Raw genomic sequence first — 57,671 nt, 5'->3', positions numbered from 1 at the left:
GGAGAAGTATTTGAAGAAATCGCTAAAGAATATGGCGATCTGACAGGCCGCTATTACCCAATCCTGTCGCAGTACCGGATGGAGGATGCTGAGGTTGCGGTATTCCTGATGAACTCTGCTTCCGAGATCATCAAGGATGTTGTCGACCAGCTTCGCGAAAAAGGCGTGAAAGCCGGCGCCATTTCGCCGAACATGATCCGTCCGTTCCCGCAAAAGCAAATTGCCGAAGCGCTGAAGAACGTTAAAGCCATCACCGTCGGCGACCGCGCGGATTCTTTCGGAGCGCATGGCGGCAACATGGTTAATGAAATCAAGGCAGCTCTGTTCACTTACGGCAATACAACAACGAAAGTGATCAGCCGGATTTACGGTGTCGGCGGCAAGGACTTCTTCGCCGAAGACGGCCACAGCCTGTTCGAGCTGGCTATTGAAGCAGCGGAAACCGGTGAAGTGAAAGTACCTTTCGATTATTACGGCCACAATCCGGGCGTTGCCGAAAGCGCGCCGAAGCGTGTGATCAAACCGCTTAAATTCGAGTCTCTCAAGACTGGCTTGATTACTGTGGACAAGGATGAAGAGACAGGTAAACTCAAGGTTAAGATTCCGCCAATGCGCAGCTTGACCGTTAAACCGAAGCGCTTGTCCCCAGGTCACGGCACTTGCCCAGGCTGCGGTATTTTCTCCGGTCTGGAACTGTTCTTCAAAGGCATCGAAGGAGATATCGTCGCTCTGTACCATACAGGCTGCGCTTTTGTTACAACGACCGGCTATCCTTATTCGTCGCATAAATCGACTTTCATTCACAACCTGTTCCAAAGCGGAGCATCGACAATGTCCGGTATTGTTGAAATGTTCTGGGAACGCAAACGCCGTGGCGAACTTGATCATCTGAACCTGCAAGACGACTTCACCTTTGTCATGGTTACCGGCGACGGCGGCATGGACATCGGTATGGGGCCGGCAATTGGCGCCGCGCTTCGCGGACACAAAATGATCGTACTGGAATATGATAACGAAGGCTACATGAATACGGGTGCCCAGCAATCGTACTCGACGCCGATTGGTCACCGCACATCGACTTCCAGCATCGGCAAGACGCAAAAAGGTAAAGTGACGCAGCATAAAGATACTCCGCAAATTATGGCTGCTACCAATATTCCTTATGTGTTCACAGGCTCCGAAGCGTTCCCGCAGGATTTGGTGAAGAAAGCCGCCAAAGCCCAATGGTACGCTCAAAACGAAGGGCTTGTATATGGCAAAATCTTGTCTGCTTGCCCGTTGAACTGGATGACCGAGGACAATGTAGGCACCAAGCTGGTATCTCTGGCTGTCGATTCCTGCTTCTTCCCGCTGTATGAAGTGGAACAAGGCGTTACCACGATTACGTACAATCCGGAAGAGAAGGAGAAACGCGTCGACGTTACCGAATGGCTCAAAGGCATGGGTAAAACCAAGCATCTGCTCAAGGAAGAGAACGAAGCTGCGCTGAACGGCTTCAAGGAAGAAGTAGAGCGCCGCTGGACCCGCCTGAAAGCGAAGCACGAGCATCCGGAACTGTAAGACCTTATACCGTTTGAATTTAGCAGCAAGTCTCCATTATTGGAGGCTTGCTGCTTTGCTTTTTCTGGAAATGATCACACTATATTCACGTTTCAGGGATTGAATTTTTCAGCACTAATCGGTATATTAAAACATAGTAAAACAATTGGTTTTTAAGAGATTTGAGCTGAGCGGTTAACCGCAGGCCGGATACTTCCTGATCAACAGGATAAGTCCGGCCTTTTCTATTGGTTATCATTGTGAAATAAGTCACACCCCGCTCATGAATTATTAGAGCCGTGCTTGTCTCATTTTTTGGAAGGAGAAGAGATGAAATGAAAGTGGCTGTCGGTAGTTCGGATGGTTTTAACGTAAATCAGCATTTTGGCCGGAGCGACCGGTTTTTAATTTACGAAGTGGATGACGAAGGATTCTATTCACAGACCGGAATCAGGGAAATCGGCAATCCTGCAAGCAGTCAAGGACATGAGCAAAGCCGTCTGGAGGCAGTAGCCGAAGCGCTAGCGGACTGTTCGTATGTACTTGTCAGCCAGATTGGTCATGGTGCCACTGCGGTGCTTCACAATGTGGGAATTACTGCTCTGGCAGTCGAAGCCCCCATTGAAAAGGCATTGAACCGGCTGATTTCCTTTCTTCATTCAGGCCGTGGAGCTATTTTACAGTAAGGCTTGATCAAATAATCATTATCTGAAAAGAGGGATCTGTATGAGTGAGAAACAATTAGGCTTTGATACATTGAAGGTAAGAGCCGGCTATGAGTCAAGCGAGCATAATTATTCGGTAGCCGTGCCGATTTATCAGACGGCTTCTTACGATTTAGGCGGCGTGGAACGGGCGGAAAAATTGTTCGGTCTGGAGGAAGCGGGATTCCTGTATACGCGGATCGGAAATCCGACCGTAGCCGTGCTTGAGGAGCGGCTGACCGCCCTGGATAAAGGAACCGGCGCTGTTGCCGTCGCCTCGGGAATGGCCGCTGTCGCTTATACTCTGCTCAACCTGGCTGAGGGCGGAGGAAGAATTTTAACAACACCTAGACTGTACGGGGGAACTTTCGACGCTATCAAGCATCTATTCCCTAAATTCAATGTGCATGTCGATTTTGTGGAGAACTCGGATGATCCGGATACCTTCCGGCGGGCCATTGGGCCGGATACCAAAGCGATACTTATCGAGAGTATCAGTAACCCGAACGCAACCATCCTGGATGTGGAAGCCATTGCCGAAATTGCACATGACAACGGGATTCCGTTAGTTATCGATAATACATTCGGAACTCCGTATCTGTTCGATTCATTCGCACATGGAGCGGACATTATCATTTACTCGGCAACCAAGGCGATCGGCGGGCATGGAACAACGCTTGGCGGAGTCATTGTGGAAAACGGTAAGTTTAACTGGAGCAATGGAAAATTTCCGCATTTTGAAGAGCCGCAGTATCTGCTGCGGGATCAGGCGACAGGACGCGAGCGCAGCATTCTTGAGGTCTTCCCGAATGCGCCGTTTACGACAAGAGTACGGCTTAGCTACCTCGCTTATTTCGGGGCGTCTCTCAGCCCATTCGACGCCTTCCTGCTGATTCAGGGACTAGTGACATTATCTGAGCGGATTGACAAGCAGGTATCGAACGCGCTGAAAATCGTGCAGTATCTGCAAAGCAACGACAGAGTAAGCTGGGTCAGTCATCCAGCGGCGGAAGGCAATGCATACAAAGCCTTGGCTGACAAATATTTTCCAAAAGGCGCGGGTTCCATTTTCTCCTTTGGCTTCAAGGGAAATGAGGAGCAGCTCAAGACTTTTCTAAATGCGGTGGAGCTGTTCAGCTATCACGCCAATGTCGGTGACGCCCGCTCGCTCATTATCAATTCGCCGAAAACGACGCATGGCGAGTTAAATCCTGAAGAACAGGCGTTTGCCGGCATTAAGCCTGAAACGGTCCGCCTGTCCATTGGCCTCGAAGATGCCGAGGATTTAATCGCAGATCTGGAGCAGGCGTTCGAGAAGGCTTTTGTGGAGACATTGGTGTAGCGGCGATCAAAAAAGTTATCGACGTGGACGTGGAGCCTCCCAAGGCAGAAGAGTCCGTATTCTATCCGATTCGTTCAATAGGATTGGAGACGCTCCATTAAGGGGTTAAGCAATAAACAGGAAATATATTTATAAACGTAAAAGGGGAAAAGGACATGCCAAAAGTGAATTTGAATCTGACCGAGGTCCCGATCCGCGAGAAACGTTTGGGTTCGATTACGGGTTTTGCCGGAACTGCGGGAGACCTGGTCAACTGCTCCAACAGCGGCTGCCTGAAGGACGGTACCCGTTCTTTCAGCCAATGCATGGGCTGCAGCTCGGGAAATGCTTTTTGCCAATTATCGATGATTCGGGATGCAGCGATGGTTAACCATGCGCCCGTCGGCTGCGCCGGGGATTTCTTCGGGTTTAATTTCGTTTACCGCGTCGGGCAGATGGAACGGGATTTACCCCCGGCCATCGGCAGATATTTTAATACAAATATCGAGGAGATGGATACGGTCTTCGGCGCTTTATCCAAGCTGGAGAAGACGATCCGCCTCGCGTACGACAGAGTAAAGCCGAATGCGATCTTCGTTACCACATCCTGCGCCTCGGGGATCATAGGGGAAGATGTGGAAAGTGTCACAGACCGAATGACGAATGAACTTGGGATACCCGTCGTCAACTGCGTCTGCGAGGGCTTCAGATCCAAAATTTGGACCTCCGGCTTCGATGCCGCTTATCACTCGATTGTGCGCAAAATTGTGAAGCCTCCGCAGAAGCGGACGAACAAAGTGAATATCATTAATTTCTGGGGCAGTGATGTCTTCTCGAAGCTGCTGAACCGCCTGGGCTACGAAGCGAACTATGTCGTTCCCTTTTCCACAGTAAGCCAACTGGAAACCATTTCCGAGGCTGCGGCAACGATTCAGATTTGCCCGACGCTTGGAACGTATATGGGAGCCGCGCTGGAGCAAGTCTACGGAGTGCCGGAGATCAAGGCTCCAATGGCTTACGGTATAGCGGGAACGGATGCCTGGATGCGCGAGCTGGGGCGCGTTCTGGACCGCGAAGACGAGATTGAGGAAATTATCCGCGAGGAGAGAGCGGCTGTTCTGCAGAAGCTGGAGGAGTACCGGGCTAAGCTTAAAGGTACAACCTGCTATTTGACTGCGGGCTCAGCTCACGGTCATGCCCTGATCGCCCTGCTGAGTGAACTGGGAATCGAAGTGCAGGGCGCGGCTATTTTTCATCATGACCCTATTTATGACAATGAAAGCACTGCGGCGGATATGCTGGATCACACGGTCAAGACCTATGGAGACATTAAGGGGTATAACGTCTGCAACAAGCAAGCCTACGAGCTGGTCAATATTCTGAACCGCGTCCGTCCGGACCTGATGATCGCCCGTCACGGCGGAATGACGCTCTGGGGCGCCAAGCTTGGCATTCCCACCCTGCTGATTGGGGACGAACATTTCAGCTGGGGATACCAGGGGCTGCTTAATTATGCGGAACGCATTCTGGAGACGCTCGATAACCGGGAGTTTGTAACCAACCTGGTAAAACACAGTTCCATGCCTTACACCAAATGGTGGCTGGAGCAAGATCCATACACTTTTTTGGGAGGCAATACTCATGTCAAAGCTTATTGAACAGCCAAGGTATTCCTGCGCGCTGGGCGTTCAGCAGACCGTCATCGCAATCCAGCGGGCTGTACCTATCGTCCATGCAGGACCAGGCTGCAGCACCAAAATTCACGGCCTGCTCGGTCAAGGGGAGGGCTATGCGGGAGGAAGCACGATCCCCTGCACCAATTCAAGCGAATCCGAAGTCGTATTTGGCGGCGAGAAAAAGCTGCGGGGTGTCATTGACGGAGCATTCAAGGTTATCGACGCGGATCTGTTCGTCGTGCTCACTGGCTGCACCTCCGATATTGTCGGAGACGATGTCGGCCAGGTGACCCGTGAATTTCAAAATCTCGGCAAGCCGATTGTATTCGCGGAGACCGGCGGCTTCAAGAGCAATAACTATGTCAGCCATGACCTAATCATTAAGGCGATTGTCGAGCAGTATGTCGACCGGTACGCGCCCGCCAAAGGTGAAGTCATCCCCGGACTGGTTAATGTTTTTGCCTCCGTTCCATATCAGGACCCTTACTGGATCGGCAATTTGCAAGAAATTAAACGGCTGCTGACAGGCATCGGTCTTACACCGAATATCCTGTTCGGTCCCGAATCGGGCGGTGTATCCGAATGGCTGACCGTTCCTCAGGCCGAATTCAATATTGTCGTATCCGCCTGGCCCGGACTGAGAAGCGCCAAGCTGCTTAAGCGAAAATACGGAACGCCGTTTTACCATTTTCCCTATTTACCGGTGGGAGGCGTGGAGACCAGCCGATTTTTGCGGGAGGTTGCGGCATTCGGCGCGAGCATAGACCGTGAAAAGGCCGAGAAATTCATCGCTGATGAAGAGCGTAAATTCTATACGCATATCGAGCGTACAGCCGATTTCATGCTGGAGTTCCGTTACGGCATCCCGCGTGTATTCTACACGATCCTTGATGCGACTTATGCCGTAGGCTTCTCCAAATATTTGTTGAATGAGCTGGGCATTATTCCGGCGGATGTTCAGTACATTGTCGATGATACTCCCGAACAGTACCGTGAAGGAATCCGTGAACAATTTCGCCGCATCTCCGACAGAAGGTCGGCGAAGGTGGAATTCTCGGTGGATGGCGGGGAAATTCAGGAGAATATCAGAAAGACAAGTCCGAAGCAGCGCGCGCTGATTCTCGGAAGCGGCTGGGAACGTGACCTGGCTGTCGATATCGGAGCCGATCTGCTTCCAGTCAGCGTGCCGATCACTTACCGGCTGGTATTAAACTGCGGCTACGCAGGGTATAACGGCGGTTTGCGGCTGATCGAGGATATCTATGACCGCGTATTGGGCACGTACCGTTAATCGTATAAAGGCACTAAAAGGGGCTTTCCGAGTACCGCAGCACATGACGTGCGGCCCGGAGCCCCTTTTTTCTCACGCTATCATTCAGAACAAACTCCAATTCCCCTTAAGTCTCGCATGTCTTTCAGCCAAGGAGAGCAGATACCGGGTGAACCAGACAAGCGCCGCATCAGCAGCGATCAGCACAATGAGCGCCCACATCCATTGTCCGCCGGTATTCCCGTACAGCGCTCCGCGAACGAGGATCAGGCTGTAGGTAACGGGAAAGAGCAGGGACAGTCCTTTTGCCCACACCGGGAAGACGGAGGGAGGGATGCGCACACCCCCGAACAGCTCCATCGGAGCCTGAAAAATGTAGTACAGCAGGCCGGAGTCCCGTGAGAATAGGGAGACGGCGCTGAGCATCGCTCCCCAAATAACCGCAGAGCATACGATAAGTGCCAGCACCGGCAGCAGAACGGCCCATTTCACCTCCCCGGGATCGGCGACAAACCAAAACGTCAGGAAGGAGAATGCCGCGAACATCCAGATTCCATTAAACAGGGAGTACAGTGATCTGCCGTATAAAAAAGCCATTTTGGAGGAAGGCGTCAGAAAAATGATTTCCAGTGTGCTCTGTTTGCGTTCCAGCTCGAACAGCCATGCCGAATGCACCGTGGTCCAGAACAGCTGAAATACGAGATAACCGCTAAGAAGAAACAGCGGAATTCCGCCGGAAGGGATCACTCCGGACAAAGCCGAGCCTTCGCCGGTCCGATAAGGCTGCATGGCATAATAGGAGGTCAGAAAGGCAAGCGCAGGCCAGAGCAGCATGGAGAAAAATACGGCTTTTCCTCTGGTGCGGCTTCTGTGCTGTTTCAACACTTCCGCCAGGAGCGAGATCATCCATCCGCGCTTCTTCATGACACTTTGCCTTCCGACAGCAGAATGATGGCATCTTCCAGATTAGGCTTTTCAGCGGAAAAAGAGACAACCTTGAGTCCATTCTCCGCCGTCCAGGGCAAAAGCTTGGTGATGAGCTTATCGGCCGAACGGCTTTTTACGGTCAACCGGACCGGTTCCTCGGGGGATGAGCCGGATTCGGCAGAGGGCTTCTGCAGTTCAGTCCATTCTTTCCGGTTTAGTCCGATTTCAGTATGAAGATACTCCAGCAGCAGAGGATTCAGCTCATCCCTCCAGCCCATTAGCTCAAAATGAGCCGTCTGCATACCCGCCACCCTTGCCACAATGCGGTCCGGAGTGTCGCACATCAGCAGCTCCCCGCGGTTCAGCACATATACGATGTCGCACAGCTCCTCCACTTCCTGCAGATAGTGGCTGGTGAGCAAAATGCCTTTTCCCCGTTCTTTAGCAAGATTTCGAACCATGCCGCGCAGCTGTCTGGCTATAGGCGCGTCCAGCCCAAGCGTCGGCTCATCCAGAAACAGATATTTCGGATCGTTGATGAGCCCTCTGGCGATTTGCAGCCGCTGCTTCATGCCCTTGGAATACTGCTCCACCGGACGGTCAGCCGCGTCAGCTAGACCTACCTCGCTTAGCAGCCGGTCGCTTTCCAGCCGGAGACGGCCAGAGTCCAGACCGTACAAAGAACCGAAATAGTGAAGGTTCTCTCTGCCCGTAAGCCGCCAATACAGCATCCGTTCGCCGCCGGCGATCATATTTACTTTTTGCTGAATAGCGCTGCGGCTGCGGTTCATGTCGAGTCCGTCCACCTCAATGCTGCCTTCTGTCGGATCAAGCAGAGTGGATAGCATACGGATGGTTGTCGTTTTGCCGGCTCCATTAAGCCCCAGCAGACCCGTGATTTGTCCGGGCTCAAGAGTGAGCGACAGCGATTTTACCGCTTCAGTCTTCACGCGTTCGGCGCGGAACCAGCCAAGCCTGTTCTTGGTTTCGTATATTTTGGTAACCTCGTTCATGGCGATCATGCCGTCACAGCCTTTCTTCTTATGTAATGCATACCGTTCCACGTAAAATAGCCCTTCAATACCGCTCGAACATTCGCCGCTCGATCCTTCTGCTGCTCCACAGAGCAAGCGCGGTATAGACGGCGCAGAGCAGCAGGACGGGGACTATATCGCCGAAGCGGATGACCCCGCCCGTCAGCAGGCTTCCCCGCAGCAGCGCCAGCGCATCGGTCAAGGGAAACACATTTCCCGTAAGCCGCAAAGCTTCGGGCAAATATTCCCGGGGGAACTGAAATCCGCACAGCAGGGCGGTAAACGCGAACAGTGTATTTTGCACAAAAAAAGTATCCCTCGTATGCAGCATTACGCAGCCCAACAGGAGTCCCATGGAGAAACAGGACAATAAATAGGCGCAAATTCCAATCAGGACGGAAAAAAAGTCGAAATGAGGCAGCCGCAAACCCGCCGCAATTCCGAAAATCAGCACGACCGCAAGCTCAAACAGACTGCGCAGAAGCTGCTGAACAGCAGTCCCCGCAAAATAACCAAAACGGCTGGAAGGGGAAAGCAGCAGCGCTTCCAGCGTGCCTTCCCGCCACTCCGTAATCAGTGCTCTCGAAACATTCATAATCATGCTGACCGAGAACAGATTCAGCGCCCCGCCGATCATGACATACGTTAAATAATCAGAGGTGCCCGCATAGGCGGCAAACTGGGTCTCAACATCGCCTTTAATCAGATATACATAAGAAAAATAAGTGACGAGAACAAGGTACGTTCCATCAATGATGTGGCCGAACGTAAACGTCCAGGGATAAGCTCTAAGACTAGACCTTTGATTCCTGACCAATGTCGCGAGGGCGGTATGCCACATTACTAAGCGCTCCTTTATATGGCTCTTGATAAAGTTATTGCTCCAGAAACTGTCTTTGCAGCACAAGCGTCATTTCAAACTCTTCCTTGTCGGCGGAGTAAAACTGGTAGTTTCCCCGGCGTTTGGCCTTGATCAGACCGGCTTCGCTCAGAAGCTTCAGATGCTTGGACACGGCCGCTTCGGATATCCCGAGCACGGGAGCAAGCTGCTTCGTGCAGTGAGGTCCTTTCCAGAGCAGCTTCACGATCTTGAGCCGGGTCTCGTCGCCAAGCGCCTTGAAGCGCAGCAGCAGATCGACCGGGGGGGCTTCGCTGTACGGCAGTTCCGGAATGTCGACAGCGAGCGGCAGATAAAGATCTTTTCCGTACCAGCCGGTTAAGAGATGAGGAAATATGAAGGCGCTGGGAAACACATAAATATGCTCCAAGTTGTCATACGCAAAATGGTAGGTATTCGCTTTTTGGGCGGTAATCGTCCCGTTCTCCGCGAACAAGCGCGGATGCAAGGAAGCGATGGCCTTTTCCGCGGACTTTTCGGCCTCCTGCTGAAAGGCGGCGGCGGCCGTCTGCAGCCAAGGTTCAACATTCTGCCATTCCCGGCGAAAAAAAGATTCCTCGTACTCGGCAAGCGTGCTTATAAGCAGCATGCGGAATTCCTGCAGCGAGTCGAGCAGCGTTAGCCCGGCCTCCTCTAGTTCCTCATCTTCCAGTCCTCTTGCGCCGTTCATCCATTGGATGATGCTTCCAATCGGCACTCTATTGTTTAATGCCAAGTGGACTAGCTCGGCTTCCGGGAGGGTGTTCAGCGCATCTATGCCTTTACGGCAGGTCATAGGCTGTCCCGCATGGTCAGCAATGTCGATTAATGCGGTCCAGCAGTCGGTCAATCCGCCAATTTGTCGGATGCCATCCCGAAGCTGGGGCGACATTTTTCTCAGCAGCTCCTGTGACCACTCTAGCCGCCTTGGATGATGCTCCGGCTGGTACAATACATGCAGACTGCACAGCATTTCATGGAAGGGGCTGACAACCGTATTGATTTTATGGTGCAATAATGGTAATGAGCTCATTAAGTTCCTTTCCGATTAACCGGATGGTTAATCAAAAACCACTTTCGCGAAAAGTGTTCAACATTATATCGGGGAGAATGGGCAGTGTCAATGCAAAAAAACCAGACATGCAAAAAAACCAGACCCCATTCAGGGTCCGGTTAAAGATGCTGCAGATAGATTTTAGGAGGATTTATAAATCTCGCGCATCACATGCCGCAGTTCGGGAATAATGAGCCGGGTCATTGCAAGCCGGACGGCTCCGACTGATCCGGGCATGGAGAACACGGCGGTGCTGCCGACTGTACCGGCTACCGCGCGGCTCAGGATGGCAGCGGTTCCGATATCCTCGGCAAAGCTCAAATAACGGAATATTTCCCCGAATCCGGGCATTTCTTTGTCCAGCAGAGATTTGACCGCCTCATAGGTGGTATCGCGGGGAGCAATACCGGTGCCACCCGTAAGCAGCACGGCCTCAATGCCGCTATCTCCTGCGCATTCGTGAATAAGCTCACGGATATCGTCATAATCGTCTTTTACAATGATTCGCCCGGCAATCTTGTAGCCGGATTCTTCAAGCAGTGTCTCAATCAGGCGGCCGCCTTTATCCGTATCCATCGTCCGGGTGTCGGAGACCGTAATAATATAACAATTGACCGAATCCGGGGCTTCCATGCGGTGCTGTTCGACTGAATTCATAGGTCTTCTTCACTCCTTGCCGCAAATTTACATGATTCTCATACGCCACTATCATAGGGGATAGAATTGCCAATTTGCAAGGAAAGAGAAAGGAGGAAGATGTGAGCGTTTACTTGGAAAGCGCATACATAATATTTAATAAGGTTGCTTCGCCGGTAAGGAATGTAGTACACTCGCTTACAGAACAGATACCTTAGGAGAGAATGAGATATGGATAGAACCATTCCTGTATATATACTGTCGGGCTTTCTTGGCAGCGGCAAAACGACTCTGCTGTACCGATTGCTGGAGTATTGGAAAAATGAAGACATGCGTCCGGCCGTCGTCATGAACGAGCTCGGAGAGGTTAACTTCGACGGCATAATGGTCGATAAATCGGTGCCGATGGCGGAACTGCTCGGCGGCTGCATCTGCTGCTCCGCAAGCGCGGATCTTAGTATGGAGCTTAATACCCTGGTGAAAAAAGAGTCACCGGATGTCATCGTGATTGAAGCAACGGGGGCAGCCAATCCTCTGGATATCATTGATAATGTTACGGAAACATCGCTCTACAGCAATGTCGAGTTAAAGGGGCTGATCACCGTAGTCGACGCCGCCCATCTGCTTCAGCTGTACAGAGAGCAGAAAGGAGCCTCATACCGGCTGATGCAGGAACAAATCCGCAGCGCTTCCGTGCTGATTCTGAACAAAACGGACCGCGTGTCCCCGGAAGAAGCGGAGGAAGTGAACGGGGTTCTGCGCAAATGGAATGCGTTCGCGGAAATTATTCCGGCGGTACGATGCGAGGTGGACCCGGAAAGACTGATCAACAGAACGGATAACTCAGCGTTTGTTGAAATCTCGGAGAGTGCGCCAGAAACGGATGCTTCGGCTTCGACGACAATGGAAGGCTTGACGGAGGCATTGGAGACTGATGTCATCGATATCAACCGGGCCGCGCATGATCATGTAATGGCGTATACGCACTTTTTTAAGAATCCGATTAACAGTGTGGAATTTGAAGCCTTTATCAAAGAACTGCCTGCCGACGTATACAGAGCGAAGGGTGTGCTTACCTTTAACGATACTTCGGGGCGCTTTCTGTTCCAGTACGCATACCGGGAATCGGATTTTCTAAAGATTAACCCGCAGGGAGAGGTCACGGACGTGGCTGTATTTATCGGGGAGCACTTCTCGTCAGGGGATCTGCGGAAGAAACTGCTGAAGCTGGAAGGACGGGGATTTACCCTGCCCGGGAGCGTAAAAAGAAGCTTGTAGCTTCAGGGAATCTGGGACTGTCTGACAAGCCGGGAAGCAGCGCAAAAGGTGCGGAGGGCGGCATCTGCTGATTCGTCCCTGCAGCCGAGGTTTAATACAAAGGCATGGATCAATCAGATTGCAGGAGGTTAATGGTTATGACCCAAATTCAGTACCAGGACTGCATCGACTCTTGTCTGAAATGTATGAACGCCTGTAATGTCAGCTATGTCTCAAGCCTGAAAGAATATGACCTTGCGGAGCTGCGGGAATGTATCCGGATGGACCGGGAATGCGCCGATATTTGCGCCTACGCCATTCAGGCGATGATCCGTCAAAGTCCTTTTGTTGCCGATATTTGCCGCCTATGCGCGGAGATTTGTGAAGCCACTGCCAGAGTGAGCGGAAGATATAAGCTTACGCATTGTCAGGAATGTATAAATGCTTGCTTGAAGTGTGCGGATGCCTGTCGCCAAATAAGTAAAGCTGTTGCCGTATTAGCTTGAACATGTTCGTGAGCAATAACTGACACTTTAGAGTAACGGGCCAGCTTTTGCGAAAGCTGGCTTATATAATTCATAGTCATAAAATTCTTAAAAGGAGTCGCAGAAGGAAGAGGGAATTAACAGGAGCCCGGCGAATATTAGAATGTAGAAATAAAAGGTTTGTATCCATACATAAGCGTTAGATCATTATATTTACAACAACGTTTCATAATGACGGAGGGCAGATGAAGGAGGACACACAATTACCGCAAAGTGAACATTCCAAAGAGCTGTTCGCCTATTTTGGACTGGCCGTCTATTACTGCCAGGCATTGGAGCAGCAGCTTACCAACCTGCTCCTGCTGACGAAGCTTTCCCAGGGGACCTTACCGTCCGAGGCGGAGCTTACGGATTTATATCAACGTAAACTCGGTAATTCACTCGGTCAGCTTATTAAGGAGATTCAGCATCATTTTTCTTTCTCGGAGGAAGAGACGACGCAGCTGCATCATGTCTGGAAGCAGAGAAATTATATTGTTCACGATTATTTCAAGGAACGAATTCAGGACACGTTCACTCCTGCCGGCAGAACCCGCATAATCAGGGAACTGAAGCGGTTCAAGAATAAAGCCAGCGCCCTGGAGCTGAAGCTGCAGGGCTACTGCTCGGAGCTGTACCGAAAGCTGGGGTTGGAAGGCAAACTGGATGATGAAGATTTATTAGGCGGCGCCTCTTCCGCCGAATTGAAGCGGCGAAATCACTAAAGCCAGTGAGTATTAACCGAACAGTAGAGCCTCTGCCGGCAGGAATGCCCGCAGAGGCTTTATTCATTCCATTCTTCAATGCCGCTCTGCGCCGCCGCAGGGGGCGATGCCGTTATTCTGACCGCTCCCAAGGAGAGGGCAAGCGAGGAAACCGCAGATTTCGCCGTCTCCAGCAAGCCGGAAATATGAGGACCCTCTCCGGCTTCCCACCACCAGTTACGGATGACAAGTTCACAGGACGCTCTGTTCAGAACCGGCTCGAATCTGGCGGCAAAACGGTCGTTATAGAGCAGCGGCAGCACATAGTAGCCATAGGAGCGCTCCCCGGCTGGCTTGTATACCTCCCACCGGTAATGAAAGCCAAACAGCTGACGAGTAAGCTCTCTGTCCCAGATCAAATTGTCGAGGGGGGCCAATGCGGCGGCATAATGTCCGGTCTCGAACGGATTATCGCCGGGTCTACCGTTCAGAATCGTTTCCAGATCAGAGGCGTCGGAGGTTCGAACATAAAGCGGGGGCTTGATTCCTTCGACCCTCACTTCCCGGATGGAATCGGCAAGCAGCAGCCTCCGGATTGCGGCGGCGCGCTCCCCGCTCTTGAGACCGCTTATTCCCAGCCAGCCATCGCCGGACCTGTTCCACAGCAGGCCAATCGCTCCGATTCTCCGCAGCACGTACCAGTCATGGTACGATTCTTCCGCCCTATTAGGTTCCGGTTCGGCAAGAAGTACTTCCGGCAGGAGATTTGCCGTAAAATCATAATAGCGGCGGGTGTGAACCCGGCGATGGATGGACAGTTCTCCCCAATAATACATGCTCTCCAGAGCCGCGCGGGACAGCCTGGCGGGAGCCCAGGCCCAGTCCACTTTGTCTTTAAAGTCCAAATCAAGCGAGGAGAGCGGACCGCGTGCTGCAATCTCCGCTCGAACCTTGTGGACAAGCGCCATCACGGCTTCATTGGAACCATGCCGGGCGGCTGCGCTGTCCCTTAATCTTCGGAAGTATGGCCAATCTTCCGTGCAATAGATCGACATATTCTTGTCCCAGCCGTCGAGCAGCAGCCTGTCCTTATACAACAGCTCCTGCGCGAACCCTGGCACAAAGCCGGGGATACGCGCTTGGAGCACAAGCTCATGATTGTGGCCGGTGATATTCAGGGGGTCATACTGGATACAGTTGACATGCCGGATGTAGCGGTACACGCTCGCTTTGCCGCCTGGCAGACGGTATGGGCCGAGCCGTTGATGCTTCAGAAGAAAATGCGCAGCCTGGCGCTTGGATACGTCATAGCTTATCAAGAGCGAATTCACTCCGTTCATTGGGTGATTATCCCATTATAACGAACAAATGTTCCGTTTGCAATGAAAGAAAAAGCTCCGCGTCCCTTCTCGGGATTACGGAGCTTCCGGCAGCGAAGCAAAAGAGCCTAACTTTGCGAATGCGCTGATTGCATTGCGGCCGGAACCTTTACAGCCGGATCAGATTTGGATGCTTGAGCAGCATCCACGCTCTGGGCGGCGGAGCCGACCTGAAGCTGATACATGCGGTAGTAGCGGCCGCCAAACCCCATCAGCTCATCGTGGCTGCCCCGCTCGACGATTTCGCCCCGATGCAGGACGAGAATCTGGTCTGCGCTGCGGATGGTCGACAGGCGGTGGGCGATGATAAATGTCGTCCGGCCCTTTTTAAGAACCTCCAACGCCTGCTGGATAAGGCTCTCCGTCTCGGTATCGATATTGGATGTAGCCTCATCGAGAATCAGGATCGCCGGATCGAAGGCAAGCGCGCGGGCGAACGAGATGAGCTGGCGCTGTCCGGCAGACAGCGTGCTGCCTTTTTCCACTACCGGTTCGTCGAAACCGTGCGGCAGATGGGCCAGCAGCCGGTCCGCGCCGACCTCTCTGAGCGCCCATTCGACTTTTTTCCTCGAAATGCTCTCGTCTCCCAGGCTGACATTAGAGGCGATCGTCCCGGTGAATAGATAAGGGTCCTGCAGGACGATACCCATATGCTTGCGCAGCCACTGCTTCGGAATATCCGTCGTTTTGTGCCCGTCAATGGAGATGGTGCCGCGCTGCGGATCGTAGAAACGGAACAGCAGATTGATGATCGAGCTTTTGCCTGAGCCGGTATGACCCACAAGGGCGACTGTCTCGCCGGAGCGTGCTGTGAGCGAAATGTCGCGCAGGACGAAGTCTTTTTTATAGGCAAAGGAGACATCCTTGAATACCACATTCCCTCTGTACCGGGGCATTTCCCCGTCAGTCACATCTTCCCCGGGTTCATCCATGAGCTTGAAGACGCGGCCTGCCGACACCATCGAGGTATCGAGATTCGCAAGCTGATTGACCATCCCGATAATGGGCTGGAACATCCGTCCCAGTACGTCGACGAAGGCATAGAGCACGCCAAGAGAGAGGACCGTCCCGCCGCCAAGGCTGCCGAAGCCGAAATACCAGAGCACGAGCGCGAAGGAAAGACTGCGCAGCGCACCGACCAGATTATGCGAGGTCAGCGAGTTGAGATTCAGCATTTTGTTCTGATACTTCAAATAGTCTTCGTTGAGCGTTTCGAATTCGTCCAGCCGCTGCTTCTGGCGGCGGAAGATGCGGATAATGGGCATGCCCTGAATTGATTCGTTGATAATGGCGTTAATCTCGCTCAGGCGTGAGCGGATGATCGTGTTGTATTTGGTTGCGATTTTGCGGTACAGGATGACCCAGATGACGATGACCGGGACGATGAACAGGCTGACCAGCCCGAGCCGGACATCCAGCAGGAACAAGGCGGTATACACGCCGATTATATTGATGATCCCGGTGGCGAAGTTCGACAAGACGGCAATGAACAGCTCCTTGATCGCTTCGGTATCGTTGGTTACCCGGGATACTACCTTGCCCGCAGGCAGGTTATCGAAGAAGTAGACCGGAAGCCGCTGGATATGTGCGTATACATCCGTTCTCAGCTTGCGAACGACCTGGTTGGCCGACGATTGCAGCCAGTAGGTCTTGCCGAATTCGGCGAAGATCGAGATCATCAGGAACAGCCCGAACAATGCGACCAGCTTATAAATACCGGGAAGCTCCGGCTTGTAAAAAGCGAATACATCTTCAATGGCAAGCTGTACGGCCGGATAGCTGAATCTCTCGCTACCGCGGTCGATCGTGACTTGACTGTCTACATAGCTGCGCTTTCCGTCTATCGCTTCAACAGGCTGGCCGATGAAATAGAAGCTTCGTCCAATCTGAAGCAGTCGGACCTCACGGCCCTTGGACTCTCCCGGTTCAAACCGGTCGCCGCGCTTGAAATATTCATTATTGTAATAGACGGCGTTGCCTTGCGAATTAGTTTCAAAATAAGGTCTCTCAATGGCAAGCATATGGTTATCAATCATGTTTCTGGCTATAAAAGGGCCCGCCAGCTCCGCTGCGACTCCGATGGAGAGCAGGAGGAGCGCCGCGATGAAGGTTGTCTTCGCATGCAGCGCATACTGCAGCAGGCGTCTGCCCGTACTTTGTTTCAAGATGGATGGCACCTCCCTGGTGAATGGTTTTAGTTCAGATTATTCTCCACCTGCTGGCGTTCGTATTGCTCCCGGTACCAGCCGCCGAGCTCCAGCAATTCCTTGTGTGTTCCGCGCTCGGTTATTACTCCGCCATCCAGAACTACGATCTGGTCGGCATGTTCCACGGCGGAAAGGCGGTGGGTGGAGATCAATGTCGTCTTTCCAGCTCTACGGGAGCGGATGTTATCGACAATCCGGGCTTCGGTCCGGGCGTCCACAGCCGACAGCGCGTCGTCGAGGATCAGGATTTCCGGTTCGGCAATAAAAGCGCGGGACAGCGATACCCGCTGCTTCTGGCCTCCGGAAAGAGAGACGCCGCGCTCGCCGACAAGCGTATCCAGGCCGCTTTCCAGCGTATCCAGATCGCTGAGGAAGGCGGCGGTGGAGACCGCCTCCAGAATCTGGTCGTCGCTTGCGCGCTCGAGTCCGAATTGGATGTTCTCGCGCACGGTTTTGGAGAACAGAATTTGTTCCTGCGGCACATAGCCCATCCAACTGTGCAGACGGTCTAGCGTAATGTCCTCAATCGGAACACCCGAAATGCGGATGCTGCCAGTTCCGGTTGGGTATTCATGAAGCAACTGCTTGAGCAGCGTCGATTTGCCGCTGCCGGTGCGGCCGACAACGCCGAGCGTCTCGCCTTTGGCCAGCGACAGGCTGACACCGCTCAAATTATCAATGGGCGACGAAGGGTAGCGAAACGTCACATTGTTGAATTCAATTCCATCAGGTTCGGATACACTGGCCGGATGAGCCGGGTCCTGTACATCCGGGACGGAATTCAGCGTCTCATCGATTCGTTCGAGCGAAGCGCCGCCGCGCTGCATAATATTGATCAGCTCGCCGATGGCGAACATCGGCCAGACCATCATGCCAAGGTACATGTTGAACGATACGAGGTCGCCCAGCGTGATTTGATTTCGGAAGACGAGGTAGATTCCATACGTCAGACCGATAATGTAACTCAGCCCCACGCAGAACCGGATGGTCGGTTCAAAAAAGGCATCGACCCGGGCCACAGCCATATTTTTGCGGAATACATCATCGGTGATTTCTCCGAATCGTTTCTCATCCAGACGCTCCTGCACATAGGCACGGATTACCCGCACGCCGGATACGGATTCCAGCACCTGGTCGTTCATATCGCCGAAGGCGTCCTGCGCCAGACTATAACGGTCATGAATGGCTTTGCCGTAGATCACCATTGCCACCGCAATCAGCGGGAGGGGCACCACGGCAGCCAGCGTCAGCTTCCAGCTCACCAGAAAGCCCATGGCAAGGAGTACGACAGAGAAGAACACAGTGGAGTCGACCAGCGTCAGCATCCCAAAGCCTGCGGTTACGGATACCGCCCGGATGTCGTTGGTGGCCCGGGCCATCAGGTCTCCGGTGCGGTTTCGCTCGAAGAATGAGGGTGTCAGCGTAAGCAGATGGGTCATAAACCGGGAACGCAGCAGGCGTTCCACCAGATTCGATCCTCCGAACAGGCTGCGCATCCATATGTAAGTGATCCAGTAGATGATGAGAAGCAGCGCGAGAATCATAACAATGTACTTGATTAGCGAGTCTGCCGTAATGGATCCGTGTACGATTTCGTCAATGGCGTTACCCAAAAGACGCGGAGGCAGCAGTTCAATGACGCCGGCAAAGATCAGCACGAACAAGCCGATCGTATAGCGTCTTTTCTCCCGGCGGAAGAACCAGCCGAGATCTTTTAATACGGAAAACATGAAATCCCTTCCTTTCGCTTAGGAGTGGCGCCTTCCAATACAGCCCAGAGGTTAATCGGGATTAACGGTCGGTGAAGAGCAAAAAAAGGCATACCATCCGTTAACGGACGATATGCCTGGTTTCTCAAACGTATCATGCGCACGGTGCATGACAGCACCGGCCAGTAAAATGTTCGGCTTCCCGACAACTAAAGCGGCTAGAACGCGCGCTTCCGGGGAAGATTCACCTGCAGGGCTGCTTCGGTATTCTGTTGGATAATGCTGCCGACAATAGTGTGATGAATATCCATAAATGTAAACACCGAGATCACCCTTTCGTTAAAAATTTGGTAATGATTAGAAGACGTTTCGCTCATGTCGAGTTTATCACCGGTCCTCCGAAATTGTCAAACATGTTTTTTAACAAATTCAATTTAGTTTGGATCGCGTTATTTCGCTAGTGGTTGGAATAGAGCCTGGGATTAGGGTATGATAAAAATAACAGACAAAGGAGTTGAGAGCTGTATGAGCATATCTGTCAGTCCTGAAGCCGCCTCCTGGTTCAAGCGGGAGCTCGGTTTGACGGACGGCGACTGCGTCCGCCTGTTTCCAAGATACAGCTCCGGCGGCGGGCTTCATCCCGGATTTTCGCTCGGCATTGCCGTGGAACCGCCGGGGCGTCCGGGACTTCAAGCCTCCCGGGAGGGCGTCGTTTTTTACATGGAGGAGCAGGATTTGTGGTATATGGAAGGGTACGGACTGTCGATCATCTACTCGCCGGAAGAAGATGATATCGAGTACCGGTATGAGCCTGAGGCTGGCGGGGAGAAAGTGCCGGAAGCCGCCGCCGGCGCTAGCGCAAACAAGTGATACAACAACTGGAGCCCTTGCCGAAGGCAAGGGCTGATTTTTGCGTTTGCGGCCGCTGCAAGGGAACGCGGCGGTCAATGGGACCGGCGGAAGGTTTCTTCTTCCATGGCGAATTCAAAATCGTCGATATCGTATACCATTACAGGGACGCCTCCGTCGATAATCCGATGGATCAGCTCGACCTGATCGGTCAAGATCGGAACCTTTCCCCGCTGCGAGGTCAGCAAAAGCTCGGTCTCGATCGGGTCGTAGGTTTCGCCGTAACTGGCATTGTCCACACTGTTGATGACGGTTATTTGTGCCCGCTCGCCGAGCAGGATGGCCGGACTTTTAGCCCATGGAACGTTCAGACAGCGGCGGATCTTTTTCTGGTTAAGCGGCTGCTCGAAATAGGCGATCAGTTCACCGATCTTAGCCTTGACGTGCTGATCGTCGTCGGGAATGTTCATCAGCGGCTCGTCGCTATCCCGGAGCTCGTACAGTTCAAGTATTGTAGTATAGGGAACGATATATTCTACCGGTCGATTCGGTACCAGCAGTTGGCCGTAAATGGCCATCATAACGGCTTCAGTCACAAATTGTCTTGACATCATTATCCTCCTGAAGTTCGGGTGCTGCTATAATCCTTTGGAAAGGATTTAAAAATATCAAAACACTGTACGGAACAAAAGTCAATAAGCGCCTGTACCGGGAGAACCGCGTACGGACTGCCAAGAAAAGATAACGGAGGGTAGAATCCGCTTGATCCAAGCCGGTTTCTATCCTCTGTGTGCATGCATGCTCACATTCTTCCGATGATGAGCGACAGGATGCCCGCGGCGATGAGCGGTCCGACCGGAACGCCTTTGAAGACGGCGACGCCGATGACGGTTCCGATCAAGAGACCGGCGACAATCGTCGGCTGGCTGCCGATCAGGGTTGCTCCCCGGCCGCCAAGATAAGCGACAAGAATGCCTATACCGATAGCAGTTAGCGATTTCCAATGGAGAAATGCCTCCCCCACGGTCTGCAGCGAGATTCGTCCGCTGGCCAGCGGGGTCATGACGCCGATCAGGAGGATGATGATGCCAACCGTGAGGCCATACTTTTCAAGCCAGGGGTAAGCCTGATGCAGGCCGAGCAGCCGCACTAGCAGCAGCACTACCATGGCGATGGTTACGGTTGAATTGCTGCTGATGATGCCAAGTCCGGCCAGACCCAGAAGGAGCAGAGCAGTGTAGTCCATCTTCAGTTCCGCTCCTTATCTTCAGTCAGACGCTTGGCTGCCAGATGCTCCGCGATCAGCGCCCCGTGCCGGCGTCCCGTCTCGATGAATATCTCGTTGGCGTTACGGCCGGAGGCGATAACGCCGGCCACGTATACGCCCGGAATGTTCGTCTCCATCGTCGCCGGATCATATACGGGCTTATCCATATCGTCGTCCATCAAGACGCCGATGGAGGACATCAGCGTGCGGTCCGGTCTGAAGCCGGTCATCGCCAGAACGAAATCATTCTCCAGAGTGTAGGATTCATCCCGGGAAACAGAAGACACGACAACCGTGTCCGGCGTAATTTCGGTAACTTTGGAAGCAAGATGTAGCCGGATCTTTTCCTTTTGCACCATGCTTTCAAAGATTGGGCGCACCCAAGGCTTGATATTGCCGGAGATGCTGTCACCGCGGTAGATCATATCGACCGAAGCACCGGCCCGAATCAGCTCAAGAGCCGCGTCCACGGCCGAATTGCTGCCTCCGATAATCGCCACCTTCATGCCGGTGTAAGGGTGCGCTTCCCTGAAGTAGTGGGCCACCTTCGGCAAATCCTCGCCGGGAATGCCGATCCAGTTCGGCTGGTCGAAGTAGCCGGTGGAGATGACGACAGAGCCTGCTTGCCGCGTCTGGCGCTCGCCCCGCCGGTTCACCGTATTAACGCTGAATGTCCCGTCATCGAGCCGCTCGATGGCAGTCGCTTCTTCATAAGAGGCGATTTCCAGACCGTGCAGCTCTGCAGCCTTGCGGTAGTAGACGAGCGCCTCGTGGCGGAACGGCTTCTCGTTCGGCGTCGTAAAGGGAACATCGCCGATTTCCAGCAGCTCCGGAGTGCTGAAAAATTGCATATGGGTCGGATACAGGTAGATGGAGTGGACAATAAAGTTCTTCTCCACAATGATCGCGGACAGGCCCTGCCTGCGGCATTCAATGGCGGCGGACAAGCCGCATGGCCCTGCGCCAATGATAATGACTTCATACATAATGCGGATTCCCTCCCGTTTATTTATCGTAATTTCTTCGTCCGTGTGGAACGTGCAAACTACATCCTACCGCAATTTGCACTGTTTTTCCAGGGCAGGGCGCGCCGACGAATGTTCCGTTTGCTTTAACAGTATCGTTCATTATATAATTAGACATATATCTAATGAGTTTACGTTAAGAGGAGAGTGTCTTTGATGCAGCTGGATAAAATCGTAGGTTACCATAAAGCCCTTGCCGATCCCACGCGCCTTCGCATGCTCCTGCTCCTGTCGCAAGGGGAAATGAACGGCCAGGCGCTTGCGGAGAAGCTGAACCTGTCGCAGCCGACGGTAACGCATCATGCGGCCAAGCTGCGCTCGGCAGCGCTCATTAAGGAACGCCGTGACAAGAATACCGTCTATTTCACGCTGAATCCGGAATTTATCCGGAAGGGCGGGGAGGCGTCGCTGCAGTTTATTTTTGATAAGGGAGCGGATGAAATGGAAGAGGAGAGCAAGGAACAGAAGCTGAAGGAGTCGGTACTCCGCAATTTCTTCGCCAAGGACGGCCGTTTGCGGCAAATTCCGGCGCAGTACAAGAAGAAGCTGATTGCCCTGCAGCATATTGTCGAACAGTTGAAGCCGGGCGTTGTCTACAGCGAGAAAGAAATCAACACCTTCATCAAGCAGTATCATGACGATTGCGCCACAATCCGCCGCGAGTTCATCATGCATCAGTTCATGTACAGGGAAAATGACAATTACGAGCTGAATCCCCGGGAAATGTGGACGAAATGGGAATCTGTCAAATAATTTTCTTATTAATCTTACATTTCTGTGACGGTTCAATTTTGAATTGATTAAAATTTGCAGAATCGAGTAAAATGGAATTGTAAGCGCTATCTACGAAAAGCTAGAAAGGAGTCTTTCGATATGCTTTTTAAAAAGTTTAAGAAAGAAGCCGTCCCCCGCCAAGTTACCGTAACCTTGCCCGAAGTCAAGCAGGCTGTTCGTCAATTTGAAAAGGATATGCCCGGCAAAATCAACCGGACTGTGTTGATGCGGGAAGACAAAAGCATTGATCTGTCCCGGCTGGCCCGTTATTTGGGCGGAAGGTCCGAGCAGAAGTTCTATCTGTCGAGAGAAACGTTTGAGATCTTTGAAGAAAAGGATAAAGAGATTCCCTATTTTCTTGATATGGTGCAGTCTGCGGTTGACAATTATATCAGCGATACGGGCAAGCTGCCTCTGCTTGAAGAATCGGACCTTCCCGAGGTTCACTATCATTTGCTGGCAAGTCAGAGGTATTTGAAGGAAATGCCGCCTTTTCCGCTGTATATTACCGAAGAGGAATTGATGCTGACCCACCGTCCGGAGCATTTCGGGTAAGCAGTGCCACGGCACTTGGTGAGCTTGAATGTCTAGGGAATTCTTGTCCTCTTCTTGCAGGGCTTGAACGGTCATGATTTGCTTTGTTCCTGCAGCCGCTCCAGCCGCTGTTTCGATTCCGTATCGCTTGCCAGATGAATGGTAATCGTCGCATTCGGCAGTTCCTCGGATTGAAAAGAAAGATAATTTAGGCGAATATCGCCGGCGAGGGGATGGTGGATCAGTTTTTTGCCCTCCGGCGTTCCCGCAATCGTCTGTTCATTCCACCAATTTGCAAATTTTTCGCTGTGCGTGCGCAGTTGATGAATTAATTCCGTCCGTTCCGGATTCTCAGGCAGCTGGCTATGAGCCATCCTCAATTGACTCACGCGCAGTTTGGAATGTCCTTCCCAGTTGTCCAGCAGCATTTGCATATACGGGTCCATGAACGCGCGCCAGATTGAATTGCGCTGCAGCTTGGACATTGCGGAGTAATCTCCGAATACCGACCGGGCAGCCCGATTCCAGGCCATAATATTCCATTCGTGGTCGGAAATATAAGCGGGATAAGGGTTCTGCAAATCCAGAAACTGCTGCATCCCGGGACTGACCTTAAATGAATCTGGCGTTTCATCAGGCAGCCGCTGCGCCCCCAGTGTATACAAATATTCCCGTTCCTTTCGATTGAGCTGAAGCGCATTGCTTAATGCAAGCAATACCTCGGCTGAAGGGCGCACAGGCCTGCCCTGCTCCAAACGAACATACCAATCGCTGCTTAAACCGGCCAATTCCGCAACTTCCTCCCGGCGTAGTCCCTCTACCCGCCGCCTGCTTCCAGGGGGCAGACCAACCTCCTCCGGTGTAAGCGAAGCGCGTTTTTTTCTTAAAAAAAGTCCCAGTTCCAGATGCTTGTCTTGAGTCACGACGGCAAAGCCAGCCCCTTTCTCTTGCATAGGATTCTAAGTCCTAGGATCATGCGTCTCTTCATGCCTTACAGCGATGATTATACACTGTATCGTATTAAGAAGAGAGGATGATCCGTCATGGAATCCGTTACTAAGCTTAAAGTTTTCCCCGTTACTCTGCAATGGCTGCTTACCGTAGTGTGCGCGCTGGCCGTTGCCAATCTGTATTATGATCAGGTTCTGCTGTCGGATATCGCGAGCAGCTATCATGTGCCTCAAAATGCATCCGGTTTACTGTTTACGATGATGCAGGTGGGCTACACGCTTGGCTTATTATTTATCGTTCCGCTTGGAGACCGGTTTGACAGACGCAAGCTGATTGTTGCGAGCCTGCTTTTATCGGCTTTTTGGCTTGTTGTTATGACAATCGCGCCTTCGTTTAGCCTTCTGCTCGTTGCCGCTTTGGGTCTTGGGCTCAGCACGGTTGCGGCGCAGCTCATTATTCCGTACGTTTCTTCCAACATGGATTCGGAGAAAAAGGGGACCGTCACTGGCAGACTGCTGACCGGCGTCTTTCTAGGTGTGCTCGTTGGCCGTGTTGCCGGCGGGTGGATCGGACAGATGTTCGATTGGCGGACCGTACACTGGCTTGCAGCCGGGATTTTAACGCTGTTTGCCGGTTATGTGTTTGTGAAACTGCCGGAGGATTCGGCCAAGAAGCAAGACTCCTACCCAAAAATCATGCTGTCCATGATTCCCCTGCTGCGAGAGGAGCCGATATTAAGAGAAACGATATTTTTCGGCGCGGCCGCCTTTGCCGCCTTTAATGTCTTTTGGGTTCCCCTTTCCTTCATTCTCAGTGGCGCGCCCTATCACTTCGGGAACGGGATCTCCGGAACCTTCGGCATTATCGGGATCGCCGGCGCCTTGGCGGCAGGCTTCGCTGGACGGCTGTCTGACGGAATTCATGCGCGCGGGTGGAATGTGGCTGCGCTGCTGACGATGATGTTCTCCTTTATATTGTTAGGCATGGGCTGGTATCATCTGTCTGTCCTCATAGCCGTTACTTTTGTGCTTGATGTAGGCTCCCGCATGAACATGACTTTGAACCAAGGACGCATAAGCCGCCTGAATCCGGGGCATCACAGCCGTCTGAATTCGCTCTATATGGTCGGATATTATCTTGGGGGCTCCTTCGGCTCATGGCTGGGGACTGCAGCCTATCATTACGGGCAGGTGAGCGGAATGATTGCCGCCGGATGCTTGCTGCTGACCTTGCCGGTTGTTTATTTTCTTGCCAGTCTGAAAAATCGTCGGCGTATCCCGTTAAATGCTAATGATTCTCTTCGGAAAATATGAGAACGGTCCGGATTGCTCCTTTTTTGAGAAACGGCCTTTTCATAAAGTAAAGCGCCATAGTACAATGATTCCTGACAGCCCGCTTACGGGCAAAGACGCATATAGAAAGACAAGGGGAATCAGGTATGGAAACGGTAAAGGCTTTGCTGTTTGATCTTGACAATACGCTCATGGACAGGGATTACACCTTTCGAAGCTTCAGCACGCAGTTCGTTTTCCATTTTCTGGGCCATTTGGACCCGGACCGGCAGCTGGAAATTGTGGAAGATATCATTATCAGGGACGCCGACGGGTATCGGGACAAGGATGGTTTCTTTCGAGAGCTGAGCGAGGTTCTGCCTTGGCGGGAAGCCGTGTCGGCTGAAGATATCCGCGCTTTCTACGACTTGAAATATTCCAGTCACGGCGCGCTGATGAAACATGCGGTAGAGTCTCTCGGCTATCTTCGGGAGCGGGGTTATGCAATGGGGTTATTAACGAACGGAAAAAGCGAGATCCAGCACGGAAAAATTGATTTGCTCGGGCTGCGGAGTTATTTCAAGAGCATTGTCATTTCCGGTGAAGCCGGAATCAGTAAGCCGGACCCCGCCATCTACCGTCTGGCGCTGGACAGGCTGGGACATGGCCCCGAAGAGACTGTGTTCATCGGGGATCATCCCGTGAACGATATTTGGGGAGCGGGACGCTCCGGTATGAGGGGCATTTGGCTGCGCCGCAACCATTCGTGGGACGACAAGCTGGATATGCAGCCCTGGAAGACGATCGATGAGCTTCACGAACTGCGGAGCATTTTATAATTGGGCGGTAATTTGGACGGGTTAAAGGGTTGACATCAGACTGTCTTCCCGTTTATGATGACACCATATATTACCGGAAGGAGAGGATGTATTATGACAGTTTATACGGCTTGGGTCTTGTCGGTTGTTACTGCTCAGGATACGTGTCTTCCGGGAACAGGCTGTGAGCGTGGGGTAGACGCCGCAGCATAAGCGCGCATGTTTCGTATGCCATCAGCGCCGCCGGGGACCGTATCGGTTCCGGCGGCTTTTTTGCATATGCGTATAAGACTCTCTAGAAGTCTGTCCGCATGTGCATGTGAGCAGCGGCTTGGCGTCCAGAGGACATCGCCGCAGCGCACGCCAGGTTAGGCAGGCCAAGGAGTCTCTTAGCTAAGAGACCTTGCCTGTCACCGCCCGCCGGAACGTACTTGCTCCGGCGGGTTTTTTTGCGTCCAAAACGCACTATGTTCAAGGCATGCGGCGCGGTTCCCGGCAGAATAATGAAGGAATCTGCAAGAAGAAAAATAAATGAGTGGAGGTATCGCATGACGATACGGCAATACGGATGGAATGAATATTGGATCAATCAATGGAATGGTATAGCAGGGCAACAAGCGGACAGAGAGGTTCTTACTCCCGGGCGGGTTGTTGGTGATTTCGGAAGCAAATACCGGATATTGACGGATGCAGGAGAACGATGGGGAGAACTGTCGGGCAGGCTGCGGCACTCGCTGGAAGCTTCCGGCGATTTCCCCGCTATCGGCGACTGGAGCGCGGTCAAGCTAGCGGAGGGTGGGCAGGCAATCATCCATGGCTTGCTTCCCCGCCGCAGTGTGATATCCAGAAAGGCCGCCGGAACGCAGCCGAAAGAGCAGATCGTAGCCGCCAATGTGGATACCCTGTTTCTGGTCAGCGCGCTCAATGATGATTATAATCTCCGGCGGATGGAAAGATATCTCATTATGGCCTGGAACAGCGGCGCGTCACCGGTTATTCTGCTGACCAAGGCGGATTTATGCGATGATCCGGGTTCCAAAATAGCGGAGATGGAAATGGCGGCTCCGGGGGTTCCCGTTCATGCGGTAAGCGCGCATACGGACTGCGGACGCGATGCTTTGCTGCCCTATATCGGCGAAGGACGGACGATCGCCCTGACCGGGTCTTCGGGCTGCGGCAAGTCGACAATGGTCAACTGGCTCTGCGGCGCCGATCTTCAGCTTACCCAGGAAGTGAGGGAGGATGACAGCAGGGGCCGGCATACGACGACACGCCGCGAATTGTTTCTGCTGCCTGACGGCGGGGTGATCATCGACACCCCGGGAATGCGGGAGCTTCAGCTGTGGGAGGACGAAGGCGGGCTGGATCTCGCATTCGCCGATATTGCGCAGCTCGCGGTGCGCTGCCGGTATGCGGACTGCCGGCATGAGCGGGAGGAGGGCTGCGCCGTTCTGGAGGCTGTGGAAAGCGGCGAGCTTGAGGCGAGACGGCTGCAGAGCTACCATAAAACCCAGCGGGAGCTTGTGTATCAAACCGCCAAGGAGGCCAAATCCAAACGGAAAGGCGGAGCGGGCTCCGGACAGAAGGCGGCGTCCTCACGCTCCCGCAAATACGGCTGGCGGCGGGAACTGGAGGATTAAGGTCTAGCTATTCGGGGCTGTACGGAGATAAACGGCCGGACAAAAAAATATGTCGCATTATGTTCAAATTTTTTTGCGAACCTGTTTTGAAGTCCGAAGTTTGTCTCCCTCTACATATTTGCTTGAGAGCATTGTTTTAGCCGAAGGTTCGTCAATATATAGAAAATACGTGGATTAAAACGGATATTATGTCATTAATCAAGAGGTTTTCAAGGGATTCCGGACGCGAAACGGCCCGTTTGAAAAGCAAATAGCCGGGTTATATAGGGGATACAAGGCGAAATAAAGGAGCGATTGGCATGTCCATTGACCGTTTTATCATAAAAAAATTGGACAACTGTCACGAGCAGACGAGAATCAATTTGGTCAAACTGTTTCAGCTTCGGATTCAAAAGGCGGAAAAAGCGGAGAACACCGGCAAGAAGACCGGATGATCCAGCTAAAAATCCCAAAATAAAAGCATCTTCCCCACGGAAGATGCTCTTTTGCTAGAAATATCAGAAAGTATAAGCTTCGCGCTTATCCTTACCTGATATTTTTACGAGAAACGGATGCCTTCCTCTTCCAGAGGACGGCGCAGCCGTTTCTTCTTATTCGGAGGAATGTCCGCCGCCAGCATTAATAGAGGGACAGTGCCAGAGTATCGTTCTCGCTGAAACTGTGCAAAATGGCCTCAGAGCCTTTAATTTCAATACTAATCAATGAGTTTAGACATTTTTTGAGGGCATTTTTGCCTTTATTGATTTTGAGCTCCAGCGTGCTTGTCAGGATTCTGAGCACTTTTTGAGTCGGCTGCTTATTTTCCGTAGTAAAATATACGGGTACGGGCTTGTTTTGGAATGTTATCATCATTTTCATTAGAAATCACCTCATTACAGTTATTTCATAATATGAATATTACCCTTCATTTCTTAATTTTACCTTAAAATTAGCTTATGATAACATAAAGATTGCTAGATATTCACCCGGAAATGAGAGGTTTAACCCCCAAATCCGGAAACCGGAAGGAAACGATTACAGTGAATGTTAATGAGTCGAAGCAATTATCCCGCTTTCTGATGCCGGAAGACATGGAGCAGCATCTGGAACAAGAACTGCTGGAGCTGCCGGAAGATACGGATCGGATCTGCCGTCTGCACTATACAAGCGGGGATACAGAGAATGATCTGTTCGTATATGTACATATGGATAAAATAGTCGCTGTATGCCAGGAGACATCGAAGTCTTTCTGCCATGATTTAAAGGATTGCGAATGCAAGAAAGGGATGTGCGCCTTTCTCCTGGGCGGCATTTCACTCCCCGAACAAATAAGCGGAGAGAGCCCCGCGCTTCTGATGTCGAGATATGAATATGATGAAATCTTGAGAATGTCGGACTCCTGCTCCTTGCAGGAACTGCAATGGTATATTGAACTTGCTACGGGTGACTCCCGGCTGTCCGCCAGATTCGCCAAAAGCGTAAAATGCCGGCATACCGCAGGAGAGCTGCGTATTTGCTCCAGAAGCAGCCGAGGGTGGGCCTTTCAGTACGCATCCTTTTTCGCCGACCATTCCTGCGGTTGGCTGCTGCGTATGAGCTGCGGAGATGAGGATTGGCTGTCGGCGACGCCCGTTGGCAAGAAGCAATTCTGCGCCGCCTTTCTGGAGTGGCTGCTGCACTTAAAGCCGCTTACTTCCTCGTAGAGTGACCAACCTCTGAATCATGACGGGCAGTTTTGGTCTCTGTCTTCATTCTAACCACTTTCTCCTCGAAACGAGCTTCTTTCCGTTCATCAAACCCCACATCTCCTCATCAAAAAGGTTCGCCATGGTATCCCGGCAGGGAGTGCCATGGATTTCCGCTTCCGGCTGATCTGTGCCCGCAATTTACGTTATTACGCGACTCTTATCCTTTTCCACAGACCTTTTTAACCAAACCCTAGGCATCCGCATATATTTAATTAATCCCGCTGGGCGGAGCATTTGCTTCATAGCGGTTCAGGTTAGGAAGGGCAGGACCCTTGGGGAGAAAGGAGAGATTCATATGGGCAGAACAACAAGACTGGCGCTGCTGCTGGCGATCATTCTTGCCGTCCCGCTGCTTGGCGGCTGCGGCGGCAAATCGGAGACTGTCAAGGTAAGGGTAGGCGAAGTTACCCGCTCCGTCTTTTACGCTCCGGAATATGTGGCGCTGTCGCTGGGATTGTTCAAGCAGGAGGGGCTGGATGTCGAGCTTCAGACCATTCCGGGCGGAGACAAGACGATGACGGCACTGCTTTCGGGGGCGATTGACGTTGCGCTGGTCGGCTCGGAAACGTCGATCTACGTATACCAGCAGGGGTCGGATGATCCGGTGATCAATTTCGCCCAGCTGACGCAAAGAGACGGCACCTTCCTTTTTGCACGCAAAGACCATCCAAATTTCAATTGGAGCGAACTCAAAAATTCGACATTTCTCGGACAAAGAAAAGGCGGCATGCCGCAGATGGCCGGAGCTTTCACGCTTAAGAATAAGGGAATTGATACGGCTTCTGATCTCAAGCTGATCCAGAATATTGAGTTTGCGAATATCGCCAGCGCGTTTGCTTCGGGAACCGGGGACTACGTGCAGCTGTTCGAGCCGCAGGCTTCGATCTTTGAACGCGAAGGACGAGGCAAGGTTATCGCTTCCTTTGGGGTCGAGAGCGGTTATTTGCCGTATACGGTATTTATGTCCAAGAAGAGCTATATCGGAAAAAACAGCGACACGGTGCAAAAATTCACCAATGCACTGCAAAAAGCCCAGCTGTGGGTGAAAAAGCACAGTCCCGGGGAAATCGCCGATGCGGTATCGCCTTACTTCGAGAATACGGACCGCGACATCGTTATTTCGGCGATTAAGCGCTATAAAGATCAGGATACTTACGCACAGACTCCGGTCATCGACGATAAGGAATGGAATAACTTGCTTGATGTGATGGACAATGCGGGAGAGCTGAAAGAGCGGGTGCCGGCAGGGAAGATTGTGAATAACACATTCGCAGAGAAAGCGCAATCTGCGGCGGTGAGCGGCAAGTAAGCCCGCTCTTCGCCATCCGGGAGGCCAAGCGTAAAGGAGGGATTATGCATGCCGCCGGTTGTGGAATTAAGGTCGGTCACGCACGCTTACCTAGGCGACAGGGAAGCTTCCCTTGCGGTTGAGGATCTGAATCTTGAGATTGAACAAGGCGAGTTCGTCAGCCTGGTCGGACCGAGCGGCTGCGGGAAAACGACACTGCTGTCGATTATAGCCGGACTGCTGCAGCCCTCTCGCGGCGAAGTGCTTGTGAACGGACGCGCCGTGAGCGGTCCTTCGCCGGAAGTCGGCTATATGCTTCAGCAGGACTATCTGTTCCCATGGCGCAGCATCCTTGACAATGCGACTCTGGGACTGGAGCTGACCGGACGACTGGACGAAGCGGGACGGCGGAAGACGGCCGATCTTCTCGCGGATATGGGGCTGAAGGGGACGGAGCGGTCTTATCCGAGCCAGCTCTCGGGCGGAATGCGCCAGCGGGTGGCGCTCGTGCGGACGCTGGCGACCGATCCGGGCCTGCTCCTGCTGGATGAGCCGTTCTCAGCTCTGGATTATCAGATCAAACTCCAGTTGGAAGATTTGGTGTCGGAGACGCTGCGGCAGCGCGAAAAGACGGCGGTCCTGGTTACCCATGATTTGTCGGAGGCCATTGCGGTGAGCACCCGGGTCATTCTTCTGGAGCGAAATCCGGGCAGAATCCGCCGCGTGTTCGATATTCCGCCGCAAATCGCGGATACGCCGCCCTTGTACGCAAGGGATCAGCCGGGATTTGCCGAGCTGTTCCATACACTATGGAAGGAAATGGAGCTTGCGGGCACCTCTGCTGACAGGGCCGGGAAGACAGAAGGCTAGAGACTAAAGGGAGGGAAAGCTTGTGAAGGCGACGGGAGCGGAAAATACAGGAATCGCGGCTTCCCGTTCGGAATGGCTGCGAAGCCGCCATGATGAGTTCAAGCGGGCAAAACGGCTTCGGAAGAGGGCAGTGCTCGCTGTCCAGGGTATACTTCTCGTGCTGTTTTTCACGCTGTGGGAGGCAGCAGCCCGACTGGGCTGGATCGACCGGCTGCTGTTCAGCTCTCCGTCCAAAGTATTTCGGCAGATCTATGCCAATATGGTTGACGGCAGTCTATGGCATCATTTAGGGGTCACTGTGGGGGAGACCGCTGTTGGGTTTGTGCTTGGCACGCTTCTCGGCACGCTGCTGGCCGTTGCGATCTGGTGGTCCCCGTTCTTATCGGCAGTGCTTGATCCGTATATGGTTGTATTTAACAGTATGCCGAAGGTGGCACTCGGCCCGATCTTTATTGTCATGTTCGGCGCCGGGTTCACTGCCATCGTAGTGACGACGCTGTCCATTACGATTATTGTCACGACACTGGTCGTTTACAACAGCTTTTGCGGGGTAGACCCCAATCTGGTCAAGGTGGCAAGATCGCTGGGAGCAAACCGGACGCAAGTTTTTTTCAAGGTCATCCTGCCGTCTTCGTTTCCGGCCATCGTCTCTACACTTAAGGTGAATGTCGGCATGTCATGGGTGGGCGTTATCGTCGGCGAGTTTCTTGTCGCGAAATCGGGACTCGGTTATCTCATAATATACGGGTTTCAAGTCTTCAATTTCACGCTCGTGATGTCCAGCCTGATTATTATCGCCTTTGTCGCCACCACCATGTATCAATTGGTCGTATATATTGAGAAGGTGCTTGTGTCCAGGCAGTGACGCACCCTGAAAGTATTGTGTGTTATCAGAAAATCAAGTACCATGAAATTTATCAGCAAAAACTTTAAGCGTTCGAATCAGGTGCGGCAGAGCGGCGGGGTCACACCTGAGAATCGAAGCAAGTTTTGCATCAAATATAAGACAGTATAAGTTTCGTGCTTATCCTTGGCCTTATATTTTTACGAGAAACGCACCTGCGTCTTAAAAAGACGCCGTCAGGCGTTTCTTCTTAGCATAACTATTAAAGCGGGGTAATTTCATGGGGTTTCGCGTAGTTAAGACGGCGGCGGCGACGCTGCTGTCTGTTTTGCTGGCCGCGGCGGCGGGTATTCCGAATGCACAGGGCGCCGGGCTGCTGGCCATTCTGGGGGTTGAGGTTACCCGGAAAAGAAGCGTAAAGACGATCACGGCGCGCTTTTTCGCCTCATTGGTCGGTCTATTGGTTGGCTGGGTCCTGTTTTGGTGGCTCGGCTTCCATTACTGGGTGCTGGGGCTCTTCGTTCTGTTCAGCTTCCCGCTGATCGTCCGCGCAGGCTTTAGAGAAGGGATCGTTACTAGCTCGGTTATCGTCTTTCGCGTATTCGGACAAGCCGAGCTTAACCTGGAAGTACTGATCCAGCAGGTGGAATTGCTTGCGATCGGACTCGGTTCCGCCGGATTGGTCAATCTGATTTACATGCCAAAAAGCAGTGAAATGATGTACGGAATACGCCGGGAGGTGGACGGGCTCTTCTCCATTATTTTCAAGCAAATTTCAAGCACGCTGCATGATCCGCTGTATGTATGGGACGGCAAGGAGCTGATTCAGGCGGGCAGCGCGGTTCAGCGCGGCCTGACGGCTGCGGCAAGGGAGATGGAGAACAGCGTCATTCATCCGGACGAAGCGTGGAACGTCTATTTTTACATGCGCAAGGAGCAGCTGGAATCGATTCAGAATATGATTCATCTTCTCTCCCAGGTCTATCAGCATTTGCCCCATGGTGAAATGGTCGCCGAACTGTTCGAGCAATTGAGCGACGATGTGCTGAATGAAGAGTACACGGGAAGAACGGAGAAGCTGCTGAACTCGCTGGAGCAGCAGTTCCGGGAAATGAAGCTGCCATCGACGCGCGTGGAATTTGAGGTCCGCTCGGCCATTCTCCAGCTCTGCCGGGAGCTGACGCTGTATCTTAAGATTGCCAAGCAGTACAAAGCGCCAATCGCTGCAGGGCAGCAGATGCCTCGGCGGGCTTCGGCAGCCGGAAGACAGTAGCAGCTGTTTACCTATCCTTTATTTTCTATTTTCTGAAAAAACGAAAGAGACGGATTTGCTTTCCCGCGTGGGAGGCAGCCGTCTCTTTATTTGGTCTAAAACATGAGGAAAACGCCGAAAACGGGAGTATGCGCTCATTTATCAAAATCGTCAACTTATCCAAAAATAGTTGTCACCCTGGGCCAATGCCCTGCATACACTTGATAGTGAATGATTGTATGGAGGAGGTTCAAAGATGTCATTAGGCCATAAACGCCAAACAAGGGAGATCATTACGAAGGCAATTTGCGGCAAGGGTCGTAAGTTCTCCACCGTAACCCATACCGTGACTCCGCCACATCATCCGACTAGTATTTTGGGGGCTTGGATCATCAACCACCAATACGAAGCGGTTGCCGCCGGAAACGGAATCGAGGTAATCGGTACTTACGATATCAACATCTGGTACTCGTACGACAAGAACAAGCAAACCGAGGTGGCGAAAGAGACAGTTTCCTATGTGGAGCCGATTTCGCTCTCGTACCTCGACCCGAAGCACCGGGCTTCAACCGTAGAGGTTTCTGCGGAGGCAACGCAGGAGCCGAACTGTGTGGAAGCGGGCGTATCTTCGGGCGGGGGCAGCGTAACCATCCGGGTCGAACGCGAATTCGAGGCGGAGCTGGTGGCTGAAACTAAGCTCCGCGTATATGTCAGTGACCAGGATAGCGACCCCGAAGACAAGGATTACGACTTTGAAGCCGAGGGCTTCGACTACGAGGACCTCGATCCCGACGCGCTGGATGATGAACTGTAAGGACGGTGCGCCGCCGCCAGGGTAGAGGGTGGCTTCACCGGACTGCGAGACCGGTGGGCCGAAACCAAAAGCGGATATAATCCATTATATGTACCGGGGGCGGCGGCGTAGAGGGCGGATGCCCTCCTTTTTTTGCTTTTTTTAGGCAGAAGAGGGAGGCGCCTTCCGTAAAGACTGCCGCAGCCCGGCTTGAAAAGTGGATGGATATGAACCTTACGCTTCGGGAGGGCCTAACTATGAACGATGGGTTCGATGTATATCATGCTTTGACGCCCGAAGGCAGAGAGCTGCGGCTTCGGCGCAGCGGGATTTCAGCTTCCCTTGCCTTCGGAGGGGGAACCCTGTCCACGGCTGCCAGCAGCCGGCTCACGGAGACAGGAAGACTGGGCCATGGCGTGTCTGGGACGGCGGCTTCGGCGAAGGAGCATTACCGCCAGCGCTACATGGTCAAGGTCTACAATCTGACTCCGCTGGAAATCACGCCTTTGGGCGCAGGGCGGGGAATGAAGCCCGCGGCGGCGGCGCTTACGGCCCGGCCGCGCCGTCGCTCCTCTTCGAACGGCGTACGAGCAGAAGACTCGTCTGAATACGCCGCGCTTCCCTTTCTTGAGCGGGGAAGCCTGCCGAAGCGGCTGGGCAGCCTTGCAGCCAAAACGCTGTACTGTCTGGGGCTTGACAGCGGGGAAGTGCTGCTAGCGGCCCAGGGAGAGCGGCAGTATACGGTGGAGGGAATCACACCGCTGGAATCTGCATCCAGCGGTGTGATTCCGGAGCCTTACCGCTCAGCGGAGGCTGCGCTGCAGCGCGCCCTAAAGAGGGAACGGCCCGGGCGGCCTGACCTCGTTATGGGCATGGACCCGGAGTTCCTCCTGCTCCGGGAATCCACGGGCCGCGTCGTGCCTGCGTCGCGGTACCTGCCCACGGACGGCGTCGCCGGCTGCGACGCCGGACCGCCGGGAACGCGCGGCGCGTTCCCGGTGGCGGAGCTGCGCCCCCGGCCGCGCGGGGAACCGCGCGCGCTGCTGGCGCAGCTGAGGTCCGCCGCCATGGAGGCGGACCGGCTCATTGCCGACCGCAGCATAAGCTGGCGGGCGGGAGGCATGCCGCTGAGGGGCTGGGCCCTCGGCGGGCATTTGCACTTCAGCGGCGTCACGCTGACGGCGCCGCTGCTGCGCGCGCTCGACAACTACCTCGCGCTGCCCATCGCTCTGCTGGAGGACGCCAGGGCCGAGGGCCGGCGCCCCCGCTACGGCGTGCTCGGCGATTTCCGGCTCCAGCCGCATGGCGGCTTCGAGTACCGGACCCTGCCGAGCTTCCTCGTGTCCCCGGTCATCGCCCGGGGCGCGGTCACGCTGGCTCACCTTATCGTGAGCCATTACGAGGATCTGCCGCTGCGCCCGCTTGACCGTGAGGAGCTCCACGCCGCGTATTACAGCGGCGACAAGCCGCTGCTGCGCGCCGCGTTCGCGCCGCTGAAGGCGCAGCTCCGGGCGCTGGCCGGCTACGCTGCGGCTGCGGACGCCGTTGAGCCGCTGCTGCGCCATATCGACGCCGGCCGGAGCTGGGACGAAACCCGCAATGTCCGCAGGTTATGGTGCGGTGAACAAGCGCCCTGAGAAGGCGCTTTTTTCTATTCCGTCAAGCGGTTGTAAATCCGGATGAGCGGAACTTGCGGGCTCTAGGCGAACTCTTTCGATTATGTTAAGATACTTTGCGCGCCAAAATTTCGCTGCGGTGGGCGGATTCGTCCATCTGATATAGAGCGGCGTGAATGATCAAGGTATCAATAATTTATAGTCTGAGTCCGTTTCTTTCTCTATTAAACCCGCTAGACCTACCGTTACGCCCCGTTCTGCCCGTCTATCCGCTTACGCTTGGCGGGACGGTTTCTGGTATAATGGAGGATAAGCATGATGAGGCCTGGAGGTTTACGATGGCAAAATATACACCGATGATCGAGCAATATTTGAAAGTGAAGGAAGGGGCGATGGACGCCTTTCTTTTTTTCCGGCTGGGCGATTTTTATGAAATGTTTTTTGACGATGCTCTGCTGGCTTCCAAGGAACTGGAAATTACGCTGACCGGACGGGAAGGCGGGGGCGATGAGCGCATTCCGATGTGCGGGGTTCCCTACCATTCCGCCGAGGGCTATATTCAACGTCTTATTGAAAAAGGATACAAAGTCGCGATCTGCGAGCAGCTTGACGACCCCGCGACAACCAAGGGAATGGTCCGCAGGGATATTGTGCGGGTTGTCACCCCGGGCACGGTTATGGAAGGCAAAGTGCTCGCCGACAAGAGCAACAATTATTTGGTCTGCGTCACCGAGCTCGCCGGAATGACGGCGCTGGCCGCTTGTGATCTGACGACAGGAGAGCTGTATGTAACCTCTTCGCCTACAGGGGCGGACACGCTGCGCGGTGAAATTGGCCTGTATGAGCCGGCGGAAATTATCGGGGACGGGACGCTGCTTGACAGTGTCCGGGCGGGAACGCTTCTCGGAGACAAGCCGGTTGTCTATACACCCTGGGAGAAGAAGAGCGAAGAGCTCGCGCGGAGCCAATTCGGTGAAGCGGCCTGGGCGCGGCTGGAGCCCGAGCGGGCCGAATGCCTCGCGCTGCTGATCGCTTATCTCAGTGAAACGCAGCGGCGCTCCTTGGGGCAGCTTAGCCAGATTTCCGCCTATGAGCCGGGGAATTATATGATTCTGGACCCCTTCACGCGGCGTAATCTTGAGCTGACCGAGACCGTGCGGGAACGCTCCAAGAAAGGCTCTCTGCTCTGGCTGCTCGACCGCACAGAGACATCTATGGGCGCCCGGCTGCTGCGGCGGCGGATCGACAAGCCGCTGCTGCAGCGCTCCAAGGTTGAGCGGCGTCTGGAGGCTGTCGACTATTTGTACAACCAGTACATTGTCCGCGAGGATTTGCGCCTGGCCCTGAAAGAAATTTACGATCTGGAGCGTCTCACCGGACGGGTCGCGTACGGCAGCGCGAACGGCCGTGATCTGAACGCCTTGAAGCTGTCGCTGGCGCAGATTCCGGCGCTTAAGGAGCAGTGCCTGGCTTCCGGTTCGTCCACGCTGCGGGAAATCGGTGAAGGGATTGACGAATGCGCCGATCTTCACGAGGACATTGAGCGGGCTATTGTCGACGACCCGCCGGTATCCGTGCGCGACGGCGGGTTGATCCGGCCCGGCTACCATGCCCGGCTGGACGAGCTTAGAGAGGCAAGCAGCAGCGGCAAGCGATGGATTGCCGAGCTTGAGGCGAAGGAGCGCCTGGCTACAGGAATCAAGTCGCTGAAGATCGGCTTCAACAAGGTATTCGGCTATTATATAGAAGTTACCCGTTCCAATCTGGCGTCCCTGCCGGAGGGGCGGTATGAGCGCAAGCAGACGCTCGCGAATGCGGAACGCTTCGTAACTCCCGAATTGAAAGAGAAGGAAGCCCTGATTCTGGAAGCGCAGGACAAAATGACCGACCTCGAGTACAGCCTGTTCAGCGAGCTGCGCGAACGGTTAAGCTCGCAGATACCCAGACTGCAAAACTTGGCGGAGAAAGTGGCCGAAATCGACGTCTACCAGGGTCTCGCGGCGGTCAGCGCGGAGCAGCGTTTCGTCAAGCCGATGCTGACCGAAGGTTATGATCTGAAGATTGAAGGCGGCCGCCATCCTGTCGTTGAGGCGGTGCTGAAGGATGCTTCTTTTATCGCCAACGGCAGCAGTCTCACACAGGACGACGGCCGAATTTTGCTGATAACGGGTCCGAATATGGCGGGAAAAAGCACCTATATGCGCCAGGTGGCCCTGATCTGCATTATGGCGCAGGTGGGATGCTTCGTTCCGGCGGAAAAGGCGGAAATTCCGGTTATCGACCGGATTTTCACACGAATTGGAGCGGCTGACGATCTGATCGGCGGTCAAAGCACCTTTATGGTCGAGATGGCCGACATCCAGCTCATGACCGACAAAGCGACGCCGCGCAGCCTGATAATTATTGATGAACTGGGCCGGGGAACCTCGACAAGCGAGGGGATGGCCATAGCCCAGGCGGTTATCGAATATGTGCATCACCATATCGGCTGCAAGGCGCTTGTATCGACTCATTTTCATGAGCTGGCCCATCTGGAGGACAGCCTGAACGGCCTCCGCAATTATTCCATGGCGGTGCAGGAGAGCGGAGATAAAGTGACTTTCCTGCGCAAGCTGATCCCCGGCGCTGCGGACAGCAGCTACGGCATTTACTGTGCGCGTCTTGCCGGGCTGCCCGGCAGTATTATCGACCGCGCTTACGGGCTGCTGCAGCATATCGAGCATTCTACTTCAGCCAATGCTCCTGCGGAACCTGTTTCCATGTCTAGGGGTCACGGCAGCGGCCCGGCCTCTGCAGGTTCAAATCTCACAGATAGTAGAAAAAACGTTAGTGCGGCTGAAGCCGCACTTGAGAACGTTCTTGGAACGGCTGCCGAATCAAGTACATACCCCGCAGCCGGCTCCGCTGCTAACATTTCATCCCATACGGAAGGAAGCCTGGGCGCTTCCGAGGCGGCCCGCCGGGAGACGGCGGTGCACTTAGCCGACCGCGTGGAAGAAGGCGGCGTAGTGCAGCTCTCCATTTTCGGCGATGAAGAGCCGCGGCGCGGCCGCAAGGCAGCAGCAAACCAGCAAGGCCATTCGGTAGCCGACGATATTATGGCTGCGGTCAGCGGAGCGGATCTAATGAATATGACGCCGCTGCAGGCCATGCAAATGCTGAACGACTTGAAGATGAAGATCAACAAGAAATAGAGCTTAACCGAATCGGAGGTGAACGTAAATGGCCAAAATCCATGTGCTGGACGAGCATATCGCGAACCAGATTGCCGCCGGGGAGGTCGTGGAGCGGCCGGCTTCGGTGGTGAAAGAGCTTGTGGAGAACGCCATTGACGCGGGCAGCACCCGTATTGAAGTCGCTGTGGAGGAAGGCGGGCTGCAGAGCATCCGGGTCAAGGATAACGGATCGGGTATTGAAGCGGAGGATTGCGAGACCGCCTTTTACCGCCATGCTACCAGCAAGATTGCGAACGGCCGGGATTTGTTTCAGATTACTAGTCTCGGTTTCCGGGGCGAGGCGCTGCCCAGTATCGCCGCCGTGGCTAAAGTTTCCTTGCTGACCGCGAGCTCTGACGACGGCAGGGGGCGGCTGCTTGAGATCGAGGGCGGCAAATTGACGGTGAATGAAAATGCCGCCCGAAGCCGGGGGACAGAGATGAATGTCAGGGAGCTATTCTACAACACCCCGGCAAGGTTGAAATACATGAAGAGCATCCAGACCGAACTGGGCCATATCTCCGACGCTATGTACAGGATGGCGCTCGCCCATCCAGCGATTTCATTTACACTGCATCATAACGGCAACCAGCTGCTGCATACGCTGGGCAACGGTGATCTTCTTCAAGTTATTGCCGCCGTTTACGGCACTTCGGCCGCGAAAGCCATGCTGCCCGTACAGGCAGAAGATCCGGACTACCGGATTTCAGGGCTTGTCAGCCGCCCGGAATGGACGCGGTCTAACCGTAACGCCGTAACAACGATTGTGGGCGGGCGTTATATCCGCAGCAACGGGCTGAATGCGGCCATTATGCGCGCGTATCACACGCTGCTGCCGATTAACCGCTATCCGCTGCTCGTGCTGAAGCTGGATATGCACCCTTCGCTGGTGGACGTCAACGTGCACCCGGCGAAATTGGAGGTGCGGTTCAGCAAGGAGACCGAGCTGTATCAGTTCGTGGAGCAGGAAATCCGCAAGGTCCTGCTCGGCGAGAATTTAATTCCGCGTCCCGGCAGGGAAACGATCGGGCCGAAGGGCAGCACCTCTTTCATTCAGGAGCAGTTTGCCTTTCCGAAGGCATCGCCGAATACCGCAGCCGCAGACGGAATACCGAAGACAAGCCCAGACAATTTTGGGTTTACAGCAAAAGCGGGAGCGGGCGAAACTCTGGGTAACCGGGAAGGCCGGATGGTTCCTGAAGGCGGTCCGGGAGAAGCGGGCGCCCGGAGCGGCCAAAATCCATACTCCGCCCCTTCGGCAGGCGCTGCTGCTGCGGCCTCCTCTCCGTCTGCACCCCATAAAGCGGATGGTTCCTCCATGACGAGCAGGAGCGGCCGGGATGCCGTATATCCGGACCGACCGGCTTCCCAGTCCCAGCTGCGGGACGGAGCGGCATACGCAGGAGGATATCGTTCCGATTCCAGGACGGCTTCACGTCCGGCTCAGGCCTTGCCGGGAACTGAAGAGCTGTGGGCTCCTGCGGGAAGCGAGAATGTAGGTCTGCCGCCATTTCCCGAGCTGACTTATATCGGCCAGCATCACGGCACTTACATTATCGCCCAGAACGACGAAGGGCTGTATTTGATCGACCAGCACGCGGCTCACGAGCGCATCAATTACGAATACTATTACGAGAAGTTCGGCCGCCCGGCGGAAGCCTCACAGGAGCTGCTGCTGCCGATTACGCTGGAGTTTACTCCGGCAGAGAGCAAGCTGCTTGCCGAGCGCCTGCAGTGGTTCGAGCAGGCCGGCGTCTACTTGGAGCCTTTCGGCGGCCAGACGTTTCTGGTGCGTTCGCATCCCTACTGGTTCCCGAAAGGGGATGAGAAAGAGATTATTGAGGAGATGGCGGAATGGGTGCTCGGCGAAAAGAGCATCGACCTCGCCAAGCTGCGGGAAGCATCATCCATTCTATGCTCCTGCAAAGCATCCATTAAGGCGAACCAGAAGCTGACGGAGCAGGAAGTGGAGAGCCTGCTCTCCAGGTTGTCTGCCTGCAGGCAGCCTTATACCTGCCCGCACGGAAGACCGATCGTCATTTCTTTTTCGGCATATGACCTGGAGAAGCTCTTCAAAAGGGTAATGTGATAAATAATGAATGTGATTAATTTAATTACGCAGATTAAATAAACGGAGGCACCATGATTATAACTACGGGCGATCGCCCGCTAACCGAGGTTGCCGCACGTGCCGAGAGGCTGGCCGAACGCCTCGGTGTTCGCTACATAGCGCGCGGCAACCTATCCATGAATAAGCTTTTCTCGCGTTATGGCGGCGCCGAGGTTCTCGTTGTGCTGCTGGAGGGAGTAAGGCTGCTGCGGCCGGACCGTCCGCAGCTTCAGTTTCATCCCAGCATGGGATTTGTACGCGCCAAACGGGTATTAAAGGGTGATGGCGACCCGATGCTGGATTCGGCGGGAATGGCTCCCGGCGACAGTGTGCTGGACTGCACGGCGGGACTGGGCTCCGACGCTCTGCTGTTCGCGGTGCGCGGAGGAGAACGGTCCTGCGTTACCGCGCTGGAGAGTTCACTGCCGCTCTACGCCCTGCTGGCGGAAGGGATGGCTAATTACACTTCCGGAATAGAGGAAGTGGATGCCGCGCTGCGCCGGATCAACGTCGTTAACAGCGATCATCAGAGCTACCTGGCGAGCCTGCCGGACGGAAGCGTGGATATCGTCTATTTCGATCCGATGTTCCGCGAGCCTCTCGAGGATTCGGCGGCGATTTCTCCGCTTCGCGCATACGCCAACAGCGCTTCGCTGTCTCAGGAAAGCGTGCTTGCAGCGGTTCGGGTCGCACGCAAAGCGGTGGTGCTGAAAGAGAAAAGAGGCAGCGGCGAGTTCAGCCGGCTCGGGTTCGAGGAAATGCTTCGCCCGGGGGCCAAAACATCGTACGGGGTGATCCGAATTGACCAAAGAAGCTAAACCGAAGGTGCTGGTGCTGCTCGGCCCTACCGCTGTCGGCAAGACACGACTCAGCCTTACGATCGCCAAGGCATTCAATGCGGAAATTATATCCGGCGATTCAATGCAGGTATACCGCGGCATGGATATCGGAACGGCTAAGATCAAGACGTCCGAAATGGAGGGCATTCCCCATCATCTGATCGATATTCACGATCCGCAGGAGCCTTACTCGGTCGCCGAATTTCAGAGTGAAGGACGCAGACTGATCCGCGAGATTTCCGCCAAGGGCAGGCTGCCTTTCATTGTGGGGGGCACGGGCCTTTACATTGAATCTCTCTGCTATGGATTTCGCTTCTCCGAGGCGGTCGCCGATGAGGCCTTCCGCACGGAAATGGACCGGTTTGCGGAGGAACACGGCGCGCTGGCGCTGCATGCGAGGCTTGCCGAGGTGGACCCGGCAAGCGCGGCCCGGCTGCATCCGAATGACCGGCGGAGAATTATTCGCGCGCTGGAGATTTACCAGCAGACGGATACGCCTTTGTCCGAGTCTCCTGCGGCCAAGAAACCGGAGTCTCCCTATGACCTTTGCCTCATCGGTTTGACAATGGACAGGCAAATACTATATAAACGTATTGAAGAGCGAATCGACGAAATGCTGGCGGAAGGGCTGGTCGAAGAGGTTAGGAGTCTGATGGATCGGGGCTGCGGCAGGAACCTCATTTCCATGCAAGGGCTCGGCTACAAGGAGATCGCCGCCTATCTTGGGGGAGAGATGACACTGGAAGAATCGGTGGTGCTTCTTAAGCGGGATACGCGCCGTTTCGCCAAAAGACAGCTGTCATGGTTTCGGCATATGAAGGATATTCAGTGGATCGATGTTACGGGCAGCGGAAACTTTTCTGAGAATTTCTCGAAAATACATGCTATAATAGCAGGAAAGTTTCTTTCAGGTCTTGAATATACTTCTGAACAATCTAATTGAACCATTGGGGGTACGGCATATGAACAAGTCCATTAACATCCAAGATACGTTCTTGAACCAACTTCGGAAAGAAAATATCCCTGCTACAGTATATTTGACCAACGGCTTTCAAATCCGGGGAATCATTAAAGCGTTTGACAATTTCACGATTGTAATTGACAGCGACGGACGCCAGCAAATGGTGTACAAGCATGCGATCTCAACATTTACTCCGCAGCGCAGCGTATCCTTGATGCAGGACAACGCTACCGAAGAATAATTTCCGCAGCCGAGGGCTTATGCCAATACGCCAGAATGTGTTCGAAGCGAAACCTTTTTGCTTATGATTCGTTTGAATAGAGGGTGAGAGAGCAACCTGAATAAGGTTGTTCTTTTCATTGAGAGACAAATAAAACTTATGACCTTTCATAGGGGAGTAGGAGGCAACATGTCGAACGACGAGATCCTTCGGTCGAACCGCCACAGAAAAGGGGGAGCCGGGCAACCGCCCAAGCCCAAAAAGAAGAAAAGATTGACCCGCAAGCGCGTCTTTTGGACTTTGTTTTTTACAACAGCCTTAGCCATTTTTTGCGCGCTTGGGGGCTACCTGTTCATCACGATCGACGGGGAGAAGCTGCTTAATGCGAACAAGGATAAGCTGACTGTCAACGAAACGACCAAGATTTACGACCGCAATGCGAACCTTATCGGAGAACTGGCATTGGAAAAAAGCGAACCCGTCGATAGCAAGCAGATTCCAGACATTATCAAGGATGCTTTTATCGCGACGGAGGACAAACGCTTTAAAGAGCATAGCGGGGTCGATCTATGGTCGATTGGACGGGCGGCCGTCAAAGACGTCGTCGCCCGTAGTATGGTTGAAGGCGGCAGCACAATCACGCAGCAGTTGGCCAAGAACATTTTTCTCACCCGGGACAAAACGTTCTTCCGCAAGGCGACGGAGATGTCTATCGCTATGGCTTTGGAGCGTCAGTATACGAAGGATGAGATCATTACACTGTATCTTAACCGGATTAACTTTGGCGGCACCATTTACGGCATCAAGGCCGCGTCCGAGCATTATTTCGGGGTGAGCGAGCTGAACAAGCTGAAGGTATGGCAGATCGCGACGCTTGCGGCGATGCCCAAGGGTCCTTCCCGCTACAACCCTCTCCGTAATCCTGAGCTTTCCAAGGAGCGCAGAGCGGTAGTGCTTCAGCTGATGTACGAACAGGGGTATATTACCCAAGAGGAAATGAACGAGGCGAAGGTTATCAATTACAACTATAAGCCGCCTACGAAAAAGCAGAAATATCAGGCTTTTATCGATTATGCGATCGACGAGGCCGAGGACAAATTCGGTCTTACCGAAGACGATCTCAACATTGGCGGCTACAAAATCTATACGACCATGGATAAAGATGCGCAGCAGACGGTCGAGAATGCTTTTGCTGACGGCGACAATTTTGAAAAAAGCGTTGACGACGAGCCGGTTCAAGGATCAATGGTCATTATCAACCAGGAGAACGGCAGTATTGTCGCTCTTCTTGGAGGACGTAATTACGAGAAAAAGGGATACAGCCGCATATCGAACAGCCGGCGGTCTCCGGGCTCTTCGATTAAGCCGATCGTATCTTATGCTCCGGCGATCGAATCGGGCCAATTCGCGATGAACTCGCAGATCAGCAACGCAAAGCAGTGCTTTGGCGATTACTGTCCGACCAATCTGCACGGTTATTCGTCATCCATCAGTATGACCGAGGCGCTGACGAAATCGGAGAATATCCCCGCCGTATGGCTGCTTAACGAGATCGGGGTAGGCACAGGCTTCAATTTTGCCAAAAAAATGGGCATCGGGCTACAGGATGACGACAGAAACCTGTCACTCGCGCTTGGCGGTATGTCCAAAGGTACGAATACGCTGGAGATGGCCCAGGCCTATACAGCGTTCGCCAATGGCGGTGAATTGAGGGAGGCCTATGCGATCAAATCCATCAAGGACAGCACGGGAGAAACCGTCTATAAGGCGAACACGAACGCCGAGCGCGTCATGAAGGAAAGCACCGCTTATCAGATGACCGAGATGATGCAGGAGGTCGTGCAGAGCGGGACCGGTAGAAGAGCGAGAATCGATCGTCCGGTTGCGGGTAAGACCGGAACGACACAGAGCGGTTACAGAGGCGTCGATTCCAACCGTGACGTCTGGTTCGTCGGCTACACGCCGGAGCTTACGGCAGCAGTATGGATGGGATATGACAATCCCGACCGTCAGCATCTGCTCAAGAACAGCAGTCCGCTGGCCGCTGCATTCTGGGGTAAAGTAATGGAGGAGGTCGTGAAGAATTATCCGGAGAAATCGTTCCCGAAACCGGATAATATCGATGTTCCAGTACCTTCGGAGGAGCCGGTGGATCAAGTTGGACCGGCCAGCGGGCTGACCGCCCACTATGATTCCTCGACGGGAACCGTCAATCTAGCCTGGACACCTGTCCGGACTCCGGGCGCGGAATACCGTGTCTACCGTAAAGAGACGTCGGAAGCGGATTTCAGTCCGCTGATCAATACGCTGACGCCTAATGCTGCTGATCTTAGCGCCATGGCCGGCCTTACCTATGAGTACTATGTGAGGGTATATTATCCGGATCAGGGAGTAGAAAGTGATCCTTCCAATATCGCATCGGTGCTTATAGAGGGGGCTGAACCATCGGTCGAACCGTCGCCATCGGTTAGTCCTGAACTGCCTACGGCCACGCCAGAGGGCGGCGGAGACAACGGTGCCGGCGGCAGTCCGGCCGAACCGAGCCCGGATAACGGAAATAGCGGGGGCAATGGTAACGGTAACGGCAATGGCGGCGGCAATGGAAATGGCACTGGCAACGACAATGGCAACGGCAATGGCGGTGGTAACGGCAATGACGGCGGTAACTCGGGCACTCCGGCAGAGCAGAGCCCTTCGCCGGCACCATCTCTTGAGCCGCCTGCAAGTCCTGCGGACGCAGCCGTACCGGGAGATGGCAGCGATCCGGCTGCTGCCCCAGGCGACGGATCTGTGAATGAAGGAGTTCCGGCGCAATAGCAGGGACTTTGTCTTAGTAAAGCCGCTCAGGCAGTCTGGATCTTCCGTTAGTGACGGTTGGTCCGGGTTTCCTGAGCTTTTCTTTTTCACAGCCCTAAGGTTTTGAGTGCGACTCCTAAATGTGGTAAGCTGAAGACACCATAATGGAGAGGGTTATTATATGAAACGTAAATTCGGAGACCGGGCCAACTGGCGCCGGATTACGCGCCGTGGGTTTGCCTGCCGCTATGTGGAAAGCCGGGAATTCAGCGGATACATCACCCTTTACACGATTTACGGATTGAAGGAGCCGCTCTGGAAAAGCTATGGCCGGCATACATACCGCATTGCGGACAAGGGCTATTCGTGGCTGCAGTATTTTCCAAAAGACAGTCATTATATTGTTACGGCGATGTTCGATGAAAGACAAAATATCATCCAATGGTATATCGACACCTGCAAGGTTCAGGGAGTAACGGATCAGGGGGTGCCCTGGTTTGACGATCTGTACCTGGATGTAGTGGTGCTGTGGAATGGGGAAGTATTCTTGCTCGATGAAGATGAGCTTGAAGAGGCGCTTGAACGGGGAGATATTTCAGACAGCGATTACAATTTGGCCTGGAGTACCGCCAGAAGGATACTGCAAAGCATTGACGCGCACGCCTTTCCTTTTTTCACAATGTCTCTAAAACATCGCTCCGAATTGTTTCATCATGGGGAATTCAGGAGGAAATTTTAGATGCAAAGGTATGCTCTAGACTCGTCGACGATCCGCAGCAGTGCGGCGGGCCGACGGAAATGGCGATTTAAGCGGATTATGGTGTTTACAGCTGCCGTTCTGCTGATCGCCGGTATGTTGTGGAGTACTTATGTGCTCATTATCATCAATCAGGCGGAGACGACCTCCCCAATGAAGAAGGCGGATGTTGGCATTATTCTTGGCGCGTCGATGTGGGGCGATGAGCCCAGTCCCGGGCTTAAGGAGCGGCTTGACTACGGGTTGAAGCTGTATAAACAGGGCTTTTTTTCTCGTTTTATCGTTAGCGGCGGGCTTGATAAACCAGGTTATCGATATACGGAAGGCCAGGGAATGCGCAATTATCTGATTGCCGGGGGCGTGCCGGACAGCGCGATTGCCGTGGAGAATAAAGCGACGTCAACATATGAGAATCTCCTATTCAGCCGGGAAATCATGCAGCGGGAGCATTGGTCCACGGCGGTGGTTATCACCCATACCTTCCATGGCCGCAGAGCGCTTGAGGTTGCCGAAGAACTGGGGTTTGAGAATCCCGAGCTCGGTTTAACCGATTCTGAGTCGATGTCGATGGCTAAGTATAAGACGAGGGAAATATTGGCCTACACGAAATGGAAGCTTCTGCAGGTGTTTTAAGCTTGTTTAAGGGAAAATGCCGAATCTGCTAATAACGCCTGGACCTTGGGAATAGACTTGAGTAGAACACTCAGCCCTAAGTAATGAGGTGAACCCATGAACATACGCAGCGCTGCTTCAAGCGGGCGGGATGAAGGCAGACCATCGCGGCAAATCAACATCGTATTACGCAATCACGAAACACCGGCTGTGAGCGGAACATCGGCGATCAGCGAATCGGCGTCTCCCAAAAGCAATGCCCAAATCGGTCTTTTCCAGGAGATTGGGGGAGAATTGGACGCGCTGGTAGGTCTGGATAATATTAAGGAGCTTGTCTTCGAGATTTACGCACTGCTACAGGTTGCTCAAATGCGCAGTGAAGCGGGTCTGGCAAGCGGCGGCCAGGCTTATCACATGGTGTTTAAAGGAAACCCGGGCACCGGCAAGACGACGGTGGCGCGTATTGTCGCGAAATTGTTTCAGCGTATGGGTGTGTTGACCAAAGGACATCTTATCGAGGTGGAGCGGGCCGATCTTGTAGGCGAATATATCGGGCATACCGCGCAGAAGACCCGGGATCTCGTCAAAAAGGCGCTTGGCGGCATTCTGTTCATCGACGAGGCGTACAGCCTGGCTCGCGGCGGTGACAAAGATTTCGGCAAGGAAGCGATCGATACGCTCGTCAAATCGATGGAAGATCACCGCAGTCAGTTCGTGCTTATTCTGGCGGGATACTCCAGTGAGATCGATTATTTTCTGATGAGCAATCCGGGCCTGCCTTCGCGCTTTCCGATCCAGGTTGAGTTCCCGGATTATACGATTGACCAGCTTCTGCAAATCGCCGAGCTGATGGCGAAGGAGCGTGACTACATTTTGATGCCGCAGGCGATACTCAAATTAAAGCAGCATTTGTTGCAAGAGAAAGATGAGAGCCCGCATGCCTTCAGCAATGCGCGTTACGTGCGCAACGCGATCGAAAAAGCGGTCCGCAGCCAGGCGGTAAGGCTGCTTAATCAGTATGAACATAATAGCCCCGGCAAGCAGGAGCTTATGACCCTCAGAACCGAGGATTTCAAACTGTAAGTTGGGCCGCAAGGAACCAATAATATAAGAACAATGATAGAAATGCGCTAAGCACATAAGTTCTTATATTCTGCAAAAGGAGAATGCATATGGTAACTACGACGCATGAGACAAATACAGAAATACAGGACCGGGCAATTCTGGTAAGCCTTGTGACCGATGAGGTCAAACGGACCGGGATTGATCCCGAATACTCACTTCAGGAGCTGGTTCAACTGGCGGAAACCGCCGGCGTTGAAGTGCTTGAAGTGCTGCGCCAGAATAAGGAAACGCCGGATTCAAAATGGTTTATCGGCAAAGGCAAGGTCGAGGAGCTTCGGATGGCTGCGGATGGACTGGGCGCCAATACGGCGATTTTCGATCAGGAGCTGTCGGGCGCTCAGGTGCGTAATCTGGAGGAAGCCCTCGACCTGAAGATCATTGACCGCACGCAGCTCATTCTGGACATCTTTGCCGGCCGGGCGAAGACCCGTGAGGGCATTATCCAGGTGGAATTGGCTCAGTTGTCTTACCTGCTGCCGCGCCTGTCGGGACATGGCAAGAACCTGTCCCGGCTGGGCGGCGGCATCGGCACAAGAGGACCCGGGGAAAGCAAGCTGGAGACGGACCGCCGGCATATCCGGGACCGGATCGGCGAGCTGAAGCGCCAGCTTGATGAAGTGATGAAGACGCGGAGTCTTCACCGTGAGCGGCGGCGCAAGAGCGGGGTGGTGCAGGTGGCTCTCGTCGGCTATACGAATGCCGGCAAATCCACTCTGCTCAAGCAGCTGACCGATGCGGACGTGTACATCGAGAACCAGTTGTTCGCTACACTGGACCCGACCTCGCGGCTGCTTGAGCTGCCTGGCGGGAAGAGCGTTGTGCTTACAGACACAGTTGGCTTTATCCAGAATCTACCGCATGATCTGGTTGCCTCGTTCCGGGCGACGCTTGAAGAAGTTAATGAGGCCAATTTGGTGCTGCACGTAGTCGATGCCTCTTCCCCAATGAGGGAAGAACAGATGGAGGTTGTAGATTCCATTCTGGAGGGCCTTGGCGCTGCTGAGAAGCCGCAGATTGTTCTGTTCAACAAGAGCGATCTCTGCCGGCCTGAGCAGCTTGAGATGCTGCCCGGAGGTCCGGGCTATATGAAGGTCAGTGCCTTTAACCCGGAGGATCTTGCCCGGATTGCGGACACCATCCAGAATGAGCTGGCCGGAGATACGCTAAGCTTCCGGATACCATCCAGCCGGGGCGATTTGACTTCCCTCCTGTATAGAGTGGGGGATGTGCTGGATCAGTCCTTCGAGGAGAATGATATCCTCTACAATGTGCGGGTGAACAAGGACGATTATGAAAAATGGGGCTATTTGCTGGCCGATTTCGTGGATCAGACAAACCGGGACTAATAGCAGGAAATTTGGAATGGCCGCTATACTTAATTCCCAGGGATATTATCGCTTAATTAACAATAACATCCTATTTTTCGGATTTATAAGCGACAGTCTTCTGCCGCTTACTGTTATAATCATGGAAAGTGTATGTAAGGAGAGACGGACATAAATGGCAGTATTTGCAGAAGATATTTTACAAGCGGCGGAAGCGGCGGAAGTTGAGATTCAGGAGGCGGTCAGGACTCTTGACCGGATTGTGGATCTTAACCAGTGGAAAGTAATCGAAGCTTTTCAAAGTCACCAAGTCAGCGACTTCCACTTTGCCGGTTCAACGGGCTACGCCTATAATGACAGAGGCCGGGAGGTGCTGGATCTAGTATATGCGGATGTATTCGGAGCCGAAGCCGCGCTAGTGCGGCCTCATTTTGCGTCGGGCACGCATACGATCTCCACTGCGCTGTTCGGCGTGCTCCGGCCGGGAGACGAGCTGTTGTACATCACTGGACGGCCATACGATACTTTGCATAAGGTGATCGGCAAGCCGGGGGACGGGACAGGCTCTCTGGCGGATTTCGGCATAACCTACCGGGAAATGGCGCTTACCGATGAGGGGGAAGTTGACTGGGCGGAGGTTGCGCGGGCTTTGACGCCCGCGACGAAGGTGATCGGCATTCAGCGGTCGCGCGGCTATGACTGGCGTTCTTCTTTTACTGTGGAACAGATCGGGGAAATGACGGCCAAAGTCAAGGAAATAGCGCCGGACGCTGTCGTCTTTGTCGATAACTGCTACGGGGAATTTACCGAGGAAATGGAGCCAACCCAGGTCGGCGTTGATCTGATGGCTGGCTCCCTGATCAAAAACCCCGGAGGCGGCATCGCCGAAACCGGAGGCTATATATGCGGCAGAAGGGACCTGGTAGAACTGGCTGCTTACCGGCTTACGGCGCCGGGCATCGGTGGCGAAGTCGGAGCGATGCTGGGGACGACACGGGGGCTTTATCAGGGACTGTTTATGGCTCCACACACGGTCGGACAGGCCTTAAAAGGAAGCATCTTCGCCGCCGCCGTTTTTGAACGCTGCGGTTTTCGCACCAAGCCTGCATGGCAGGAGCAGCGGACCGATCTTATACAGGCTGTTTCTTTTGACGGACCCGAGCATTTGATTGCCTTCGTTCAGGGAATACAGCGGGCAGCTGCCGTAGACAGCCACGCCGTCCCGGAGCCTTGGGACATGCCTGGCTACGAGCATCCGGTCATTATGGCGGCGGGAACTTTTATTCAGGGAGGCAGCCTGGAGTTGTCTGCAGACGCTCCGATCAGGGCTCCATACATCGGTTACATGCAGGGAGGATTGACCTATTCACATGTCAAATATGGTGTGCTGATGGCGCTGCAGAGTATTCGGGATCGGAATTTACTGTAAAAAAGAAACTAGAAATGTTGTGAGTATATCTTACATATCATTGACACGCCATAGCCGGAAATGTACAATGAGATGAGAAAAAGATCATTGGAAGGTTGGATGAGTCATGGGTGATGAAATCCGCAGAAATATGGCGTTATTCCCAATAGGAATTGTAATGAAACTTACTGATTTGTCCGCACGGCAAATCCGCTATTATGAGCAACATAGTCTGATTGTTCCGGCGCGCACCTCGGGCAATCAGCGATTATTCTCTTTTAACGATGTGGAGCGTTTGCTGGAAATTAAGGCTTTGATTGAAAAAGGGGTTAATATTGCCGGTATCAAGCAGGTTATGAACCCGGTATCCAAGGAATCGGAAGAAGCTACCGTCATTACCCCCGACACGGAAGTCCGGCGGCGCGAGCTGTCCGATTCCCAACTCCACAGGCTGCTCAAGCAGGAGTTGGTTTCCGGGAAAAGGCCGGGACAAGTATCTCTTATTCAAGGGGAGTTATCCCGGTTTTTCAATAAATAATATACAGAAGCGCGAAAGGGAGAGGGTATAGTGAGCTTTTCTAAAGAAGATATTTTGCGCATAGCCAAGGAAGAGAATGTCCGGTTCATTCGTCTCCAGTTTACCGATTTGCTCGGTACGGTCAAGAATGTGGAAATTCCCGTCAGCCAATTGGAGAAGGCGCTGGACAACAAAATGATGTTTGATGGCTCTTCCATCGAAGGCTATGTCCGCATCGAAGAATCCGATATGTATTTATATCCCGATCTCGACACTTGGGTAATATTTCCATGGGTAGCCGAAGACCGCGTTGCCCGTCTTATTTGTGATGTCTATATGCCGGACGGAACTCCGTTTGCCGGTGATCCCCGCGGTATTTTGAAACGCTGCCTTAAAGAAGCGAAAGAAATGGGCTTTACTTCCATGAACGTTGGACCGGAACCGGAATTTTTCCTGTTCCAGACCGATGAGAAGGGCAATCCGACGACGGAACTCAACGATCAAGGCGGTTATTTCGACCTTGCTCCGATGGACCTTGGAGAGAACTGCCGCCGCGAAATTGTATTAACGCTGGAAGAAATGGGCTTCGAAATCGAAGCTTCACACCACGAGGTCGCGTATGGACAGCATGAGATTGACTTTAAATATGCCGATGCGATCAAGGCAGCCGACCAGATCCAGACGTTCAAGCTGGTAGTGAAGACGGTTGCCCGCCAGCATGGGCTGCATGCCACATTTATGCCTAAGCCTATGTTCGGTATGAACGGCTCGGGAATGCACTGCCACCAATCGCTGTTTAAGGGCAGCGAGAACACTTTCTACGAAGAAAAAGATGAGCTTGGTCTTAGCGATACTGCGCGCAGCTACATGGCAGGCCTGCTAAAGCATGCGCGGGCGCTTGCCGCAATTACGAACCCTACGGTGAACTCCTATAAGCGTCTGGTTCCCGGATATGAAGCCCCTTGCTATGTTGCCTGGTCGGCGAGCAACCGCAGCCCGATGATCCGCATCCCGGCTTCCAGAGGACTCAGCACGCGCATTGAAGTCCGGAACCCGGACCCGGCAGCCAATCCTTACCTTGCGTTGGCGGTTATGCTGAAGGCAGGTCTGGATGGCATCAAGCGTCAGCTTGATCTGCCTGCTCCTATTGATCGTAACATCTACATTATGACTGAAGAAGAGCGGATCGAAGAAGGCATCCCGAGTCTGCCGGCGGATCTTAAGGAAGCACTGGGTGAACTGATCCGCAACCCCGTAGTCACCGACGCTCTTGGCGAGCATGCCCTGGCGCACTTCTATGAGCTGAAGGAAATCGAATGGGACATCTACCGCACGCAGGTGCATGACTGGGAAAGAAACCAATACATCACGCTGTACTAATTGGAAAACCCTTGAGGCTATAAGGCTTTGAGGGTTTTTCTTTGTGGCGGCGATTGAAGTATGATTCAATAACCAGATAACCAGTTATTATTTCAAAATGTAATAATTGACAAAAAATGTATTTTATGGTATATTCATGTCTGTATTCTTCATGTGAACTATTTGGTAACCAAAATTAAGAATGTGAGGGATATTTAGTTTATTATCATTTTTAATGGAGGTATCTATATGTCTCAAGTTCAAGCGTTGAAGTTTAGAAGGCAATTAAAAATACTTACATCTTTTGTTGTCGCGTTTCTTTCATTTGGAATGTCTGTCTTACCCGTATTTGCGGCTGCTCCTGAGAGTACTGTAAACGCTACGGCAACACTCGCATACAATCTCAAAGGACTTAATCACAACCTGGCTGTTCAGAAAGCTTACATTGCTGATAAGTATCTTTATGTAACACAGCGGTCCGGGGGAACAGTCTATCTTTCAAGATTGCTCATAAACGGAAGCGACGCCACATATGTTGATGAAATGACCATCACCAATTCCGGTCACGGACAAACGCTGGATATGTACACCTATAATGGCATTAACTATTTCTATTTCAGTGCAAAAGCTGATTCTTCAACGCCGTATTACTGGTCGCTTCAGGTAGCAAGGCTTCAATACTCGTCTGGTGCGACACTTGATTATACGGATCTTCATCGGTTCACTTATTTGAATTACGCTAATAAGACGGGTGCAAGATTAGGTGAGACTTACCGTGTTGATGGCGGCGGCAACAGTAACTATACGATTTTCCGCGTACAAACTGCGGAAGGAACCGTTACTTGGTCCATTTATGATACGGTAGCTTTAAACAAGCTTCTTGACAGCAATGAACAGGTACGAATGGACAGTGCAGCTACGGTAAACGCTTGCGTAACCAGCTTTACGCAGTCGGGAAATGCTATTGTAAGACCGAACGGATCATTCCAGGGAGCTGATATGCTTGATAAAACGGAAATATATACGTCAGGCGGCGCAGAAGGTGATACTCCCAAGATTGCTATGATGTCAAACACAGGAGCATACAAAACCCTTGTGAATATAACAAATGTGGGAAGCCATGAAATCGAGGGAGTACAGACCAAAAACGGCAACGTTTATTTTACTATAGTTACAGACCCGGATAATAAAAAAAATACGCAGCAAGTTTATTACGTCCCTGATAGCTTATTTTGAATAACTGCCAGTCTGGTCAGTTAGAATGACGATAATAGAGAAACCCAGTATCCGCCAATGGAGCCTAAAGTCCAGCTTCAACAGTTGGATGACCGCGGCATTGCAACCTCATTTTTATGGAGCTGATCGCGTTGTACTAACTTTTTGCATAATAGAACCGCCATTTTTTGGCGGTTTTTAATATTTATTCACGAATAGTTACTCTAGTACCCAGCGGAACGATCCGGGCCAGCTCAAGTACATCGGCATTGTACATACGGATACATCCATGCGAAACCTGATGACCGATTGACGCGGGATTATTGGTTCCGTGAATGCCGTAATGGGGCTTGGAAAGTCCCATCCAGAATGCGCCGAATGGTCCGCCTGGATTTGCCTGCTTATTAACAATGGTGTATTCGCCCTCGGGTGTCTGGGTTAACATTTTGCCGATTCCTACGGGGAAGCCCCGAACGACTTTATCGTTATCCAGAAGGTACAACATGCGCTGGGATAAATCGACAATGATCCGGTAATTAGGCATATGATCAGCACTCCTTTACGGTATAAAATATGCAGGGAGTGCATATGCCGTTCTAATTTCTCTGAATATCGAAGTGCGGCACAAAGAGCTATGCTGAAAAAGTATGTACGAAAAGAGGCGGACCCGGTAAACGGGGCCGCCTTTCAAATGTGCACAGCCATTAATGGATGTCTCTGAATAATCCAATCACTTTACCCAAAATACTCACCCGGTTAAGCCGGAGCGGCTCATAGGCCGGATTTTCAGGCTGCAGGCGAATATGATCGCGCTCCTTATAGAAGGTCTTGACAGTAGCTTCATCGTCTTCCGTCATTGCGACCACGATATCGCCGTTATCGGCGGTCTGCTGCTGGCGGACGATGACGTAATCTCCGTTCATGATGCCGGCTTCAATCATACTGTCGCCCATAACGGAAAGCATGAAGACCTTGTTTTCTCCGACGTAATGGGTGGGAAGGGGGAAATAATCTTCAATATTCTCTGTTGCTGTAATCGGCACACCCGCAGTCACCTTGCCAACAACCGGGACTCGGGCAACGGTCTGCACGAATTGTTGGACATTTTCGGAGTCTTCCTGGCCCAGCAATTCAATGGCGCGCGGTTTCGTGGGATCGCGGCGGATAAGTCCTTTCTTCTCCAGCCGGTCAAGATGCCCGTGTACGGTAGAACTGGAGGCCAGGCCGACCGCTTCTCCAATTTCCCGGACGGAAGGCGGATACCCCTTGCTGCGAACTTCGTTACGTATAAATTCCAGGATCGCCAGCTGGCGACTCGAAATCTTTGACATCGGAATACACCCCATCTAGTAATGTTTGGGAAAATTATAACATAGAACTGCCGTTCGCACAAACATAAGTTCTAAAAAAATAAAGGGGAACAATCGTTCGAAAAACCTCTTGATCGAAACACATGTTCGTGCTATATTAATTTTGCAAGTAAGAACAAGTGTTTGGAGGTTGATGATACATGTTGAAATATAGTACATACCGCAGCATTTATAATGAGACACCGGAGGCCGCCTCAGCGTGCCGGAGTGCGGTTTCTAGCCATATGAACCCATCCGTAAAGAACACTAAAGTGATCATCAAGAAAGCATGTATCGTATTGAAACAGCAAGATGTTTTTAAGCTGATGATTGTGCTTCTTCTAATTATTTCGGGATTTACCGTGGTAAGCCAAGTATTTGCCAGTTCGTTATCAATACAGCAGGAGAAGCGGATTGTAGTGGAGCCCGGCGATACACTCTGGAGTATCGCTCTTAAGAATAAAGCTTCCGATATGAGAACTGTCGTATATATTGATGCTATTAAACGACATAATAATTTGAGCGGTTCCGATATCCAGGCCGGAGATATATTATCAATTCCCGTATACAAATAATCATTTGCAAATACCCTTAGCGACTTGAAGCAAATTTTGCAAAGTGCTGATTAACAGAGTAGAAGCATATCAGGCTAATGCAGTAAAATGAGCTTTCAGGGGAGTCGCCTTGACAAGCTCTTTTTCTCATGGCAAAGTTAGAATGAATTTAGAGCAGTTCTACCGGTTCCTTTAACTTACCGCTAATGCCGGCATGAACAATCAAGCAGAAATTAGGAGGGAACATTTTGAATATAGATGAACTGGTTAATCGCATTAATGAGCTGGCGCGCAAATCTAAGAGCGTCGGACTAAACGAAGAGGAATTGGCAGAACGCGCCAAACTTCGGGAGATATATCTCGGTAATGTCCGCCGCAATTTCCGCGCTCAATTGGAGTCGATTGAAATTGTGGATGACAAAGGAAATGAACGAGACGGCAATAGAAATCTTCATTAATCAAGCCGAAGCCGTCTTTTCATAGAAACTTCAGGAAGACTAGGGGGAAATGAAATGGCCCGTTCTTGGGAAAGAATGGTTCAACGCAACACACAGCAGATCAACAAGAGAAGAAAAAAAGAGGGCAAGGATTCCATTAATTCTTCATCCAAGGCCGGTCAAGCCGACGTTTATAAGGGACGCAATATTGTTTTTCCTGTACTGCTTGCGGCATTGGGGGCTCTGTATTGGAGCATCGGCCAGTTCGACACATCATCTGGCAGCCAAAACAGCCTGGTAATGAATTGGGTTGGCGTTGTACTCTATTTTGCGCTGGCGGCAATGATCTTCTTCCGGCGTCCATATTTGAAGGTTGAGCGGGCGCGGGTCTCTACTTTCAAATTTAACCGCCAAAGGTTCCTTGAGGCAGCCGATATCGAGAAAATTATCATATCCCGCGGCTCCATTCGCATTAAGCCCAAAGCTAAGCGGGGGCAGTGGATTTTCTCGCGGTTGATTAACCGTTATGACACGG

54 protein-coding genes (2 of these 54 only partly in view) are annotated in these 57,671 nt (G+C 52.9%); 39 read left to right on the top strand and 15 right to left on the bottom strand.

Annotation, left to right across the window (positions count from 1 at the left end; all coding sequences use genetic code 11):
- The 5 genes from PDUR_RS15395 to PDUR_RS15375 all read left to right on the top strand — a co-directional run.
- Window positions 1-1,560, top strand: partial view of a thiamine pyrophosphate-dependent enzyme gene (locus PDUR_RS15395; protein ID WP_042207034.1) — the 3' portion only. Its footprint begins 744 nt before the window's first position; only the last 1,560 of its 2,304 coding nucleotides appear in the window; its start codon lies beyond the left edge, outside the window; it ends in the stop codon at window positions 1,558-1,560.
- Between the two features lie 314 nt (window positions 1,561-1,874).
- The gene (locus tag PDUR_RS15390) at window positions 1,875-2,225 is read left to right on the top strand and encodes a NifB/NifX family molybdenum-iron cluster-binding protein (RefSeq protein WP_042207033.1); all 351 of its coding nucleotides are present in this window, start codon (window positions 1,875-1,877) and stop codon (window positions 2,223-2,225) included.
- Window positions 2,226-2,265: 40 nt separating this feature from the next.
- Entirely contained in the window at window positions 2,266-3,585 is a 1,320-nt protein-coding gene (locus PDUR_RS15385) for an O-acetylhomoserine aminocarboxypropyltransferase/cysteine synthase family protein (protein WP_042207032.1), read from the top strand.
- A gap of 155 nt (window positions 3,586-3,740) precedes the next feature.
- Window positions 3,741-5,222 (top strand): nitrogenase component 1, encoded by a 1,482-nt coding sequence (locus tag PDUR_RS15380; RefSeq protein ID WP_042207031.1) that lies wholly within the window; start codon window positions 3,741-3,743, stop codon window positions 5,220-5,222.
- Complete coding sequence (locus tag PDUR_RS15375) at window positions 5,206-6,531, top strand: nitrogenase component 1 (RefSeq protein WP_042207030.1); 1,326 nt, start codon at window positions 5,206-5,208, stop codon at window positions 6,529-6,531. Before PDUR_RS15380 ends, PDUR_RS15375 begins: the two co-directional genes overlap by 17 nt.
- Before the next feature lie 84 nt (window positions 6,532-6,615).
- Here the strand turns inward: PDUR_RS15375 and PDUR_RS15370 are convergent, their stop codons facing one another.
- The 5 genes from PDUR_RS15370 to PDUR_RS15350 form a co-directional block, all read right to left on the bottom strand.
- Window positions 6,616-7,434, bottom strand: a complete 819-nt coding sequence (locus PDUR_RS15370; RefSeq protein WP_042207029.1) for an ABC transporter permease — start codon at window positions 7,432-7,434, stop codon at window positions 6,616-6,618.
- The gene (locus PDUR_RS15365) at window positions 7,431-8,501 is read right to left on the bottom strand and encodes an ABC transporter ATP-binding protein (protein WP_233277383.1); all 1,071 of its coding nucleotides are present in this window, start codon (window positions 8,499-8,501) and stop codon (window positions 7,431-7,433) included. The genes PDUR_RS15370 and PDUR_RS15365 overlap by 4 nt, the downstream gene beginning before the upstream one ends.
- A gap of 13 nt (window positions 8,502-8,514) precedes the next feature.
- The gene (locus PDUR_RS15360) at window positions 8,515-9,312 is read right to left on the bottom strand and encodes an ABC transporter permease (protein WP_042207028.1); all 798 of its coding nucleotides are present in this window, start codon (window positions 9,310-9,312) and stop codon (window positions 8,515-8,517) included.
- A gap of 34 nt (window positions 9,313-9,346) precedes the next feature.
- Complete coding sequence (locus tag PDUR_RS15355; RefSeq protein WP_081949543.1) at window positions 9,347-10,381, bottom strand: ArsR/SmtB family transcription factor; 1,035 nt, start codon at window positions 10,379-10,381, stop codon at window positions 9,347-9,349.
- 162 nt (window positions 10,382-10,543) lie between these two features.
- Window positions 10,544-11,059, bottom strand: coding sequence for a MogA/MoaB family molybdenum cofactor biosynthesis protein (locus tag PDUR_RS15350; RefSeq protein WP_042207026.1), 516 nt, complete (start codon window positions 11,057-11,059; stop codon window positions 10,544-10,546).
- A gap of 210 nt (window positions 11,060-11,269) precedes the next feature.
- On the opposite strand from PDUR_RS15350, the gene PDUR_RS15345 reads away from it, so the two are divergent.
- From PDUR_RS15345 to PDUR_RS15335, 3 genes are all read left to right on the top strand, one after another.
- Complete coding sequence (locus PDUR_RS15345; RefSeq protein ID WP_042207025.1) at window positions 11,270-12,316, top strand: CobW family GTP-binding protein; 1,047 nt, start codon at window positions 11,270-11,272, stop codon at window positions 12,314-12,316.
- 137 nt (window positions 12,317-12,453) lie between these two features.
- Window positions 12,454-12,801, top strand: coding sequence for a four-helix bundle copper-binding protein (locus PDUR_RS15340; RefSeq protein ID WP_156130472.1), 348 nt, complete (start codon window positions 12,454-12,456; stop codon window positions 12,799-12,801).
- Window positions 12,802-13,025: 224 nt separating this feature from the next.
- Entirely contained in the window at window positions 13,026-13,544 is a 519-nt protein-coding gene (locus PDUR_RS15335; RefSeq protein ID WP_042207023.1) for a hypothetical protein, read from the top strand.
- Between the two features lie 59 nt (window positions 13,545-13,603).
- Here the strand turns inward: PDUR_RS15335 and PDUR_RS15330 are convergent, their stop codons facing one another.
- From PDUR_RS15330 to PDUR_RS15320, 3 genes are all read right to left on the bottom strand, one after another.
- A complete protein-coding gene (locus PDUR_RS15330; RefSeq protein ID WP_233277382.1) occupies window positions 13,604-14,863 on the bottom strand; it encodes a DNA glycosylase AlkZ-like family protein in 1,260 nt (419 codons plus the stop codon).
- A 107-nt stretch (window positions 14,864-14,970) separates the two neighbouring features.
- Window positions 14,971-17,067: an ABC transporter ATP-binding protein gene (locus PDUR_RS15325; RefSeq protein WP_042207022.1), complete on the bottom strand. Its 2,097-nt coding sequence runs from the start codon at window positions 17,065-17,067 to the stop codon at window positions 14,971-14,973.
- A 29-nt stretch (window positions 17,068-17,096) separates the two neighbouring features.
- Window positions 17,097-18,839, bottom strand: coding sequence for an ABC transporter ATP-binding protein (locus tag PDUR_RS15320; RefSeq protein ID WP_042207021.1), 1,743 nt, complete (start codon window positions 18,837-18,839; stop codon window positions 17,097-17,099).
- Window positions 18,840-19,343: 504 nt separating this feature from the next.
- On the opposite strand from PDUR_RS15320, the gene PDUR_RS15315 reads away from it, so the two are divergent.
- A complete protein-coding gene (locus PDUR_RS15315; RefSeq protein ID WP_042207020.1) occupies window positions 19,344-19,688 on the top strand; it encodes a HesB/YadR/YfhF family protein in 345 nt (114 codons plus the stop codon).
- A gap of 74 nt (window positions 19,689-19,762) precedes the next feature.
- On the opposite strand, the gene PDUR_RS15310 is transcribed toward PDUR_RS15315, so the two are convergent.
- The 3 genes from PDUR_RS15310 to PDUR_RS15300 all read right to left on the bottom strand — a co-directional run bounded on the left by PDUR_RS15310 (window position 19,763) and on the right by PDUR_RS15300 (window position 21,920).
- Window positions 19,763-20,278, bottom strand: coding sequence for a hypothetical protein (locus PDUR_RS15310; protein ID WP_042207019.1), 516 nt, complete (start codon window positions 20,276-20,278; stop codon window positions 19,763-19,765).
- Between the two features lie 191 nt (window positions 20,279-20,469).
- The gene (locus PDUR_RS15305; RefSeq protein WP_042207018.1) at window positions 20,470-20,913 is read right to left on the bottom strand and encodes a DUF441 domain-containing protein; all 444 of its coding nucleotides are present in this window, start codon (window positions 20,911-20,913) and stop codon (window positions 20,470-20,472) included.
- 2 nt (window positions 20,914-20,915) lie between these two features.
- Entirely contained in the window at window positions 20,916-21,920 is a 1,005-nt protein-coding gene (locus PDUR_RS15300) for a YpdA family putative bacillithiol disulfide reductase (protein WP_042207017.1), read from the bottom strand.
- A gap of 195 nt (window positions 21,921-22,115) precedes the next feature.
- Here PDUR_RS15300 and PDUR_RS15295 point away from each other — a divergent pair, with 195 nt between their 5' ends.
- Both PDUR_RS15295 and PDUR_RS15290 read left to right on the top strand, forming a co-directional pair.
- Window positions 22,116-22,712, top strand: coding sequence for a DUF2087 domain-containing protein (locus tag PDUR_RS15295; RefSeq protein ID WP_042207016.1), 597 nt, complete (start codon window positions 22,116-22,118; stop codon window positions 22,710-22,712).
- A 120-nt stretch (window positions 22,713-22,832) separates the two neighbouring features.
- A complete protein-coding gene (locus PDUR_RS15290; RefSeq protein ID WP_042207015.1) occupies window positions 22,833-23,288 on the top strand; it encodes a DUF3939 domain-containing protein in 456 nt (151 codons plus the stop codon).
- A 71-nt stretch (window positions 23,289-23,359) separates the two neighbouring features.
- On the opposite strand, the gene PDUR_RS15285 is transcribed toward PDUR_RS15290, so the two are convergent.
- Window positions 23,360-24,220 carry a helix-turn-helix transcriptional regulator gene (locus PDUR_RS15285; protein WP_042207014.1) on the bottom strand — a complete coding sequence of 287 codons (861 nt, stop codon included), beginning with the start codon at window positions 24,218-24,220 and terminating at the stop codon, window positions 23,360-23,362.
- Between the two features lie 90 nt (window positions 24,221-24,310).
- On the opposite strand from PDUR_RS15285, the gene PDUR_RS15280 reads away from it, so the two are divergent.
- The 4 genes from PDUR_RS15280 to PDUR_RS30095 all read left to right on the top strand — a co-directional run bounded on the left by PDUR_RS15280 (window position 24,311) and on the right by PDUR_RS30095 (window position 28,381).
- Window positions 24,311-25,531, top strand: coding sequence for an MFS transporter (locus PDUR_RS15280; RefSeq protein WP_042207013.1), 1,221 nt, complete (start codon window positions 24,311-24,313; stop codon window positions 25,529-25,531).
- 125 nt (window positions 25,532-25,656) lie between these two features.
- On the top strand, window positions 25,657-26,328 hold the full coding sequence (locus tag PDUR_RS15275; protein ID WP_042207012.1) for an HAD family hydrolase: 672 nt from the start codon (window positions 25,657-25,659) through the stop codon (window positions 26,326-26,328).
- Window positions 26,329-26,855: 527 nt separating this feature from the next.
- Window positions 26,856-27,947: a ribosome small subunit-dependent GTPase A gene (gene rsgA, locus PDUR_RS15270; protein ID WP_042207011.1), complete on the top strand. Its 1,092-nt coding sequence runs from the start codon at window positions 26,856-26,858 to the stop codon at window positions 27,945-27,947.
- Between the two features lie 299 nt (window positions 27,948-28,246).
- Complete coding sequence (locus PDUR_RS30095) at window positions 28,247-28,381, top strand: hypothetical protein (RefSeq protein ID WP_269079187.1); 135 nt, start codon at window positions 28,247-28,249, stop codon at window positions 28,379-28,381.
- A 184-nt stretch (window positions 28,382-28,565) separates the two neighbouring features.
- On the opposite strand, the gene PDUR_RS15265 is transcribed toward PDUR_RS30095, so the two are convergent.
- Complete coding sequence (locus PDUR_RS15265) at window positions 28,566-28,805, bottom strand: hypothetical protein (protein ID WP_025690382.1); 240 nt, start codon at window positions 28,803-28,805, stop codon at window positions 28,566-28,568.
- 161 nt (window positions 28,806-28,966) lie between these two features.
- Between PDUR_RS15265 and PDUR_RS15260 the strand changes: the two genes are divergently transcribed.
- The 21 genes from PDUR_RS15260 to PDUR_RS15155 all read left to right on the top strand — a co-directional run bounded on the left by PDUR_RS15260 (window position 28,967) and on the right by PDUR_RS15155 (window position 54,817).
- Window positions 28,967-29,629: a hypothetical protein gene (locus PDUR_RS15260; RefSeq protein ID WP_042207010.1), complete on the top strand. Its 663-nt coding sequence runs from the start codon at window positions 28,967-28,969 to the stop codon at window positions 29,627-29,629.
- Window positions 29,630-29,969: 340 nt separating this feature from the next.
- A complete protein-coding gene (locus PDUR_RS15255; RefSeq protein ID WP_042207009.1) occupies window positions 29,970-30,983 on the top strand; it encodes an ABC transporter substrate-binding protein in 1,014 nt (337 codons plus the stop codon).
- Between the two features lie 48 nt (window positions 30,984-31,031).
- Window positions 31,032-31,832: an ABC transporter ATP-binding protein gene (locus PDUR_RS15250; protein ID WP_042207008.1), complete on the top strand. Its 801-nt coding sequence runs from the start codon at window positions 31,032-31,034 to the stop codon at window positions 31,830-31,832.
- A 76-nt stretch (window positions 31,833-31,908) separates the two neighbouring features.
- Window positions 31,909-32,697, top strand: a complete 789-nt coding sequence (locus tag PDUR_RS15245; RefSeq protein WP_233277575.1) for an ABC transporter permease — start codon at window positions 31,909-31,911, stop codon at window positions 32,695-32,697.
- A 259-nt stretch (window positions 32,698-32,956) separates the two neighbouring features.
- Complete coding sequence (locus PDUR_RS15240) at window positions 32,957-33,949, top strand: aromatic acid exporter family protein (protein ID WP_042207007.1); 993 nt, start codon at window positions 32,957-32,959, stop codon at window positions 33,947-33,949.
- Window positions 33,950-34,184: 235 nt separating this feature from the next.
- Window positions 34,185-34,742 (top strand): outer spore coat protein CotE, encoded by a 558-nt coding sequence (locus PDUR_RS15235; protein ID WP_042207006.1) that lies wholly within the window; start codon window positions 34,185-34,187, stop codon window positions 34,740-34,742.
- A gap of 236 nt (window positions 34,743-34,978) precedes the next feature.
- Complete coding sequence (locus tag PDUR_RS15225) at window positions 34,979-36,358, top strand: putative amidoligase domain-containing protein (RefSeq protein WP_052410244.1); 1,380 nt, start codon at window positions 34,979-34,981, stop codon at window positions 36,356-36,358.
- Window positions 36,359-36,675: 317 nt separating this feature from the next.
- The gene (gene mutS, locus PDUR_RS15220) at window positions 36,676-39,531 is read left to right on the top strand and encodes a DNA mismatch repair protein MutS (protein WP_042207004.1); all 2,856 of its coding nucleotides are present in this window, start codon (window positions 36,676-36,678) and stop codon (window positions 39,529-39,531) included.
- Window positions 39,532-39,559: 28 nt separating this feature from the next.
- On the top strand, window positions 39,560-41,641 hold the full coding sequence (gene mutL / locus PDUR_RS15215) for a DNA mismatch repair endonuclease MutL (RefSeq protein WP_042207003.1): 2,082 nt from the start codon (window positions 39,560-39,562) through the stop codon (window positions 41,639-41,641).
- Between the two features lie 53 nt (window positions 41,642-41,694).
- Complete coding sequence (locus PDUR_RS15210) at window positions 41,695-42,480, top strand: class I SAM-dependent methyltransferase (protein ID WP_042207002.1); 786 nt, start codon at window positions 41,695-41,697, stop codon at window positions 42,478-42,480.
- The gene (gene miaA / locus PDUR_RS15205; protein ID WP_042207001.1) at window positions 42,464-43,444 is read left to right on the top strand and encodes a tRNA (adenosine(37)-N6)-dimethylallyltransferase MiaA; all 981 of its coding nucleotides are present in this window, start codon (window positions 42,464-42,466) and stop codon (window positions 43,442-43,444) included. Before PDUR_RS15210 ends, miaA begins: the two co-directional genes overlap by 17 nt.
- A gap of 19 nt (window positions 43,445-43,463) precedes the next feature.
- The gene (gene hfq, locus PDUR_RS15200) at window positions 43,464-43,703 is read left to right on the top strand and encodes an RNA chaperone Hfq (RefSeq protein WP_025688942.1); all 240 of its coding nucleotides are present in this window, start codon (window positions 43,464-43,466) and stop codon (window positions 43,701-43,703) included.
- Between the two features lie 168 nt (window positions 43,704-43,871).
- Complete coding sequence (locus PDUR_RS15195) at window positions 43,872-46,499, top strand: transglycosylase domain-containing protein (protein ID WP_042207000.1); 2,628 nt, start codon at window positions 43,872-43,874, stop codon at window positions 46,497-46,499.
- 160 nt (window positions 46,500-46,659) lie between these two features.
- Window positions 46,660-47,217: a ribonuclease FAU-1 family protein gene (locus PDUR_RS15190; RefSeq protein WP_042206999.1), complete on the top strand. Its 558-nt coding sequence runs from the start codon at window positions 46,660-46,662 to the stop codon at window positions 47,215-47,217.
- On the top strand, window positions 47,218-47,868 hold the full coding sequence (locus PDUR_RS15185; RefSeq protein WP_042206998.1) for a YdcF family protein: 651 nt from the start codon (window positions 47,218-47,220) through the stop codon (window positions 47,866-47,868). It abuts the gene before it with no gap.
- Between the two features lie 96 nt (window positions 47,869-47,964).
- Window positions 47,965-48,930 (top strand): AAA family ATPase, encoded by a 966-nt coding sequence (locus PDUR_RS15180; RefSeq protein WP_042206997.1) that lies wholly within the window; start codon window positions 47,965-47,967, stop codon window positions 48,928-48,930.
- Window positions 48,931-49,019: 89 nt separating this feature from the next.
- A complete protein-coding gene (gene hflX, locus PDUR_RS15175) occupies window positions 49,020-50,318 on the top strand; it encodes a GTPase HflX (protein ID WP_042206996.1) in 1,299 nt (432 codons plus the stop codon).
- Window positions 50,319-50,472: 154 nt separating this feature from the next.
- Window positions 50,473-51,726: a methionine gamma-lyase family protein gene (locus tag PDUR_RS15170; protein ID WP_042206995.1), complete on the top strand. Its 1,254-nt coding sequence runs from the start codon at window positions 50,473-50,475 to the stop codon at window positions 51,724-51,726.
- Between the two features lie 106 nt (window positions 51,727-51,832).
- A complete protein-coding gene (locus PDUR_RS15165; protein WP_019910684.1) occupies window positions 51,833-52,243 on the top strand; it encodes a MerR family transcriptional regulator in 411 nt (136 codons plus the stop codon).
- 30 nt (window positions 52,244-52,273) lie between these two features.
- A complete protein-coding gene (glnA, locus tag PDUR_RS15160; protein ID WP_042206994.1) occupies window positions 52,274-53,602 on the top strand; it encodes a type I glutamate--ammonia ligase in 1,329 nt (442 codons plus the stop codon).
- A 228-nt stretch (window positions 53,603-53,830) separates the two neighbouring features.
- Entirely contained in the window at window positions 53,831-54,817 is a 987-nt protein-coding gene (locus tag PDUR_RS15155) for a helveticin J family class III bacteriocin (protein WP_042206993.1), read from the top strand.
- Window positions 54,818-55,001: 184 nt separating this feature from the next.
- Here PDUR_RS15155 and PDUR_RS15150 read toward each other — a convergent pair whose 3' ends face one another.
- A complete protein-coding gene (locus tag PDUR_RS15150) occupies window positions 55,002-55,340 on the bottom strand; it encodes a L,D-transpeptidase (RefSeq protein WP_042206992.1) in 339 nt (112 codons plus the stop codon).
- A 160-nt stretch (window positions 55,341-55,500) separates the two neighbouring features.
- The gene (gene lexA, locus PDUR_RS15145) at window positions 55,501-56,127 is read right to left on the bottom strand and encodes a transcriptional repressor LexA (RefSeq protein ID WP_042206991.1); all 627 of its coding nucleotides are present in this window, start codon (window positions 56,125-56,127) and stop codon (window positions 55,501-55,503) included.
- 179 nt (window positions 56,128-56,306) lie between these two features.
- On the opposite strand from lexA, the gene yneA reads away from it, so the two are divergent.
- The 3 genes from yneA to PDUR_RS15130 form a co-directional block, all read left to right on the top strand.
- The gene (yneA, locus tag PDUR_RS15140) at window positions 56,307-56,720 is read left to right on the top strand and encodes a cell division suppressor protein YneA (protein ID WP_042206990.1); all 414 of its coding nucleotides are present in this window, start codon (window positions 56,307-56,309) and stop codon (window positions 56,718-56,720) included.
- A gap of 227 nt (window positions 56,721-56,947) precedes the next feature.
- The gene (locus tag PDUR_RS15135; protein ID WP_042206989.1) at window positions 56,948-57,157 is read left to right on the top strand and encodes a DUF896 domain-containing protein; all 210 of its coding nucleotides are present in this window, start codon (window positions 56,948-56,950) and stop codon (window positions 57,155-57,157) included.
- Between the two features lie 54 nt (window positions 57,158-57,211).
- A protein-coding gene (locus PDUR_RS15130) for a hypothetical protein (RefSeq protein ID WP_042206988.1) crosses the window boundary here: on the top strand, window positions 57,212-57,671 show its 5' portion. 65 nt of this gene lie beyond the right edge of the window; the window shows 460 of its 525 coding nt (coding positions 1-460); its start codon is at window positions 57,212-57,214; the stop codon falls past the right edge of the window.

The sequence above is a fragment of the Paenibacillus durus genome (genome assembly GCF_000756615.1).
Classification (GTDB): Bacteria; Bacillota; Bacilli; order Paenibacillales; family Paenibacillaceae; genus Paenibacillus_AQ; species Paenibacillus_AQ durus.
The sequence above is the reverse complement of the archived record's forward strand: the minus strand, read 5'-3'. Positions and strand labels throughout refer to the sequence as shown.

Excerpts from the sequence above, each read along its gene's own strand:
- PDUR_RS15275 (WP_042207012.1), top strand. The coding sequence starts at position 25,657 with ATGGAAACGGTAAAGGCTTTGCTGTTTGATCTTGACAATACGCTCATG.
- PDUR_RS15315 (WP_042207020.1), top strand. The coding sequence starts at position 19,344 with ATGAGCATATCTGTCAGTCCTGAAGCCGCCTCCTGGTTCAAGCGGGAG.
- PDUR_RS15295 (WP_042207016.1), top strand. The coding sequence starts at position 22,116 with ATGCAGCTGGATAAAATCGTAGGTTACCATAAAGCCCTTGCCGATCCC.
- PDUR_RS15225 (WP_052410244.1), top strand. The coding sequence starts at position 34,979 with ATGAACGATGGGTTCGATGTATATCATGCTTTGACGCCCGAAGGCAGA.
- PDUR_RS15240 (WP_042207007.1), top strand. The coding sequence starts at position 32,957 with ATGGGGTTTCGCGTAGTTAAGACGGCGGCGGCGACGCTGCTGTCTGTT.
- PDUR_RS30095 (WP_269079187.1), top strand. The coding sequence starts at position 28,247 with ATGTCCATTGACCGTTTTATCATAAAAAAATTGGACAACTGTCACGAG.
- mutS (WP_042207004.1), top strand. The coding sequence starts at position 36,676 with ATGGCAAAATATACACCGATGATCGAGCAATATTTGAAAGTGAAGGAA.
- PDUR_RS15150 (WP_042206992.1), bottom strand. The coding sequence starts at position 55,340 with ATGCCTAATTACCGGATCATTGTCGATTTATCCCAGCGCATGTTGTAC.
- PDUR_RS15170 (WP_042206995.1), top strand. The coding sequence starts at position 50,473 with ATGGCAGTATTTGCAGAAGATATTTTACAAGCGGCGGAAGCGGCGGAA.
- yneA (WP_042206990.1), top strand. The coding sequence starts at position 56,307 with ATGTTGAAATATAGTACATACCGCAGCATTTATAATGAGACACCGGAG.
- PDUR_RS15300 (WP_042207017.1), bottom strand. The coding sequence starts at position 21,920 with ATGTATGAAGTCATTATCATTGGCGCAGGGCCATGCGGCTTGTCCGCC.
- PDUR_RS15190 (WP_042206999.1), top strand. The coding sequence starts at position 46,660 with ATGAAACGTAAATTCGGAGACCGGGCCAACTGGCGCCGGATTACGCGC.
- PDUR_RS15345 (WP_042207025.1), top strand. The coding sequence starts at position 11,270 with ATGGATAGAACCATTCCTGTATATATACTGTCGGGCTTTCTTGGCAGC.
- PDUR_RS15250 (WP_042207008.1), top strand. The coding sequence starts at position 31,032 with ATGCCGCCGGTTGTGGAATTAAGGTCGGTCACGCACGCTTACCTAGGC.
- PDUR_RS15340 (WP_156130472.1), top strand. The coding sequence starts at position 12,454 with ATGACCCAAATTCAGTACCAGGACTGCATCGACTCTTGTCTGAAATGT.
- PDUR_RS15285 (WP_042207014.1), bottom strand. The coding sequence starts at position 24,220 with ATGCAAGAGAAAGGGGCTGGCTTTGCCGTCGTGACTCAAGACAAGCAT.
- PDUR_RS15320 (WP_042207021.1), bottom strand. The coding sequence starts at position 18,839 with ATGTTTTCCGTATTAAAAGATCTCGGCTGGTTCTTCCGCCGGGAGAAA.
- rsgA (WP_042207011.1), top strand. The coding sequence starts at position 26,856 with ATGACGATACGGCAATACGGATGGAATGAATATTGGATCAATCAATGG.
- PDUR_RS15335 (WP_042207023.1), top strand. The coding sequence starts at position 13,026 with ATGAAGGAGGACACACAATTACCGCAAAGTGAACATTCCAAAGAGCTG.
- PDUR_RS15280 (WP_042207013.1), top strand. The coding sequence starts at position 24,311 with ATGGAATCCGTTACTAAGCTTAAAGTTTTCCCCGTTACTCTGCAATGG.
- PDUR_RS15210 (WP_042207002.1), top strand. The coding sequence starts at position 41,695 with ATGATTATAACTACGGGCGATCGCCCGCTAACCGAGGTTGCCGCACGT.
- PDUR_RS15305 (WP_042207018.1), bottom strand. The coding sequence starts at position 20,913 with ATGGACTACACTGCTCTGCTCCTTCTGGGTCTGGCCGGACTTGGCATC.
- PDUR_RS15330 (WP_233277382.1), bottom strand. The coding sequence starts at position 14,863 with ATGAACGGAGTGAATTCGCTCTTGATAAGCTATGACGTATCCAAGCGC.
- PDUR_RS15350 (WP_042207026.1), bottom strand. The coding sequence starts at position 11,059 with ATGAATTCAGTCGAACAGCACCGCATGGAAGCCCCGGATTCGGTCAAT.
- PDUR_RS15165 (WP_019910684.1), top strand. The coding sequence starts at position 51,833 with ATGGGTGATGAAATCCGCAGAAATATGGCGTTATTCCCAATAGGAATT.
- PDUR_RS15235 (WP_042207006.1), top strand. The coding sequence starts at position 34,185 with ATGTCATTAGGCCATAAACGCCAAACAAGGGAGATCATTACGAAGGCA.
- PDUR_RS15385 (WP_042207032.1), top strand. The coding sequence starts at position 2,266 with ATGAGTGAGAAACAATTAGGCTTTGATACATTGAAGGTAAGAGCCGGC.
- lexA (WP_042206991.1), bottom strand. The coding sequence starts at position 56,127 with ATGTCAAAGATTTCGAGTCGCCAGCTGGCGATCCTGGAATTTATACGT.
- PDUR_RS15255 (WP_042207009.1), top strand. The coding sequence starts at position 29,970 with ATGGGCAGAACAACAAGACTGGCGCTGCTGCTGGCGATCATTCTTGCC.
- PDUR_RS15290 (WP_042207015.1), top strand. The coding sequence starts at position 22,833 with ATGCTTTTTAAAAAGTTTAAGAAAGAAGCCGTCCCCCGCCAAGTTACC.
- PDUR_RS15390 (WP_042207033.1), top strand. The coding sequence starts at position 1,875 with ATGAAAGTGGCTGTCGGTAGTTCGGATGGTTTTAACGTAAATCAGCAT.
- PDUR_RS15380 (WP_042207031.1), top strand. The coding sequence starts at position 3,741 with ATGCCAAAAGTGAATTTGAATCTGACCGAGGTCCCGATCCGCGAGAAA.
- PDUR_RS15310 (WP_042207019.1), bottom strand. The coding sequence starts at position 20,278 with ATGTCAAGACAATTTGTGACTGAAGCCGTTATGATGGCCATTTACGGC.
- PDUR_RS15265 (WP_025690382.1), bottom strand. The coding sequence starts at position 28,805 with ATGAAAATGATGATAACATTCCAAAACAAGCCCGTACCCGTATATTTT.
- hflX (WP_042206996.1), top strand. The coding sequence starts at position 49,020 with ATGGTAACTACGACGCATGAGACAAATACAGAAATACAGGACCGGGCA.
- PDUR_RS15195 (WP_042207000.1), top strand. The coding sequence starts at position 43,872 with ATGTCGAACGACGAGATCCTTCGGTCGAACCGCCACAGAAAAGGGGGA.
- PDUR_RS15375 (WP_042207030.1), top strand. The coding sequence starts at position 5,206 with ATGTCAAAGCTTATTGAACAGCCAAGGTATTCCTGCGCGCTGGGCGTT.
- hfq (WP_025688942.1), top strand. The coding sequence starts at position 43,464 with ATGAACAAGTCCATTAACATCCAAGATACGTTCTTGAACCAACTTCGG.
- PDUR_RS15370 (WP_042207029.1), bottom strand. The coding sequence starts at position 7,434 with ATGAAGAAGCGCGGATGGATGATCTCGCTCCTGGCGGAAGTGTTGAAA.
- PDUR_RS15180 (WP_042206997.1), top strand. The coding sequence starts at position 47,965 with ATGAACATACGCAGCGCTGCTTCAAGCGGGCGGGATGAAGGCAGACCA.
- PDUR_RS15355 (WP_081949543.1), bottom strand. The coding sequence starts at position 10,381 with ATGAGCTCATTACCATTATTGCACCATAAAATCAATACGGTTGTCAGC.
- PDUR_RS15185 (WP_042206998.1), top strand. The coding sequence starts at position 47,218 with ATGCAAAGGTATGCTCTAGACTCGTCGACGATCCGCAGCAGTGCGGCG.
- PDUR_RS15155 (WP_042206993.1), top strand. The coding sequence starts at position 53,831 with ATGTCTCAAGTTCAAGCGTTGAAGTTTAGAAGGCAATTAAAAATACTT.
- mutL (WP_042207003.1), top strand. The coding sequence starts at position 39,560 with ATGGCCAAAATCCATGTGCTGGACGAGCATATCGCGAACCAGATTGCC.
- PDUR_RS15360 (WP_042207028.1), bottom strand. The coding sequence starts at position 9,312 with ATGTGGCATACCGCCCTCGCGACATTGGTCAGGAATCAAAGGTCTAGT.